We start from the raw sequence: 57671 nt of genomic DNA on the forward strand, positions 1-57671 counted from the left end.
TCGCCGTCATCGAGCACGTTGCAGCCGTTGGTGGGCTGCGCCTCACCACAGAACCCGCGGCAATCACGGGTGCTGAGCTTGCCGTCCTCGCACTTGCGCAGGGTCTCGTCGTCGAGGCACTGGGTCTCCGACGGCTCGCACATCGTGCGAATCTGCTCGTCGTCGCCACCGCTCGCCGTCACTGCGTCACCGCTGCTCGAGCTCTCGTCGGTCGCGTCGCCGGTGCTGCCCTCCTGCGGCGTGATCGCCTGCGGTCCGCCGCAGACGTGTTCGACACACGCCTGCGTGCCGCCGCACTCGAGGTCGGTGTTGCACGGCAGGCCCAGGGTGCCGTCGCCGCTGTAGAGGCAGCCCACCAGCGCCGACGCCAGCCCGAGCCCGATGCCTGCGCCGTGGCGCGAAGGACGGAAGTGATTGCGTTCGACCATGGCTAGAACCTCACCTGCAACGAAACCCCCGCGTGTCGCCGTGAGACGCTCGGCGACACCGCGACACTCGGCACGTCGGCACGACGCCGCTTGGCACCGATGCCGACCATGACCGCGCCCGCGACCACGAACACCGCCCCCGCGACCGCCCCGCTCACTGCCATCGCGTTGCCCGACAACCCCTGCGAGATCTGTTGGCGGCGATCATCGGGTGACTGCGTGGGCGAGAACGACTCGGCGGCGCGCGCCCGCGCCATGCCAGCGCCCATCACCGCCAGCGCCGCGACGCCGACGCCCAGCCCGACGGCACCGCCGGCGATGAGGCCGGTGCCCTTGCGGCGATGGGACTCGTCGGTCTCGACCGGCTGCGGCTGTGGATCGACATCGTCGGCCTGGCGGCTGCGCGCGCGCGGGTCGTCGCGCCGGCGGTACCACGCGAGGTCCTCGACCCGCGGCGCCCAGCTCGACGCACTCACGCCCTCGTAGTCGCCTCGCAGGCTGGCGTCGATCTGCGCGTCGGCGTCGCCGTGCTCGCCCGAGACCCGCTGTCGTTCGGCGTCGATCTCTTTCATGCGGGCATCGACCAGCGCCTGCTTGGCGCTGCGATCCGCGGCATCCGTCGCGATCTCGCCGAGCCGGGCCGTGTAGGCCTCGAGCACCGTGCGCTCGGCTGCGAGCGCCTCGAGATCACCGCGCAGGCCGTAGATCTGCGCGTGGCACTGGGCGATCCACAGCGCGACCGAGCCGCGACTGCGCGCGTAGTGCCGCTCGTCGGGCAACAGACGCAGTGCGTCGCCGAACGCGACCAGGGCAGCATCGAAGTCGGCGCCCTCGTGGGCCCGCTTGCCGCGCATGTACGCCTGGTAGGCCGCCTCCTCGCCCTTCACGAGCCGATCTGGATCGAGCCCCCGCGGCCCCGCGAGCACGTCGTCGTGGGCAGCCGCCGTCGCCGGAACCGGCATCGCGGCCGCGCTCCTCGAGCGTTGCGCGACCGGCAGCGCCACGGCCGCGGCCAAGACCATGGAAAGTGGAACGCGAAGGCGACTCACGGCGGACAAGGTGTGGCCCGTGGGAATTTCGATCCCCGGCACGGATCGAAATCTCCGGGCCCAGCACCTACGGCTTCGTGAAGCGCATCGCGTTCCCCCTGGCCTGCGTGCTCGTCTCGGCCGCCTGCGTCCCCTCGGCGCAGCCGGGCAGCTGCTTCGTCGACGACAACTGCGGGCTCGGGCTGGCGTGCATCGACGGCACCTGCCAGATGCCCGGCGGCAGCTCGACCGGCGACGACGGCATCGACATCCCCGACGGCCTCAAGCTCGACGTCGGCGGTGCGGTGGCCGAGATCCCCGGCACCTGCCAGGACGCGCTGGCGATCCGCACCAACGCCGGCTGCGAGTTCTGGGCGGTCGATCTGCCCAACGGCTGGCTCGCATCGGAGCCGTTCAGCTACGACATCGCGGCCAACCAGCAGTTCGCAGTGGTGGTCGCCAACGTCTCCGACGCACAGGCCGCGACGGTGTCGATCTACAGCAGCAACGGCACGACCGCGCTCGAGACCGCGACCATCGCCCCGCTGCACACGCACACGTTCCGCCCGCCGATGCAGAACGTGGACCCGACGCGCAATGGCGGCGCCGATGCCTATCGCATCTCGAGCGACGTGCCGATCACCGCATACCAGTTCCAGCCACTCGACAACCTCACGCCGGTGTACTCCAACGACGCGTCGTCGCTGCTCCCGGCCCACGTGCTCGAGGCCGACTACCTCGCCGTCACATCGGACGCAGTGCGACTCTCGATGTACCCAGCGGGATCCTTCGAGACGCAGGACTACGACGCCGGCGCGTTCGTGAGCGCGGTCGCAACCGTCGACGGCACCCACGTCTCGTTCTATCCCACCGCCGAGCTGGCCGACGGCGCGTGGGACGGTGCGGTGTTGAACCGCGGGCAGGTCTTCACGATCCTCTCGAAGCCCGGCTCGGCCACCGGCAACCCGTACGGCAACCTCTCGGGCACGCGAGTGATCGCCGATCATCCGATTGCCGTGTTCTCGGGCAACGTCAGCGCGAGCGAACCAGCAACGGCGACGAAGTGCTGCCTCGACCACGTCGAGCACCAGATGTTGCCGCTGGTGGCGTGGGGCGCCAGCTACATCGCCCCGCCGCCGCCGCTGCCGGCCGACCCACGCCAGGATGCCCCCGCGACCTATCGCATCACCGCGGCCTTCGACGGCACGCAGCTGCAGTACGGCGGCAGCAAGCCCGCCGGTGCGCCCGACTCGCTGGATGCCAACGAAACCGCTGCCTTCGCGTCGGCCGCACCGCTGGTCGTGAGCAGCGATCCCGAGCACCCGTTCGCCGTGACGCAGTTCCTCTTCAACGGCCTCGAGAACCCCACGCCGAGCAACGCGGGCGACCCCAGCATGATCGCGCAGCCATCGACCTCGCAGCTGCAGACGCGCTACGTGTTCTTGTCACCCGCCGGGTACGCGCAGAGCACGGTCACGATCTTCGCACCGCAGGGCGCGAACGTGACCCTCGACGGGCAGTCGGTCACGCAGTGGCAGCAGCTGCCGCCGCTGGCGGGCGAGTCGTGGTCGTATGCGCGCGTGCCGATCGACCCCGGCGCCCACATCCTCATCTCCGACAAGAACGCCGGCATCGACGTGTATGGATTCGACGCCAACGTGAGCTACGCCTACGCCGGCGGCAGCGCGGTCGAGCGCATCAGCGAGGCTCCGCCGATCCCGTGATCGCTGCGGGCGCGGACAGAATCGGGACTGCTCCGCAACGGCACCCCCTCGTGCCCCCCGAGGGGGCTACACTGATGGGAGCAGGTGCACGTCAAGGCCACCGCGGTGCGCAGCGCGATCGCAGGCGTCGAGCGACTGTTCGGACCCGAGGCGTGGATGCGCGTGCGCGCGGCATTACCGGCCGGCGTGGCCGCGGAGCTGGATCGGCCGCTCATCCCCACGCGCATGATCCCGATCCACCTCAGCGCGGCCCTGCACGAGACCATCCGCGAGGTGCTCGGCGCGGGTGATCTCGACGTCAACCGCCGCGTCGGCGTGGAGGCGGCGCGCACCGACTTCGGCGGCGTGTACTCGATCTTCCTGCGCGTGGCCGACTACGAGACCACCCTGCGTCGCCTCGAGCGCGCGTGGCGTCAATACAACTCCCAAGGCACCCTGACCTGGGTGACGCTCACCCGTGACTGTGCCCGCGTCGTGACCGAGGGCACCGCGGGCTACACCGAGCCCATGTGGTACGCGACCACCGGTCGCGTCGAGGGGATCCTCAGGCTCGCCGGCGCGACGGCGGTGGACGTGCGCGTGCTCGAGACTTCGCCCGCGCACTGCATCGCCGACTTTCGCTGGCGCTGAGAGCCCCGAGACGGCGCGGACCCGCGCCCCGGTTTTCGGCGCTCGGAGGCTGTCACACGCGGCCCCGCCGTCCTCCATGGGTCATGCGTCGCCGTGGAACCCTTGCCTGGACCCTGATCGCCGGCGGCTGCTTCTCGCCCGACGCGAGCGATCCGAACACCACGGGCACCGCGGCATCGACCGATGGCTCGGGATCGTCGGGCCCGCACGGGACGAGCTCCGACGCCACGTCGGACGGCCCGGGCGGCGACAGCAGCGGCGACGCCGGTTCCAGCGAGGGCACCGGCAGCGGCGACGACGGCACGACCGAGGCCGGCTCGACCGACGGTGGCGGCAGCACCGGCGAGCCCGTCGCGGTCTGCGGCGACGGCGTGGCGGCGGTGGGCGAGCTGTGCTTCGACGACATCACGCTCGTCGACGGCAGCGACGTGATGTTCTCGGGTCGGCTCGCCGACCTCGACGGCGACGGCGATCGCGACGTGGTCTACCTCATCGGCGATGGTGTCGTGGTCCACCTCGGGGTCGGCGACGGCAGCTTCGGACCCGGCCTGGGCGGGATCACGATGGTCTCGATCGCCGCCGAGATCGGCGACGTCGATGGTGACGGCAACACCGACATCGTCGGTGTGAACGAGTACGACTCGACGGTGTCCATCGCTCGCGGCAACGGCGGTGGCGGCTTCGCGATCCAACCCCTGCTGACGGCCAACAATCCGCCGAGCCACCTGCTGATCACGCAGCTCGATGGCGACGACGGCGACGACATCATCGTCGGCACCAGCATGGGCGTCGAGGTGTTGCGCAGCACGGGCGACGGCGCGCCGCTCGACCTCGGCGGGTTCGGACTCGGCGGCCCCGTCCACGCGATGGGGCTCGGCGAGTTCGACGGCGACGGCGACACCGACCTCATCTACGTCTACGAGGCCTACGGTGAGCAGCGCTTGATCGTGCGGCTGGGCAACGGCGACGCCAGCTTCGGCTCGAGCATCACGATCGACGACGGCGGCGATCTCCCGCGCGGTGTCTCGGGCGGCGACCTCGACGGCGATGGCCACGGCGACCTCGTGTACGTCGACGTCACGCTCGCGCAGGTGTTCGTGCAGCTGGGCAACGGCGCCGGTGGCTTCGCCGACCCGGTCGGCTACACCACCGACGACGACCCGCAGCACACGCTGCTGCTCGACGTCACCGGCGACGACGCGCCCGACGTCGTCGTCGGTCACGTCGACGGCCAGTCGTTGTGGGTGTACCCCGGCGACGGCGACGGCGGGCTGCAACCACCGCTGGCGATCCCGCTGGCGGGCCCGGTCTACTCGCTGGCGTCGGGATACGCCAACGCCGACGCGATTCCCGACCTGGTCGCGACCGACGGCGGTGCCCAGCGGATCTCGGTCGTGCTCTCGACCCCTTGATCGCCCGGGCCCGCCCGGGCCACGCGCAGGCTCGCGCCAATGCGGTGGCGGACAGCACCTAGGACCTCGACACAGCGATTGTGACGGGCCATAACACCGCCCTGACCGCGCCTCGCTGCGTTGCCGCACCTTGAAATACGCCCGGTATTCCGGCGGCACGGCGCCTTGCGGAGTCGCGGCCATGACGGCGTTCTGACCCATCACAATCGCTGTGTCGAGGTCCTAGCCGAAGTGATACGCGCTGATGCGCTTGCCGAAGATCTCACCGTGGTAGCCGCTGCGGCCACGGTCGTCCCCCGCGGCACCGGCCACGACCATGAGCGGCAGCAGATGCTCCTCACGCGGGTGCGCCCGCCGGGCCGCGGGTGCGTCGCTCCAGCGCGCGAGCGCTGCATCGCGGTCGGCTGGCGCGTTCGTGCACGTCTCGCGCAACCACCCATCGAAGGTCTCGGCATCGGTCCGCGCGCGCGGATCGTTGAAGCCGCGCATGTTGTGATACGACATCCCGCTGCCGATGATGAACACGCCCTCGTCGCGCAACGGCGCCAGCGCACGCCCGATCGCCAGGTGCTGCTCGGGATCGAGGCCCCGCACCAGCGACAGCTGTAGCGTCGGCACGTCCGCGTCCGGGTAGGTCAGCTTGAGCGGCACGAAGGTGCCATGGTCGAAGCCCCGGACCTCGTCCTGTGCGCTCTCGAAGCCGGCCGCGCTCAACGACGCCCGCACCCGCCCCGCCAGCGCGGGCGCCCCCGGAGCCGGCCACGTGATGGTGTACGACTCGGGTGGAAAGCCGTAATAGTCGTAGAGCATCGGAGGCTGTGCCGCCGTCATCAGCGTGGGCACCGGCGCCTCCCAATGGGCCGACACCACCAGCAGCGCGGTCGGCTTCGTGGGCGGCAGCGACGCGAGACCGCGGAGGTAGCCCGCGAGCGCGTCGAGCTCGCCGCGATCGAGGCCCATCTCGACGAACGGCCACGGACCGCCCCCGTGGGGGACATAGGCGACGGGCATACGCTGGCGGGTGGCGGTCATGGGTGCATCCTCTCGGGCGGACGACGACGGCGCTCGGGCACAACCAGCCGCGACGGTCGCCGCGCCCGCGAGCGAGCCGACGAGCATCTGGCGGCGGTTGGGTCGTTGCTGCGTCACGGCCGTATGGCCGGCAGCGTAGCGCCACCCGGCCCGCGCCACACGGGGCCGCGCGGGTGCCCGGCCGCAACACAATGTTGCGCCAACGGCTCGGCCCCCCGCCCACGAGCGACGTGCGGCGCTCACCGGCCGCTGGCAGAGTGTCCGTGATCGGACCCCCCATTCACGGTGGCACGCGACCAGCGATGGGACTCGCGCTCGCGACGGGGCGACGGCGCTCGATGGCCGCGCGGCCCGACGGACGACGACGACCGCTCGGCCACTTCGAGTCGACCCTGCGGACCATTTTGAAAACCTCGCCAGACGGCGGCCAAACGGGCACTGGCGGCCGAACTCGCGATGGCACGGAATCGACATCGCGCACCGTCAAACGAGCGGTGGAATACATATTTTGCAGCACGTGATACTTGCCGCGCCCGAGCGGTACCGCTATGCTCGACATTGCCGTTCGTCGCCCGCGACACCCGAACATTCGGGTCGTCGCTCGCCGCCCGGGCGGAGCTGAATCATCGTCTGCCACCGCAGCCAATCGCCGCGGCGGGGCAGCTTCGCGCCGACCTGCAAATCGCAGGATTGCACGCGATCGAATGATCGTCCCCGATCGGACGATCGCGAGTTCGTCGTCACTTTCGTCCTTCGGATCGTTCGTCGAGAACCTCCGCGGAGGCCCATCATTCATGCGCACGCGCTCCATTCATCGCATTCCGCCATCGACAGCCACGGATCGTCGGCTGCCATCGCTTGCCGCACTCGCGCTGCTCGCCGCAGTCGCATCGGCGTGCAACGCCGACCCCGAGCCGGGCCCGCCCGCAGCCGACGAGTCGTCGAGCGACGGCGGCGCATCGAGCTCCAGCGACGACGGCGGCCCGACGGCCTTTTTCGACGACGACGAGGTCCGCACGATTCTCGCGTGGCTCGGGCCCCTGCCCGACGCACCGCATCCCGATCCATCGAATGCGTTCGCCGACGACCCCGACGCGGCGCTGCTGGGCCAGCGATTGTTCTTCGACCCCCGCTACAGCGCCAACGGTGAGGTCTCGTGCGTCACCTGCCACGACCCGGCCGCCGGCTTCGGTGACTCGCGAGCAAATCTCTCGAGCGGCATCGCGGTGACCGGCCGCTCCTCGCTCGGGCTGCTCAACGGCGCATTCGGTGCCGCCGCCGAGAACGGACCGATCTGGCAGTTCTGGGACGGCCGCGCCGACAGTCAGTGGGCCCAGGCCCTCGCGGTGCCCGAGAGCGGCGCCGCGATGGCGTCGACCCGCAGCAAGGTCGCGCTACATCTCTACGACGAATACCGCGACGACTACGAGGCGGTGTTCGGGCCCATGCCCGCGCTGCGCGACGACACCGGCACCCCGTTGGTCGACCCGACCTACAAGCCCGGCATGCCCGAATGGGACGCGCTCCCGGCCGAGTCGCGCGACGCCATCGAGGGCGTGTATGCCAACTTCGGCAAGGCCGTCGCCGCCTACGAGCGATTGCTCGTGAGCCGCAACTCGCGCTTCGATCGCCTGTGGCACGACCTCGCCGCCGGCGCGCCCGACAGCCCCTCGCTGACCGACGAAGAGAAGGCGGGCCTGCGCGTGTTCATCGGCGCGGGGCGCTGCCTGGGTTGCCACAACGGCCCGAACTTCACCGACGGCGAGTTCCACAACATCGCGATCCCGCAGAGCGGCGAGAACGTCCCCGAGATGGACGAGGGGCGTGCCGGTGGTGTCGCGAAGCTCATCGCCGACAAGTTCAATTGCGCGGGGACGTACAGCGACCACCCCGACAAGACCGCCTGTCCCGTCAACTTCGTCGTGCCCGAGGGCGCCGAGGTCGGCGCCTTCAAGACGCCGTCGCTGCGGAGCATCGGATTGACACCACCCTATATGCACACCGGGAACTTCGCGACGCTCGAGGACGTCATTCGTCACTACGATCTCGGCGGCGCCGCGTATGGCACGTTCGAGGGCAGCAAGGACGAGCTCCTGCGTCCGCTGGCGCTCGACGCCACCCAGCTGCGCGCGCTCGCAGCGTTCTTGCGGGCCCTCGACGGCGAGCCGCTGCCGGCCGCGCTCACGGAGGCGCCGTGAAGACCGCACGCCCACGCGTCCGCATCATCGCCGCGCTGGCCCTGGGTCCGTGGACGATCGCGCCGCTCGCCGTCGCAGCCCCGGCCGAGGAGCCGCCGGCCACGTCGGCGAGCGCCGACAGCGACGAAGACGAGGCCGCGCGCCTGCGCAAACAGGCCGAGCAGCGCTACTTCGAAGACGACTTCCAGGGCGCGATCGACGATTTCGGCCGCGCCCACGCGCTCGCCCCCCACGCCACCGACCTGTTCAACATGGGCCGCATCTACGAGGAGAAGGGCGAGCTCGCAGAGGCCGTGCGCTACTACGAACAGTTCGTCGCGCAGCCCAAGATCCCGCTCGAGGAGCGAGCGCTGGTGGCCCAGCGACTCGAGGTCCTGCGCCCGCTGGTCGCCCCGCGGGATGCCGAGCCCTCGCCGCCCGCGCCGCGGGCCGAACGCGATGCGCCGCACCGGAGCACACCGGCGGTCGACGACCCGCGGGCGAAGAGCATTCGTCCGCTCCTCATCAGCAGCAGCACGCTGCTGGGGCTCGGCTCGGCGATCGCACTCGCCGGCGGTCTGGGCTTCGGGCTGGCGGCGCGCCGCGCCAGCGACCGCGTCGAGCGACTCGGCGACGGCAGCAATCCCGAACGACTCGGCCTCGCCGCGGCCGAAGACCTGAACGCGCGCGGCCGCGATCTCGAGACCCTGCAGATCGCGTCGATCGCCGCCGGTGCGACCCTCGGCGTGGTCGGAGCCGCGCTGCTGGTCACCGCGCTGGTGCGCCGTCGCGCGCAGCACCGGCGCGCCGAGCACATCGCGACTCGCATGGCGCCCACACCGAATGGATGGAGGTTCTGATCATGCTTCGTTTCGAATCCACGTTGGCGACGCTTCCGTTGCTGCTGCTGGCCGGCTGCTACACCGCCGAGCTCGACGCCGAGGCCTCGGCGGTCTATGTCTGCTCGCAGGACGAAGAGTGTCCGCTCGGGCAGGCCTGCGCCGAGGGTCTGTGCCGCGCCGAGGCCGAGCTACGCGGCCCGTCGCTGGAGATCGCCTCGCCCGCGCCGCTGCAGGTCTTCTCGCCGGCCGACGCCACGATCCCGCTGAGCTTCGAGGGGCGCGATCTGGTGCTCTCGGACGACGCATCCGACGACGCGCGCGCCGGCTACGTCGAGATCTACCTCGACGGTGCACTGGTCGACGCGGTCACCGGCGGCGACCTCGAGGCCGGCCTCGACATCGCATCGCTGGACATGCCGACCACCGGCGGCCTGCATCACATCGTGCTCAGCCCACGCCACATCGACGGCGCTCGGTTCGAGAGCGTCGAATCCGATGCCCACGTCGCGTTCTGGGTCGACGACGGCCTCGAGCACGTCGCGATCGTCGAGCCCCCGCCGGGCGCTCGATTCGCGGCCGATGGCGCCCGGGTGCAGCTCGAGGTCGCCTCGCTGAACTTCACGCTGGTGAACCCGGGCTTCATCGCCCCCGGCGAGGTCGCAGGTGGACCCGAGGGCTATGTGCACATCTACGTCGATGCGGACGTGCCGAACTGCCTACCGGCCTGCAATTTCGACTACCAGAGCTCGGTGATCCCGCCGGGGCTCGCGCGGGTGAACCAGCTGCGGGCCGATCAATACCTCGTGCTGCCCGAGGGCGTCGGCACCGTGCGCCTGCAGATCGTGGCGCAGGCGATCGACAACGTGCCGTACTACCGCGGCGAAGATGCGGCCGCGTTGGTGTACGACGAGGTCCCGGTGCAGTCGGTCGTCGGGGAGGCGCAGCCATGATTCGATTGCAGCTACTCACGATTGCATCGCTGGTGCTGGGCTGTTCGGATCCCGAGCGACTGCCCCGCGCGACGGGGGACGACGACGACGAGACCCTCGGCTCCAGCGACACCGGGGCCCCAGTCGAGGTGGACGTCGAGCTCGTGCGCGCCGCCGCGGTTGCCTACGCCGACCTCGCGCCACTCACCGAGGTCCACGAGCTCGCCGAGACCCACGCCGACGCGGCCGCCGTGCGGGTGTGGGGCACGCCCGACGCGATGGCACCATTCGCGGCGATCGACCCCGACGATCCGACCGTGACCGCGGCGTTCCCGGTCGAGACGATCCTCGTCAAGGAGCACTTCGACGCCGACGGCGGGATGTTCGGGCTGAACGTCATGTACAAGGCCCCGGCCGGCTACAACCCCGCCGCCAACGACTGGTACTGGCTCGAGCTGCGCGACGACACCGTCACGCACGCCGGTCGGGTCAGCTTCTGCATGGACTGCCACGAGGCCGCCATCAACAGCGACTTCGTGGTCGGTTTCGGGAAGAGCCAATGATCGCCGAACGCTTCCCCAGTGGCATGCCGAGGCCTCGGCGCAGCGGACCGCTGCCCGACGAACCCGCCAGCGGGCGCGTCGTCGCCGGGGTCTACACCCTCGTGCGATTGATCGGTCGCGGCGGCGTGGGCGACGTGTACCTCGCCAAGGAGGCCGCGCGCGGCGACCTGCCCGAGCGCGACGTGGTGGTGAAGCTGCTCGCCGGGCGCTGGATGGACGATGCCGACGCGATCGCGCGGTTCGAGCGCGAGGCCCGACGATTGCGCGCGCTCGAGCACCCCAACATCGTCACGATGTTCGACGCCGGCGTCGATTGTGGCCGCCCGTTCCTCGTCACCGAGTGGGTCGACGGCGAATCGCTCGGCGACTTCACAGCCCGCTCCGGCCGCGTCGGCATGCGAGAGTTCGTGCCGATCGCCGCGCAGATCCTGAAGGGCGTGGGCCACGCCCACTCGCGCGAGATGATGATTCGCGACATCAAGCCCTCCAACATCATGCTGTGCGAACGCAAGGGTCGCGCGAACTTCGTGAAGCTGCTCGACTTCGGGCTCGCGAAGTTCCTGCGCAACGAGGTGCCCCTGACCGAAGGCTACGTGCTCGGCACCGCGGGCTACCTCGCACCCGAGGCGATCCTCGGCGGCGCGTTGGATCTCCGCGTCGACGTCTACGCGCTCGGCGTGTTGTTCTACCGCATGCTGGCCGGGGTCTCACCGTTCGAGGGCTGCGAGGACGCGACGATCTTCTACAAGACGCTCAACGAGCATCCCCGTGACCTGCGCGAGCTGCTGCCGGTCGATCACGAGGTCCCCGAGGGCCTGGTCACGCTGGTCCACGATTGCCTCGCAAAGGAGGTCACGCGACGTCCGGCCGACGCGAACATCGTCGTCGAGCGGTTGATCGACGTGGTGCCCGCGACCTTCTTCCGCCTGCCGTCGGTGCCTCCGACCGGCCAGACGCCACAGGCCGGCGGGTCGCGATCGCCGACGGTCGGCAACACCGGGCTCATCCAGCTGCTCGACCGCGCCGCGCCGCGACCGGCCGCCAACTCGGTGCCGCAGGCGGTCGCGGTGCCGCCGCCCGCACCGCCGCGATCGCGCTCGCGCGTGGCCGGCTGGGCCGCGATCGCAGCGGTGGCCGGCGTGGTCTCGGCGGTCACGGCGTGGAGCCTCGGTGCGACACGCGACCGCGTCGACGAGACGGCCGCGGTCGAGCTGCGCAACGCCGGCGTCGTCGCAGCGCCTGCGGTCTCGACCCCGCCGGCGACCGCGACCCCGCCGGCGCCTGCGGTGGCCGTGGTCACGACCACGGCGACCCCGATCGTCGCGCCGTCCTCCGCCCCCGCGGCCGTCGATCGCGAGCCCGCGCCGCCGAGCGGTGCACCCGCGAGCTCGGACGTCGTGCTCGACGCCGCACCGACGACCGAGGTCGGTGCGCGTGGCCCCCTGCGCAAGCGACCGCGCAACGCCGCGGCGAAACCGACGGCCGGCACCACCGCGATCCCCGAGCTGCCACCGCCACCTGCGCCCGCGGCGACGACGGCCGACGCCGCGGCGCCATCCAGCGTGCCCGCGCCGCGCAACTCGGTGTTCCTCTCGGCGGAGCGCCGCGATGCCGAGGATCGCCCGCTGCTGCCAGCGGTGCGCTAGAGCAGGATCAGCCGCACGCGGCGAGCACGTCGACGTCCACGTGGTGTGGCGGTGCCCAGGCGTGCGGGCGTCGATCCGGCTCCTCGAAGCAGAAGCGCTTGGGCTGCAGATCGATCGACCAGTGTCCCTGCGCACCGATGAACGGGATCACGACCTCGTAGCCGCTGCCGTCGTTGGCGGCGACGTCACGCAGCACGATCGCGTCGCGGCCCACGTCGATCATCTCCACACCCTCGATCTCGGCGGCCCGCGAGATGCCGCGGTCGTCGGGGCCGTTGGCGGCCTGCGCAACGGCGACGTCGAAGCGCACGTCGTCGCGACCTGCGACGTCGCCGAAGTCGTTCACGTATGTCCACCGCACCGTGACCGAGCCACCGTCGCCACCGTCGCAGGCGATCTCCACCTCGGGCTCACCGTCGAGTTGCTTGGGGATCGGGCACTCGGTGATCGCCGGGATGCTCGGGCCCTGCGCAGCCTCGAAGCGCTGACGCCAGGGCTCGACCGGGCCGAACACCGGCGGCATCCAGTTGAAGCCGGGCACCGCGTCGGCGCCCATGAGAGCGCTGAGGTACGGCGCGGCGTACTTGCTGCCGAGGCTGTCGTGGGCCATGCGCGTGAAGTTCTCGTTGGCCATCGCGTGACAGCCGACCGAGCAGCTCGACTCCTGCGGCTCGAGCAGCAGGCGCTCGCGGAAGTTCACGCTCCAGCTGTCGGGCTTGGTGCCGGTGCGGGGCTCCACGGTGCCGGCGGCCTCGTTGGCGACGTAGCTCGAGCCCACCGCACGGTACTGCCGGATCGCGAGCGCACCGGTGTCGTCGAAGATTTCCTCTTCGGTCCACGCGGTGCGACCGGCGGGCAGCGGGGTCGGCAGCATGGTGCTGTTGGCCGGCGGGGTCTGCCGGATGTAACGGGCCGACAGCAGGTCGTCGATCTCCACACCAGCGGGGAGCTGCAGCGGATACGCAGGGTTCGACAGCAGCTGCCGCATGTAGTTCGGCTGCAACCATGGGGTCAGCACCCACGGGTCGTTGTTGGGATGGCACGACAGGCACGAGCCCGGCATCTCCCGCGGCGGCAGCCACGGTTCCAGGTCGGCGCCGCTCGACACCTCGCTCGAGAGCCGCGGGAGCTCGTAGGGGGCGTCGGGGTCGGGGTTGCGGCCGAAGAAGAAGCACATCTCGCCGGTCTGCTGATTGGCGCCGATCAGACCATTGCCGATGAATCGATCGTAGCCGACATTGTCGTGATCGACGCCGCGGCACAGGCCGACCCACTGCACATTGGGATTGGCGGGATCCTCGTACTGCACCAGCGTCGAGCCCACCGTGCAGGGAAAGTCGCCACCGATGCTGGGGAAGTCGCACGACTGGTCGCCGTCCTCGCGCCGACGTGCGAGGACTTCGTCACTCTCGTGGCCATCGCCGAACCCGAGCGGCAGCCCGCCGACCAGCACCGGAATCCGCGTGACGTGGGTGCCGGGCGCCGGGCTCGCGGGGTCGCACGAGATCTCGGGGATCGGGCCCAGCACCGCCTCGCACTGCGCGACGTAGGCCGCGAGGTCGTTGCCATCGTCGATCGGCGCCGGTTGATCGCGCAGGTAGACCGGCGCCCCCATGGGACCCGGCACCAGCTCGGCATCGCAGCCGAGCGCGAGGGCCAGCGGCGCGTAGTAGACGGATACGCGGCGAAGGCCACGCGAGGAAGGGGTGCGACGGGTGCACCCATGGTCGATTCGACCGGTCATCTTGGAAGGAACTCCTACGACCACCGCGGATGTGCAGTGGGAATGGTCCCTCTGTGGAGTCGCGCCTCGATCACGGCTCTGCCGTTGTCGGACGCCCACGGCACTGGTGCGGCCCCGAGCGGGGCACGTCGGCCGAGCGGCCGACGCAACGTCAGCCCCGCTCACACGCCGTGGCCCATCGTTCCAAGCCCGGCTACGGCCATCGCGGCCCGAAGCGTGGGCCCAGGGCCCGCGCGAAGCAGCGTCCTCATTTCGCACGCCCACGCCGACGAATGCTCGATCGGCCACCGACGATCGGTGCGCCGCCGGCCCCCGCAGGAGCCGGCCTCGACGCACGCGCCGCCGCGACTACGGCCACACGAAGGTGACGTTGCGCTCCTTGGCGCGGTCGGCCTCGCTGGTGCCCTGGGCCTCGAGGTCGCCCTTGGCCACCACCTGCAGCAGGTTCTCCGGCGCGCCGTTGTTGATGAGCATGTCCTTCACCGACTTGCCGCGACGCTCGGTCAGCAGGATGTTGTACTCCTCGGTGCCGACGTTGTCGGCGTGCGCCTCGAGGATGACGTTGCGCCCCTGCTCCGCGATGCAGGTCGCGAGCGCCTTGAGGTCGGCGCCCTGCTTGTCGCCGACGGTGTCGGAGTCGAAGCCGAAGTAGACGGCATCGAGGCCACAGGGCCCACCGACGTCACCGCCGCTGCCACCGGGGCCCGAGAACACGCAGGTGCCACCGTCGCAGATCTCGTCCATCTTGCACTGGTCGTCGGTCTGGCACTGGCCGGTGTTCGAGCAGCGACCCGTGTCGAGGTTGCAGGTCGACGGCGAGCACTGGATGTCGTCGGTGCACTGGGCGCACTTGCCCTCGGTGCAGGCCCAGCCACCCGTGCAGTCGGGCTGCGAGGTGCACGGATCGCCGATTTCACCGCCGCCGGCGCCACCCTCGGTGATGAGCGCGGGATCCTGACAGCGGAACTCGTGACACACGAAGCCGTTGCCCTTGCCGACGCAGTCGGCATCGGTCGCGCAGTTCTGGCACGAGCCATCGACGCACTTCTCGCCGAGGTCGACCTTGCAGTGCTTGTCCTTCTTGCACTTCGGGTACTCGGGCTTCTTGCACGCACCCACGGCGGTCGTGAGGAGCAGGGCACCAAACATGGGGATCAGGGAGCGGAGCGCGGTCGACATGCTGGATCGTTCCTCGCCGAGCCGCATCGAGCGCGGCTTGGGTCGGGGGGAGTGTCGCGGGGGACCGTGCAAGGCGCAAGGCCCAAACGCCTGCCAGCCCGCGCGCTGCCGCACGGTTGTCGCGAAATCCCGGTGCGCTGGCTTGCGCCCCGACGGGCGTCGGCGCAGGCTAGCTCGCCATCGATGAACGATCGCCCCGTCACCAAGGGTCGCCGACTGCTGCGACTCGCGAGCATGACGGCACAGGTCGCGGGTGGCTACGCGAAGTCCCGCATCAAGGCGGTGTTCCAGTCCGACGCCGACGCCGAACGCGACCGGGCGCAGACCCACGCGCGCTCGGGCGAACTCATCGCCAAGACCCTCGGTGAGCTCAAGGGTGCCGTGATGAAGGTGGGGCAGATGGCCTCGATCGCGAAGGACATCCTGCCCCGCGAGCTCGCCGAGGCGCTCGCGACCCTGCAGCGCGAGGCGCCGCCGATGCCCTTCGACGTCATCGAGGAGCAGATCGAGCGCGAGCTGGGTCAGTCACCCCACGCGCTGTTCCAGCGCTTCGATCGCACGCCGTTCGCGGCCGCATCGATCGGCCAGGTGCATCGCGCGACCACCGACGACGGCCGTGAGGTGGTCGTGAAGGTGCAGTACCCCGGCGTCGACGAGGCGGTCGACTCCGACCTCGCGCACCTGCGGCTCGCGCTGCGTGCCAGCGGCCTGCTGAAGATCGAGCGCAAGGCCCTCGACGCGCTGTTCGACGAGATTCGCCGCGGCCTGCACGAAGAGCTCGACTACTGCAACGAGGCCGACAACGTCCGCTTCTTCCGCGAGCACTACCGCGACAACCCCGATGTCGTGGTGCCGGAGGTCATCGGCGAGCGCAGCTCGCAGCGCGTGCTCACACTCGGCTTCGAGCCCGGCGATCACGTCGATCAGACCGACGAGTACCCGCAGGAGCTCCGCGATCGCCTGGGCGCGCTGCTGTTCCGCACCGTCTGCGAGCAGATCTTCTCGCTGCAGACGATCCACGCCGATCCAAACCCGGCCAACTTCGCCTTCCGCAGCGATGGTCGACTGGTGTTCTACGACTTCGGCTGTGTGAAGCGGCTGCAGCCCGAGATCGTCGCGGCCTACAAGGCGACCGTGCTCGCGGGGCTGGGCGAGGACTACGACGGCGTCGAGGCCGGCCTGCTGCGGCTGGGCGCGCGCAACCCCGCGATGCCGGCGGTGCCGGCCAGCTACTACAAGATGTGGCGCGACATCTTCGCGCGACCGTTCGTCGGCGACGACCCCTTCGACTACGCCGCCGCGAACATGCACCGCGACGCGCTCGAGCACGTGCCCGGCTTCCTCGCGAAGTGGGTGTCGTCGTTCCAGCCGCCTGCGGAGCTGGTGTTCCTGGATCGCGTGGTGGTCGGCCACTACGGGACCATGCGCAGGCTCGGCGCCCGCGGGGCCTTCGGACCGCTGCTGCGCCCGTTCCTGGGGCCGTGAGCGCGGACACCCGTGGCATCGCGCGCCCGCGCGGGCGATCAACCGTGCTCGAACGGGTCGCAGCCGGTGATCACGAGATCGACATCGAGGGCCGCGAGGCGCTCGGTCGCCGCCAACAGCACCCGGCGCGCGCCCTCGGTCATCACGCGTAGACCCGAACCGTCGAGCTCGATGCGCTGCGGCTGCGACGGCAGGATTTCGCGGATCGCGTCGAGCACCCGGGGCACCGCGTGCAAGCGCAGCTCGGAACCGAGCGCCACGCGCGGCGCGGCATGGGTGACGGCGGCGTGGCGAATGACACGCGCGAGCTGGGTATGGGCCATTGCGAGCGGGACATCGGCCTAAAGCGGAATGTCTTGAACGCCGAGCGGCCCGCTGCATCGACGGCGTCGCGGCCCGTCGGCACGGGCACGAGGACGCGACCATCGTCACGATCGTCCGAGAAAACGTCCGTGGGCACTGGTGGAACCCACGGGAATCGGGGTCCAATGATGCTGTCGTGACGCCTCCCACCAGTCGGCCCCTCGCACGTGCATCGGAACACCTCGCCGGCGGACGCTTCGCAGAGGCGGCGGGTGCCTTCAAGGCGGTGCTGCAGATCGACCCCGACGAGCCCCAGGCCCACGTCGGGCTCGGCCACTGTGCGCGCGCGCGCGGGCGCGGTGCCGAGGCGTTCGCCCACTTCGTGCGCGCGGCCGAGATCCATCGCGAGCGCGAGGAGAACGACGACGCGCTCGGCTGCTATGCGCAGGCGGTCGCTGCCGATCCTTCGCAGCTCGACGTGCACGTCGACATCGCAGCGATCGAGGCCGAGGTCGGCCAGCTCGACGCCGCGCGACAGCGCCTCGAAGGCCTCGCCGAGAACTACCTCGCGCGCGGCCGCTCCGACGACGCGGTCGCGATCCTCGAGTTCGTGAACCAGTGGGACGACGACGCCGGTGACGAGGTCGAGGTCGAGATCGACGCGGTACCCGAGCCGGTGGCAGCGTCGCACTCCGGCATCATCGCGCCGCCGATCGGCGTGCAGGTGCTGCCCGAGATGGCCGCCGTCGAGCTGCCGGTGCGCGACACCGAGGGCACGATGGTCATCCAGACCTTCCTGCTCACGCCGGAGGGGCGACCGTTCATCCCGGGCATGTTCGAGCCCGAGCCGGCACCACGCCGCGACACCGCCGTGCCCACGGCTGCACCACGTCGCGACACCGCCGTGCCCACGGCTGCACCACGTCGCGACACCGCCGTGCCCACGGCTGCACCACGTCGCGACACCGCCGTGCCCACGGCTGCACCACGTCGCGACACCGCCGTGCCCACGGCTGCACCACGCAGCGGCACCGCGGCCCTGACGCTGGCCCCCCGCGAGACCGCCGACGACGCGTCGGAGGCCGCCGCGTTCGAGACCGAGATCGACATCGATGCCACCGGCTCGCGTCGCGCACCGCGACGCGCGGCGCCGCAACTGGCATCGCTGGACGAGCTCGACGATGTCGTGCTGCCGCCGGGATTCGAAGACAACGAGCCCGCCGACGAGCGCGAGGCCACGACCATGCGCCCGATCCCCACCGCCGCGATGCCGCAACCGGTCGCCGCGGCCGCACGATCCGCGGCGCCCCCATCGGTCGACGCCGCCGGGCGCACGCTCGCGGAGCGACTCCGCAGCACGCGAGCCCGCACGGCCGCCACACCCGCGAAGCCCGCCGCAGCAGCGAGACCCACGGCTGCGACTTCGAAGCCCACCGCGGCAACCTCGAAGCCCGCCGCAGCGACCAAGCCCGCCGCCGCAGCGACCAAGCCCGCCGCAGCCGCAACCAAGCCCGCCGTCGCAAGCTCGAAGCCCGCCGCAGCGAAGCCCGCCGCCGCAGCGAAGCCCGCCGCCGCAACCTCGAAGCCCGCCGCAGCGAAGCCCGCCGCAGCAGCGAGCAGGCCCGTCACCACCGGTCGGTCGAACGCCGCGGGCAAGCCCGCGTCGGCGACGTCGGCTCCGCGCCACGCGACGACGGCGGCGAGCCGACCGACGACGCGCACCCCCGCGGGTCCCACGGCGGCGCATTCGACCACCGCGGCGATCCCCGCTGCGCGCGGCGGTGCGATCGCCCGCCCTTCGACCTCCGCGCCCGCGCGTCCGACCGGCGGCACGCGTCCGGCCACGCCGTCGCCGGGGGCTCCGCGAGCGAGCGCCAGCGCCAATGCACCGGCGCGCCCATCGGCGAGCACGCGCCCGACCCCGACCACCCCGACCACGACGGCAAGCCCGAAGGCCGCGCCTGCACGACCCGCCGGCAAGCCCGCGGCGTCGCCACGGGCGACCACACCGACGGCGCGCGCTGGCACCGGCGCGGGTGCACCCACGCGTGGCAAGCCGCAGCCGACCGAAGGCGACACCATCCGCTCGGCGCCGCCGATTCCTCCGCCGGGCTATCGTGCGGATCAGGTCGTCGTCATGCGTCCTCGCGGCACCGCGCCCGGCGTCCCCGCTGCGGTCACGCCCAGCGCGACCCTACCCATGGTGATCCCGGCACCAGGCCGCGACGACATCGACGATCAGCACACGGTGCTCTACCGCGGCGACGGCTGACGGGCAGAAGGCGCTCGCCACGGCCCCTGCGCCCCCGCGGCGTCGCGACTTGCCCCGGCCCAGCCACGAATCTGCGGGGGTCTGGCAGACTGTCGCAATGATGGGCACCAGAGTGCATCGAAGAGTCGTCGAGTTCGCAGCGGTATGCCTCACACTGGGCGGCTGCGTCGTGGAAGAGCGCGACGATCTCCGCGAGATCGATGCGTCGGAGCCCCAGCTTCGTTCGCAGGGCGCGGGCGAGCAGGATGATGACGACGGTGGAATCGAGTGCGGGTGTTGGCCCGGTGCGGCCAACCCTCAGCAGGGCGACGAGTGCAACTACTTCGCTCCCGCCGCCGCGCCGGTGCCATCGCAGCAGCTCGTTCGGGAGAACTGCCATGAGGTCGATCCGCCGTGGTGCGGTGCGCAATTCGGCTGCGAGTTTCAGGCGTCGGTCTGTACATGCACGATCGATCCCCGCGTCGGCCGGCCCCCAAGCGTTCTCGACGGAGATCCCCCCGCGACGGACTACTACCCGGCCGGCTTCTGGCCGGGTATGTGGACGTGCCGGATCGCGCCGGGCACACCGCTGTCGATGAAAAAATGCTCGACCGTCCCGTCGTAGCGACAACCGGCCGGCGTGCTCGAGCAGCGGCGCCCCGACCTCCCGACGCCGTCATTGTCCTTGGCAGCAGAACGTGAACGGTCCCACGGGTTCGATAGCTCCCGTGGGCTCGGCCGCGTGCGAGACCGGGCAAGTCGTCGACGTCGGTGAGGCGACCGATACCGAGGCGCCCTGGGCAGCCGTGCACGTCTGGTCGCCGAGTATCGCCGCGGGTGCGCCGCTGCATTCTGACTCCGCGTAGACCTGCAACGCCGCCTGACTACAGTCCTCGGCCTCGAGGCCGCACACGCAGCTCGTGCAGGCGCGCGTATCCATCACATCGGCCCAGTAGGACCGCCTCTGCGTGTATGCCCCGTCTGGGCACGGGACATCATCGTCGCGATAGATGCACCACTCGGGTCCAAACCCCGACGGAATCGGCGGCAAACATGACCCGCCGTCGCAGTCGGCGGGCGGCGCTTCGAGCTTGCAGCTGACAATCGTCGCCTCCCATGCAAAGGCCGGGATGTCGTCGGATTCAGTCCTCTCGCAGCTCCCTACGCCGCCGGCATATTCGATGGCGATCTGAACCATCCCATCGATGGGCAACTCGACACAAGGCTCGCCCACCGCAATGGGCGCGAACTTTGGCTCCTCCCCGCAATCAGGTGCCGAGCCCAACTCGACCAGGGCGAAGCACCCATCGCTCGGCGCTCCGAGCTCGCAGCTGCACGTGCACGACGCCGGCCCGGGGTCGACGAACCCGTCGACCAACGTTGGCCCGGCGACGAGCCCATCGCCCGAGCACTGCGGTGGGGTTTCGCCCGCCAGAACCCGCGCATGCACGATCGGGCCGAGCCACCCGGGAGGGGGCGGAGCCCCGCACGACCCGCCGTTGCACGGTCCGCTGGCGGTTTCGGAGCTCGAGGTCGCGGGACTCGATCCGCCGTCACCCGCTCCATCCGCGCTCGACTCGTCGGTGGCGCCGATGGACTCCGAGGATCCCGCCGATGCCGCGGACGTCGGCCCGACGGACACGTCGGGGCCTCCGCCGCCGCAGGCTGCCATCCAGGGGAGCGCGCAGCACCGAACGGTGAGCCGCAGCGTGCCCCCGCGCATGAGTCCGATCGTCACGGGGCCACTTCCTTCGTCGCCCACCGATCCGTCACCGCCCGAGCATTCACCGACGGCCGCTACGATCCGCGGCACTTCGGCGAGCGTCGCCGCCGCCCCGCTGGGCAAGGGGCGGACGATCGCGTGGCGTCACGCGCACTCGCACAAGAGGCTGCCGTCGACCGCGAGCGTGCCCTGGCAACCCGGTGCGGAGCAGAAGCTCCCATCGCACGCGACCTCGGAGTTCGCCAGGCAGTGCGGTGGATCGGGCACGCACGGAATCGGCAGGCAGCACATCTCGGTGTCGCAGCCGCCCGGGCACTGATCCGCGGGTACTGGCTGCGCGTCGCCGGCACAGGTGGCGCCCGGTCCGAGCGGCTCGCATGCGGGCGCAGGACCGCCGCAGCACGGCTGCACGCAGATCTGGCTCGCGTCGCAGGTGAGCTCCCCGCAGCTCTGCGAGCCGCCGCTGTCGGCGGCCGAGGTCTGCGTGCCCGCCTCCGAGCTGCTGCCGCCATCCGCACCCGAGCCCGTCGTGCCGCCGCCGGTCGCCGTGGCCGACGTCTCGTCGCCCGTGCTCGACGCCGTGCTGCCATGGCCGGCACTCGAGCTGCCACCCGCTTCGCTTCCACCGGCAGAGTCGCCCGCGTCGTCGCCAGCACACGCCACCACCACCAACGAAATCCACCCGATCCACACACGATCCAACTTCATGCCGGCGACGGTAGCATCGCCGCGACGCATCCACATCATCGACAGCTCGACGTGCACACGTCGCGTGCCGACTCACCGTTTCCGCAAGAGTTGGTCGCTCGAGGCGGGCGATGGACGGCCGGTGGATCGATCACCGCCGTGGCGTCGCGCGGGGCCGTCGCGCGCGGGGCCGCGGCACCGCGCACAGCTCGTCGGCGACATCGTCGATGAGTGCCGCGATCTCGTCGTCGCTGCGCGCCGGAGGAAACTCGCCGAGCTCGGCGTCGGGCTTGCCGAGCAGCGCGCCGTCGGTGGCGGCGGGCTCGTCGGTGAAGTCCCACTGGGCATCGATCGCCGCGCGGGTCCACGAGCCCTCGGACGAGGGCTCGAGCTGCACGATCGGAGGCGCGATCTTGATGGCGGTGTCCACGTTCCCCCCTGTCTCGGCGTCGCAAAGAGCAATCGACGTGCCACCACGGAACGCCCGAGTCGGCGCGTTCGACCGTAGGTGCCGGGCCCCGACTGCGCAGCTTGGTTGTGCAATCTGCCCAGCCGAAGGTTCCCTCCAGCGGCCCCTCCCGCGGGCCGGGCCGTCACGGCAGCAAGAGCAGCAGGATCTGCGCCACGCAGCACGGCTTCGCCGAGCCCGAGGCGCGGAACTCGACCGCGAAGGTCGCGAGCTCGCCAGGCGGTCGCGGGGTCAACGACTCGAGCGTCGCCGACATCGTCAGCTCGCAGCCGACCTTCGCGACGTCGGGGAAGCGCAGCTTGTCGGCGCCGTAGTTGAGCATCGCGCTCACGCCCCGTACGTCGAGCAGGCGCTCGAACATCAGCTGCGGCAGCAGACTCAGCACGAAGTAGCCGTGGGCGATCGTACCGCCGAACGCGGTCTTGCGCGCACGCTCGACGTCGAGGTGAATCCACTGGTGATCGTGGGTCGCGTCCGCGAAGGCCTGCACCGCCGCCTGATCCAACACCACCGGTGCGGTCGGTCCCAGGGTCTTGCCGACCAACGCACGCATGCCCTCGATGCCCTCGACCGTCAGTGCGCCCATGACTTCGCTCCTCGCGGCGCATGCATGCCACGAAATCCCTCGCGTGGGATCCGCGACGCGACGGTACGCGAGCCGGCCACGCGGCGACGCGCGCAGGGCTGCTATCGCAGGGCTGCGAGTGCGGTCTCGAGGCCGACGTGGTCGGCAGCGGCCAGCCCCAGCGCCCGCGCGGTCTGGGCCATCGCGTGACCGTGCCCGACGAGCGCGCCGAGGGCCGCCGCCGTCGCAGCCACCGGCGGGGGCGGCATCACCAACAGCTCGCCGGCCAGCCGCCCGGTCTGCACGCCATCTTGCACCTCGCCGAGGCGATCCTGCAGCTCGGTCACCGCCCGCAACGGCTCCTCGACGTGGGGCCCCAACACCGGCGCGAAGAACTCGACGGTGTAGCGCAGGTTCTTGATCTCGATGCGCAGCGCGTGGGCATCCTCGGCGTCGCCGTCGTCACGCAGGCGTGCGAACGCGCGAGCGCAACGTTCGACCCGAGCCGCGACCAGGCCCGGCGCGGCTGCACCGACGGTGTGGCGCAGCCCCGGCACTGCGCTGGCGATGCAGCGCTCGGCTGCGACCACGAGCTCGCGCCACGCCTCGGAGCGCATCGCCTGCAGCACCTGCAACCTCGCGCGATGGCGGCGACGCACCAGTCGATCGTCGACGTCGGCCCACGCCTCGGCCGCAATGCCGACGAACGCGGCACGCCACGCGGGGATCGCCTCGCGTTGCACGTCGTAGTCGCGCACCTGGCCCAGCAAGCGGCCGAACGACCGCAGCCGCCGGCGGAAGTCGTCACCGGCCTCGGGATCGAACGCGGCCTCGTAGACCCGCAGCGCGGTACGAAGGCGCCGCATCGCGACCCGCATCTTGTGCACGTGCTCGGGGTCGAGGCCCACGCGCACGCCGGGTACGTGGGCCAGCACGGTCTGCCACCACGCGTGGATGACCGCGCGCGCGGCGTCGACCAGCAGCGCGTCTGCGTCGGGGCTGGGCGCCTTGGCGCCGTAGCGGAACTCTCCGAGGCCCAGGCTCGCGCGCGCCCGCTCGAACTTGGTGCGGTGTGACGCCGAGAGACCCGCGCGCTTCGAGAGCTGGACCGCGAGCTCGCGCAGCACCGCCGCGTCCCCCGAGCGCAGCTCGAGCTCGAGCTCGTGGAAGCTCGCGCGGCGGGCGTGGGGCTCGGCGGCACGGACGTGGTCGACGCACAGCTCCATCGCCGTGCCGTCGATCGAGACCGCGAAGCGACGCCGCGTGGTCGTCAGGGTCAGCACCTCGCGGGGGGTCTCGCCGAGCTCGAGCCCGAACAACTCGGCGACCCAGGTCCGCACCCGCTCACCGGCGTCCTCACCGGGTCGCAGCGCACAGGTGAACTCCGAGCGCGCCAACACCAGCGAGCGCTCGATCGGCACCGGCTTGAGCTCGACCGTCCGCAGGCCCGCACTGTCGCGCACGCGCACCGCGAGCCCGGCCGCGACCAGCTCGTCGGTGCGAGTGTCGAGATAGGTGTCTTGCTGCTGCAGCTCCACCGGGCCGCTGACGTCGCCGCGTCGGGCGAGCCACCCCAACAGCTCGCGCTCCACGAAGTCGGGACCGCACACGAGCTTGGCTTCGGTCTCGACGGCGACCATGCGAGGTCACGCTAGCGGTGCCCCTGGGCCGCCGTCCAGTCACAACACCGTGACGGGCTTGCACTTCATTACACTAGTGATATGGTGTAACTGTGCCGTTCGAGGTCGAGCTCGACTACGACCGCGGTCTGCCGGTGTATCGGCAGATCTACGAGGCCGTGACGCGCGCGCTGGCCAGCGGCCGCCTCGGCAGCGACGAACAGCTGCCGACCATCGTCGAGCTCGCCGCCCAGCTGGGGATCAACCCCAACACCGTGGCCCGCGCCTATCGCGACCTCGAGCACGACGGTCACATCGTCGGCAAGCGCGGCCGCGGGACCTTCCCTGCGCCCGATCGCAAGCCCGCCGAGGGCTCGCGCGACGACGTCCTGCGCGACATCTACGAGCGGGCGATCCGTGACGGTGCGCGTCACGGCCTCTCGCCCCGCGACATCCTGCGCTACTTCCGAAAGGCAACCACCGATGGCTAACTCGAGTCGCCGACGCACCCGCGCGATCCTCCGCGCCGCCTGGTCGACCCTGCGCCGTGACCCCGCGCTGCTGTGGTTCTCGGCGTTCATCGCGGTCGCGACCTCGGCGGTCGTGGCCACCTCGGCGGTGCTGGGCTGGCTGGGCGTGCGCGCGGCCGTGCTCGCGCTCGGCGTCGAGGCCAGCGGCGCGCTGGAGACCAGCATCGACACCCGCGCGACGCTCGGCATGGGCCTGTTCGCGTGGTTCGGGCTGCACCTGGTGGCGCCGTTCTTCGGGGTCGCGGCCGCCAGCGCGACGCTCGAGGCGCTGGCCGGTCGCCGCTGGACCGTCGCCGGCGCACTCGGCTGCGCGCTGCAGCGCAGCGGTGCGATCGCGACGTTCGCCGTGCTCGATGCCTCGGTCGGTGCCCTGCTCGCACGCATGCGTGGCGGGCGACGCGAGCGCGGCGGCAAGCGTCCGCGTCGCGAAGGTCATCCGCTCGCCGCGAAGCTGCTCGGCGCCGCGTGGTGGGCTGCGACCTACCTCGCGGTGCCGGTGATGGCCCGCGAGCAACGTGGCGGCGTGGCGGCGGTGCAGCGCTCGGGCACGATCATGCGCGAGACCTGGAAAGAGGCCTTCCTCGGGCGCTTGGTGCTCGGCTGGGTGCTGTGGCCAGTGGCGATCGTCGCGGTGCTCGGCACCGTCGGCGTGTGCCTGCTGCTGGGCCTGACGCCCGACACCCACGTCGCCAGCTTCGCGATTGCGGCGGCGGTGGCGGTGGTCGCGATCGCAGTGGTCGCCGCGGTGCTGCAGACGCTCGACACCATCTACCGCTGCGCGCTCTACGTGTTCGCGACCGAGGGCGTGGTGCCCGAGCCCTTCGACGACGCCGAGCTGCAGGAGATCTGGCACAGCGCGTGACCGCGAGTCGACTCATGGTGGCCCGCCGCCGGGCACCGGACGCGCGTCACCGGGGCCCCACAGCGCAGAGAAGCCGCTGCCATCGGCCCACGCGGTGACGGCTCCGCCCTCGGCCGGGCACACGCGCGCCACCTCGAAGCGCAGATCGACGCAGCGCCCCGACGGTGCGCACGCGTTGGACACGGCGAGCGCGACCGGCAGCTCACCCTTCGCGGTGCCCACGAGATCGGCGCGGCAGTAGACCTTGCCGCCGGTGAGCGCCATGCACGACGCACCGCTCGCGGTCACGGCACGCGCCGACGCGGCTCGCGGAAGCGCGGTCGTTGCGACCGCGGCGAATTGTGCGGCGGCCCATGCGAGCTCCGCCGCGCTCAGCACGTCGGTGCGCGACACCAACACGGCCAGATCGGCGCAGCCACACGGCGGCTCGAGCCCCATCGAGCAGTACGGGGAAGGCGGGCGTGTGCCTGCGGCGGGCGCGGCTGCCGGCGTTGCGGAGATTGGCGACGCTGGCGGCGTCGACGGTGAGGCCGCGGTGGACGGCAGCTCCGGGAGCGGCGTCGCGGCGCGCGGCGCCTCGGAGCGCGGCGCCTCGGAGCGCGGCGGCGTGGGCGAGTCCGGACGGCAGGCGGCGAGCGCAGCCACCGCGAGCGCGAAGGAACTCGAGCGCGAGCGTGCCATCGGTGTGAGCTTGTGCCGGGCTCGGTGACCATGTCGACCCCCTGCGTGCGTCGGGCGGCGAACCATCCGCGGCGCGAATGCGGAGGTGACCACCGCTCGCGTCGCTGCCCCGCCTGCGGCGTACCGAAGGCGGGCGCAGTTGTGATGTGCCCGTCGCCCGATCTACGGTGCCGCCGACGATGGACCTGCCCCACGAACACGTCGACGCCGCCGCGTTCGACCTGACGTGCGACGGCACGAACCTGCGCGACCGCCTCGGTCGCCTGCGATTGCTGCGCGGCGCCAATGTCTCGGGTCGCTGCAAGGCGCCGCCGTTCCTGCCCTTCGACGATCCGACGTGGTTCGACGTGCTCGCCGACTGGGGCATGAACGTCGTGCGCCTGCTGGTGATGTGGGAGGCCATCGAGCCCGAGCGCGGCCACTACGATCACGGCTACCTCGCGCGCGTGGCCCAGCTCGTGCGCGCCGCCGGGCAGCGCGGCCTCGCCGTCATCGTCGACTTCCACCAGGACCTGTTCTCGCGCAGCTTCGGCGGCGACGGGGCGCCGGCATGGGCGACACGGCCGGGGCGACGCCGCGCGAACGGCCGCAGCTGGTTCTGGCACTACGGCATCTCGTCGGGGGTACGCGCCAGCTTCGACGCGTTCTGGCGCGACCAGGGCGGCGTGCGCAGCTCGTTCGTCGCGGCGGTCGCGGTCACCATGCGTGCGCTCGCGGACGAGCCGGCGGTCATCGGCTACGACCTCTTCAACGAGCCCATGGGCCGCCTGCGCGACCTCGTGCGCGGCCGCTTCGAGCGCGACGCGCTGTCGGCGTTCCACCGCGACTGCATCGCGCTGCGCGACCGCGAGGCGCCGGGTCGTCTGCTGCTGGTCGAACCCACGCCGCTGGCCGCGTTCGGGGCCCCGACCGCGCTCGCCGAGCTCACCGGTGACGCGCTGGTGTACGCGCCGCACCTGTACGACGCGACCGCGATCCTGGCGTCGCGCTTCGTGCCGCGGCTGTCGACCTTCCCACCCTCGCTCGCGCGGGTGAAGGCGACCGCGAGCGCGTGGCGACGGCCGCTGTTCGTGGGGGAGTTCGGCGTGCTCGGTGGCATCGTCGGCGCCGCGGCGATGATCGAAGACCAGTGCGCGCGGCTCGATCGCGCGTGGGCGAGCTGGGCGGTGTGGCACTTCAATCCCACCGCGCAGGACTGGAACGACGAGGACGCCTCGATCGTGCTGCCGGGCGGCGACGAGCGGCCGTGGACCGCCGCGTTGGTGCGCCCGTGGCCGCGCGCGCTGGCGGGCACGCCGATCGAGCTCGAGACCGCCAGCGCGCGGCCGTGGACGCTGCGCTACCGCGCCGAGGGTGATGCCGCAACCGAGGTGGTGGTACCGCCGCGGTGGCTCGCGGGCCGGCCGCTGGCGCTCACGGTCGAGGGCGCCGACGCCGATCACGACGAATCCACCGGCCTGCTGCGCCTGCGTGCCGAACCCGGCGGCACGGTGCGCGTGGTGCTGCGTCGCTGATACGCTCTAGGTTGCTCGTGCCCAAGGTCAGTGCAGGACTGCTCATGGTCCGTCGCGACTTCGATGGCCTGCAGTTCCTGCTCGCCCACCCGGGCGGTCCATTCTTCACGCGGCGCGACGACGGCGTGTGGAGCATCCCCAAGGGCGCGGTCGAGCCCGGCGAGGACAACCTCACCGCCGCGCTGCGCGAGTTCCACGAGGAGACCGGTCTGGCCCGCCCGAGCGGGCCGTTCGAGTCGCTCGGCGAGGTCCGGCAGGCCGGCGGCAAGATCGTCCACGCGTGGGCCTTCTTCGGCGACTGCAATCCTTCGCGACTGAGCAGCAACACCTTCGAGGTCGAGTGGCCGCGCGGCTCCGGTCGCGCGCAGAAATTCCCCGAGGTCGATCGCTTCGCGTTCTTCGACGCCACCGATGCGATCCGCAAGTTGGTCGCCGCCCAGGGCGCGTTCATCGAGCGCGCCGCGGCGCGTCTGCGCTGACCTGGTGCGTGTGGTGCTTGCAGGGGCCGCGTCGGCGACGCCTTGCCCGCCCGCGGCTCCCTGCCCGCGTTCGCCCCGCGATCTCGCCCGCGATCACCCCTACGATCGCGGCTGTGCGCGCAGCCCACCCGAGGCCCGTGGCGGGCACTTGCGGGCGGCAACCCCCGCGCTCGCACGGGCCTTGGGGCCCCGAAAAGCTCGCGCACCGCGACCAGAGGTCGCCCCGCACGGCGCTTGTTGCTATCGTGGGGCGGTGTTCGGCATCGGACCGACAGAGTTCATCATCATCGCCGTCCTCGCGCTGATGCTGTTCTCACCGCGCGAGCTGCCGAAGATCCTGCGCAGCGCCGCGAAGTTCTGGGGCTCGTTGCGCAACACCGCCGACGAGTTCCGCGACGCGATCATGAACGAGGAGGAGATGCACGACCTCCGCGGCATGCTCAAGGGCGGCGCCAACGAGTTCAAGCGCGCCGAGGCGGCCGCCCGTCGCGAGCTGATGAAAGCCCGCATGGAGATGCAGAAGGCGCAGAACAAGCTGCTCAAGACGGTGAAGGCCGCCGAGGAGAGCAAGCGCGCCGAGCTGGCCCCCGCCGAGGGCGCCCCCGCGACCGACGGCGCGGGCACCCGAGAGGGCGCACCGACCCCGGGCGCCAACGACGACGGCGCCCCGCGGACCTCGGGCGAGCCCGCCGCCAGCGACCCGCCGACACCCGCCGGCGCGATCGCCAGCGCGCGTCCCGGCGCGCCGGAGCCCGCGAGCCCACCGTCGCCACCCGCAGTGGTGGCCGCCGAGAAGGTCGATCAGGGCGCCGCCTGACGCGATCGCAGCGTTCGAGGCACGCCGAGAAGATTGTCGAGGACCCGTGGCCGAACCCACCCAGACCAACAACGGTGCCGACGGGCTCGCCGAGGGACCCGAGGGCGACACCCCGATGTCGTTCTTCGATCACCTCGGGGAGCTGCGTCGCCGCATCACGCGTGCGTTCATCGCCCTCGTGCTGGGCGCGGTGATCGCCTACGCCTTCATCGATCACATCACCGCGTTCATGTGGATCCCATTCGGTGAAGCGTGGGACTCCGCCGGCATGGAGGGCCAGCCGACGCTGCTCAACCTCGCTGCGCTCGACGTCATCCTCACCGACATCTGGGTCGCACTGTTCGCCGGCCTCTTCATGGCCGCGCCGGTGGTGTTCTACCAGCTGTGGATGTTCATCGCGCCGGGGCTCTACAACCAAGAGAAGCGCCTGGTCGTGCCGTTCGTGGCCACCAGCGCGGTGATGTTCGTGGCCGGCGCCGCGTTCTGCTACTACGTCGTGCTGCCCATCGCGACCGAGTTCTTCCTGACCTACGGGCAGCAGAAGAACGTCGGTCTCGGCGACGTGGTGGTGAAGACCGCGTACACCTACGCGGACTACGCCAGCTACGTCATGAAGATGCTGTTCGGCTTCGGCATCATGTTCGAGATGCCGCTGGCCGTCTTCTTCCTGTCGAAGGCCGGCATCATCACCTACGTGACGCTGCTGCGGCACTGGAAGATCGCGATCCTGTTGATCACGATCGCGTCCGCGGTGCTGACGCCGCCGGACCCCGTGACGATCTGGCTCATGGGTATCCCCATGACGGCGCTGTACTTCGTCAGCGTGGTGGTCGCGTACGTCGTGAGCAAGCCGCAGGTCGAGGCGATGCGGCGCCTCGAGGCCGAGCTCGCGGCGGCGCCCCCCGACGCGGGTGACGACGACGAGTAGCCCGTAAACTCTGCGCAGTGGTCCGTGCTCGCGGAGCCGCGTCGTCGATCCGGCCGTCGATCCGGCCGTCGATCCGGGCCGCTCGGGCCGCATTGCGCCCGCGAATGCGCGTGGCCCCTTTCGCTCGGCCGCGGGCTTGCCTATTCTCCGCCCCATGTTTGGGTTCCATCGGCGCTCGCTCGCCTGCATGTTCTCGCTGGTCTCGTCGCTGACGTTCGCTGGTTGCACCTGCGGATCGGGTCCCTACGAGGGCGACTACTTCGATGGTGATCGTCCCGGCCCGGCCGACTACAAGTACGCCGAGGGCAGCAAGGGCGATCCCAAGGTCGTCGGCTGCGCCGACGGCCAGCGCGAGGGCTTCGCCGACGTGACCAAGAACCCCCGCGTGGCGGGCTGCGTGGGCACCTGGCCCGCGACCAAGAGCCTGCGGGACAAGCCCACCGGCAAGCCCTGTGGTGACGACGGCGAGAAGTGTGCCGTGCCGGCGGATCTGTGTGCGACCGGCTGGCACGTCTGCGGCGCCGATGGCAAGGGCAGCGACCTCGTCGATCACACCACGCCCAAGGAGTGCGACAACGCCGGGCCCGGCCGCTTCAACGCCGCGATGAGCCACTCGCCGACCGACGAGATCAACCCCTGTCCCGTCATCAAGAAGGACGCGCTGCTGCCGTGCGTGCAGTCCGGCCTCGGCTCCGAGCCGGTGTGCTGCGGCAACGATTGCAAGTCGGGCAAGTGCAAGGACGCGGTCTGGAAGGGCAAGACCAAGATCTCGATCGGCACCAGCGAGGGCTGCGGTGCGGTCGCCAGCGATCGCAACCCCGGCGTGATGTGCTGCTACGACGGCCCGGGGAATCCCGGGGCCGCCGACGCCAAGGTCGACGAGAAGCCAGACGAGAAGGCAGACGCCAAGGTCGACGAGAAGGCCGACGCCAAGGTCGACGCCAAGGTCGACGAGAAGCCAGACGCGAAGGCAGACGCCAAGGTCGACGAGAAGGCCGACGCCACCAAGAAGGACGACGCCAAGGCCGACGCCACCAAGAAGGACGACGCCAAGAAGGACGACGCCAAGGCCGACGCCAAGGCCGACGCGCCCAAGTGACCCCGCGCGCCGCCCCCCGGGCCACCAACTAGCGGAGCCACCAACGCCCTGGTAGCGTTGGCTCGCGATGGAGCCGCTCGCATCGCCGCATGCCGAGCCCTCCGCGTCGCTGCGCACCATCGACGGCCGCTATCGCATCGAGTCGGAGATCGGCCACGGTGCGATGGGCACCGTCTGCCGCGCGTGGGACACCACCGCGCGGCGGCCGGTGGCGCTCAAGATGCTGGCGCTGGCCAAGGTCGACGGCGCACGGCTGCAGCGCGCACAGCGGTGGTTCCGTCGTGAGTTCCACGTCGTCGCCGGGCTGCAGCACCCGCGGATCGTGCAGGTCTACGACTTCGGACTCGACGCCGGATCGCCGTACTACACGATGGAGCTGCTCGACGGTCGCGACCTGCGCGACGTCGCCGACATCGATCTCGACACCGGCGTTCGCATCCTGCGGGATCTGGCGTCGGCGCTGGCATACCTCCACGCACGGCGGCTGGTGCACCGCGATCTCAAGCCCCGCAACGTCCGCTGCACGAGCGACGGCCGCGCCAAGCTGATCGACTTCGGCATCCTCGCGGCGGTCGGCACCGTCGGCGAGATCGCTGGCACGCCCACCTCGATGGCGCCCGAGGGGGTCCGAGGCGCACCGCTCGACGGCCGCGCCGATCTCTTCGGGCTCGGCACGCTGGCGTATTGGATGTTCACCGGGCGCCATCCCTACGAGGCCAGCACGGTCGACGAGCTCGAGTGCGCGTGGCGGGTGGCGCCGCCGCGACCGCGGGCGCTGCGACCCGCCGATGCATTCGAGCTCCCGCCGGCGCTCGAGGAGCTCATCACCGGCCTCATCGCGCTCGACCCCAGCCAGCGTCCGCGCAGCGCCGCCGAGGTCATCGATCGGCTCGATGCGATCGGTAGCCTCGCGCCCGAGCCGGAGCTCGAGGTGGCCCGCGGCTGGCTCAACAGCGCGGCGCTCGTGGGGCGCGACGACGAGCTCGCGCAGCTGCGCGCCGAGGTCGACGCGCTCGAGCACGCCGAGGGCGGCGCGGTGCTGATCGAGGGCGCCGCCGGCCTCGGTCGCTCGCGCCTGCTGCAGGAGGTCGCGTGGCTCGGGCAGCTCGGCGGCGCACTGGTGCTGCGCACCCAGGTCGACGCCGGCAGCTCGGAGCCCTACGCGCTCGTGCGCCGACTCGTGCGCCGCTTCGTCACCGTCGCGCCGCTGGCGGCCGAGCGCGCTGCGGCCGAGCACGCCGCGCTGGTCGGTCGCATCCTCCCGCGAGCACCCGGCTCTTCGGACGCGTGGCCTTGGACCACCACCAGCGGCGAGTTCGACGCCGCCGAGGAGCGCCTGCGGACCCAGCGGGCGCTGCTGGCCTACTTCATGGACATCGCACGGGCGCGCCCGCTGCTGTTGCTCGTCGACGATCTGCACGCGTGCGACGAGGCCTCGGCAGCGACCCTCGCCGCACTCGCCCACGCCTGCGACGCGGTGCCGATCGCCGTGGTCGCGACCTGCCGCAGCGACACCGCCGCCGCGGCGGGCGATGCCATCGCGTCGTTCCGCGAGGCAGCGCTGGTGCTGCAGCTGCGGGAGCTCGCGCCCGACGGCGTGCGCGCCCTGGTCGACGCGGTGTTCGGCGAGATCCACGACGCCGATCGCATCGCCGCGTGGCTGCACCAGCGCGCCGGCGGTCATCCCACGCACACGATGGAGCTGGTGCGCCAGCTGGTCGATCACGGCGTCATCCGCTACGCCGAGGGTCTGTGGGTGACCGGCGAGCTGGTCGACCTCGCGCCGCCCCAGGGCATGGCCGCCGCGATGGAGGAACGCATCGAGGCGCTGCCGGAGCTCGCGCGGCGCATCGCCGAGTTCGTGGCGGTGCTGGGCATGCGAGCCTCGATCGACGCGTGGATGGCTGCCGCGGCCGACGACGACGACACCGTCGACGAGGCCGCCGTGTTCGCGGCCGTCGACGCGCTGGTCTACCGCCAGATCCTCGTCGGCGACGACGCCGGGCTCGAGCCCTGCCACGAAGAAATGCGACTGGCGTTGTTGCGGCGGCTCGCGCCCGCACGCCGCCGCGAGCTGCATGCCCGCGCCGCACGGCTGCTCGACGCCGAGCGCCCGCAGCGTCCCGAGCTCGAGCTGCGCATCGGGCAGCACTGGCTCGCGGCCGGCGAGCGCGCCCGTGCGGCGGCGCTGCTCGAGCGCGCGGGACGACGGCTCTACGAATCGCAGTCGTTCCACGACGCGATCGCACCGCTCGAGGCCGCCCTCGAGGTGTGGCGCGAGCAACCCGACGCGCGCCTGCGCTGTGTCGATCTGCAGCACATGTTGATGCGCGCCGGCGTGCTCGGCGATCGCGACGTACTGCTGCGCCACGCCGACGACGCGCTCGCCGAGATGGACCGCGACAGCGGCCTCGCGCTCGCCCGGCGCCTGATGGGCCTCTTCGGGGCCAAGCTCGCGCTGGTGCTGGCGCTGGCCTGGGCGTGGCTGCGCTGGGCGTTCGCTCGACGCGCGCGCGAGCATCCCCGCGTGGCGATGGCGCGCATGGTCGCGATGACCAACTACACCGCGAGCGTGCATTCGCTGTCGTTCGCCAAGCCGCAGCTGCGCCGCGTGGCGGCCCTGCTCGCGCCGCTGCGCGGGCTGCACGGCCGCGTACCGCGGGCCGCGTACCTCATGGTCGAGAACTTCGTGCTGATCGCCGATGGTCGCTGGCGCTCGCTCGACGCCAACGTCGACGAGATCATCGCGCTCGCGCGGGACGACCGTCGCACGCCGCTGCCGGAGATCGACCGCCGCATGGCCACCGGCACCGCGCTGTACATGCGCTGCTCGGTGCAGGCCGGCAACCAAGACCCCGGCTTCCGCAACAGCCTGGCCGCGCTCGCGGAGCTCGGCCTGCAGTTCTTCACGGTGGGGTCGCAGCTCGCACCAGTGCTGTTCCATCGCTTGCGCGGCGAGGACGAGCTCGCGCGCGAACACTCCGCGCGCGCCGAGGTCGGCTTGGTGCAGCTCGGCAACGCCTGGGTGTTCACCTCGCAGCTACTGTGGCTCACGCCCATCGCCTACGGCTGGGTCGGCGACGTGCTCGGGCTCAAGCGGACCATCGACGAGCTCGAGCGGCGCGTCGTCCACGAGCCCCACTTCGAGCCGTTCCTGGTGATCGCGCGGGCCGAGTACGCCCGCGCCCGCCGCGATCCGTCGGCGGCGATCGAGCTGCTGCGTCCGCTGCTGGCCCGCCTGGGACCCGATGACCTGTTGTTCGCCGCCGTCGCCGAGGGCGCGTTGGTCGACGCGCTGCTCGACGCCGCGCGCCCGCACGAGGCCATCACCGCCGCGCAGAGCTGCCGCACGCGGCTCGACGTCGAGGGCAAGCGCTCGTACCTCGTGCGCATCGACACCGCCCACGCGCGCGCGCTGGTGCAGTGCGATCGCCACGACGAGGCCGCGGCGCTGCTCGAGCGGCTGCTGGGTCAGGCCGAGGGCACCGGCAGTCCCGCGCTGTGCGGCGCGGTCCACGAGGCGCTCGCGGTTCTGGCGGCGGCGCGCGGTGACGCCGAACGCGAGCGACGACACACCGATCAGGCCGCGCTGCTGTACGCGACCACGCGCAATCCCATCCTCATGGCGCGCGGCCGCATGCGCGGCGCCGATGTGGCGCCGTCGGCCAGCCGCAGCCTCGACGACGCGACGCTGCAGCTGGGCGACGGTGAGCGCAGCACGCAGTGATGATCACTCGCGCAGACGCGCGCGCCAGAGATCGTACTGCCCGGCCGCGTTCGAGCTGAAGTACAGCGTGCCGTCGGGCGCCGGCATGGGCCGTCCGGTGTCGGCGGTGCCGACCGTAATCGCCTGCACGCGGTGATCATCATCGACGCGCACGAGGTCGGCGGTGCCGGGGCCGGTGACGTGCTCGAAGATCCAGCGGCCCTGCCCGTCGCGCGCGTGGCCCAGCACGTCGAGGGTCGGCGGCGAGACCACCTTCGTGGGTCCGTCCAGGTGCGTACTCATGGCGACGTGGACCACGCCGCGATCGTGCTCGCGACGGATGAACGCCAGCTCGCGACCGTCGGCGCTCCACACCGGCCGCGCGCCGACACCGAGTGACGTCAGCTGGGCATCGGGCCCGACCACGACGAGCTCCCACGGCGCATCGGCGCCGGCACGACGCTGCACGGCGATGTTGCGACCATCGGGGGACACCCGCGGGTTGGTGAGGTTGAAGCCGACGCCCTGCTCGGGTGCGCGCACGGCCGCGATGGTCTCGGCCTCGCTCGCGCCCGCGGCGAGCGCGACGCGCTGCAACAACGCGATCTCGTCGGCCTGCACGTACACCAGTGCATCACCGCCCGGCATCCACGCGGGCGTGCGCGCCCAGTCCTGCGGCGTCGGTTGGGTCGCGTAGCGTCGCAGCCACATCGGCGCGCCGTCGGGCAGGCTCCGCCACCGCACGTGCATGCCCACGTGTTCGTCGTCGGCGCCGCGCGACCACGACTCGAACCACGCCAGCGCGCGTGCATCGGCCGAGAGCACCGGATCGTGCTCGTGCCACTGCGACGAGGTTTCGCGCATCAGTGCGTGGGCCGCCTCGCCGGCGGCGAGCAACGGCTGCAGCGCGGGTGCCTTCACCACGCCGGCGACCGCCGGCGCGGCCGGTTGCACCCGGAAGATGTCGTAGCGCTGATAGGCGTGGGCCGCGAAGTAGACCCAGCCATCGTGGCCCCACGACGGCTCGCACGCGTCCGCGTCGCCCGAGGTCAGCGCTGCCGCGGCGCCATCGCGCAGGTCGACCAACCACAGGTTTCGGCGCGGCGCATCGGCGCTCCCCTCGTCGATCGCCAGCACCACCCGCGCACCGTCGGGTGAAAACCGCGGGCTCGACTTCGGTCGCGGATCGTCGAGCCACACCGTGACCTCGGCGCTGCCGATCACCGTCGTCACGAGCGCGTCGCCCTCGACACCGCTGCGCAGCCATGCGAGCTGGGTGCCGTCGGGTGAGAGGCTGGCGTCGCGACCGGGAACCACACCGTCGAAGCGCGGCGGCACCTCGCGGGTGCCGAGCGCGGCCCAGTCGGCGCGACCGACCAGGCTCGGCGTGCCCACCAGCGTGACCGCGTATGGGTCCGCACCCGCGATCTGTTGCAGCGGGCGACCGACCCGCGTCGCGAAGTCGCTGCCCGATGCCTCACCCTCGGCGTGGCCCTGCTCGCGTCGCGACAGCCCCTCGTCGTGCAGCACGATCAACGCGCCGTCGGCCGCCCACACCACCGCATCGCCGCCGCCGCTGCGACGCCGCGCGCCACCTCCGTCGCGATCGACGGTCGCGACCACCACCGGATCGTGCCCCTCGAGCAACGCCACCCGCATGCCGTCGGGGGACAGCTCGGGCTCGTGCTCGTCGATCGCCGAGGTCGTCACGCGCACCGGCTCACCCTCGGCGCCCACCGCCGTGAGGGTGTGGCTGCGCGGCAGCGGCCGCACCGCCATCCACGACAACCACGCGCCAGCGGCGGTCAGCACCACCGCGGGCAGCAGGCGCCAGCGCCAGCGCCGACGCTCGCGCGCCCGCGCCGCGATCGCGTCGTCGAGCGAGGACGCGGTCGCGTCGCTGCGACCGGCCCGGGCCCGCAGGTCGAGCCCGAGCACGTTGTCGGCATCGCAGTAGACGCAGCGCACCAGCACCGCCTGCTCGACCGGCGGGAGCGGCCCGCCGCACGCACGGCAGCCAAAGGGATCACCGGGCCGCCGCGGGTCGCGGGCCCCGAAGTCGAGCGTCAGCAGGCGCAGCGCCACGCGGTCGACCAGCGTCGCCCGCAGCAGCACGAACAGACCGGCGATGAGCGCCAGCGGAAACACCAGCAGCGCGAGAACCCGCAGCGCCGCGAGATTGTCCTGCCGGTATAGCCACACCGCTGCTGCGATCGCGCCGGGCCACGCCAGCACCATCGCGGTGCCACCGACCACGAAGCCGAGATTGGTCCGCAGCGCGCCCGGTTGCTCGAGCAGCGACGCCACCGTGCGATCGATGCGGCTGCGCGCCTTCACCAGCGCATCACCGGCGCGCACGCGCACGCGCAGGCGCTCGGGCACCTCGACCTCGGTGCGGCAGCGATGACAGGCGATGCGCTCGGCAGTGGTCGGCATCACCGCCGCACCACAGCCGGCGCAACGCACCAACTCGACGTCGCTCGCCTCGCCCGCATCGTCATCGGCGAGCTCGCCTCGCCCGGCGCGGATCGACTCGAACAACGTCGCCAACGAAGCCCGCTCGTCTGCGGTCGTGGCCTCGGCGAGCACGAGCCGCTCATCGCCCCGCAACACCACCAGGTGCACGATCGCCGCGCCGCTGCGCTCGTGCTCCGACCAGTTGGCAGCGAGGATGTCGCCCGCCGTCAGCGCGTGATCGGTGCTGCTCTCGAGCCGACACGCGTCACCCTGCAGCTGCGACCACGGCACCGCGACGCCGCCGTGCACCCCGCCCTCGACACGCACGCCCTCGGCATCGAGCACGATGTCGCTCGGTCGCGCGCGCAGCACCGTCAGCAGCTGTCCGATCGCGAACACCACGAACAGCAGCGGCACGCCCATGACGAACAGGCCGATGCCGATCGAGGTCTCGTCGCCGCCGTACCACGCGATCGCGCCGCCGAGCACCAACCCGACGGGCACGAACAACACGCCCGGCACCAGCAGCGAGGCTCCCCGGGCCATGCTGACGAGGCTCGTGGTGCCGATCTGCAGTGGAAGGCGGACGCGCGCGTTCAACGAAGGCGGGCCATGTTAGCACCGGCGCGCGGCCGGACGCGCGGCTTCAGCAGGCGATGTCGCCGGCCCGCGAGAGGCTGACGTAGTGATCGATGCACTCGCGCTGCGGTCTACCCACGGCGACCACAGGTGAGGTGACCACGTCGGTATTGCTGCCCCAGAACTGGATCCGCTGCCCCAGCCACACGTGATCGTGCCCCTGTGCCGGCAGCTTGATCGCGCGCAGGCGCAGCGCTGCGTGATCGCGCATCCATGCCCCGCTCTCGCGATCACGAACGCCGACGCACTCGTCGGCGCGGAGGTGATACTCGGTGTTGCGCGTCACGAAGAGGCGATGACGACGGCGATTGAGCGACATGCGACCAGCTTTGGATCATCGCCGCCCGGCCCCGCAAGAAAGCCGCATATCGCCCCGGGCGCGTCCGGTCACCGCCATGCCGGGGGGCTGTGCGGGCGTTCACGGCCGCGGGCTGCTACCATCGCAGGGCCGTGGCCCGCACCGCATCGCCGAGCTGGCGTGATTTCCTGCCGCGATTCGAACGCGGCGCGATGGCGTTGTTCGCCCTCACGCTCGCGCTCTCGGCGCTCGTGGGTGACCGGCCACTGGGCGCGATGCTGCGGGTGCAGCCGGGCGCGCTGCTGAGCGGCGCCGGCCTGTGGCAGCCCTTCACCGCCAACTTCGTGTTCCCCGGCGACGGCGTCGGTCTGGTGATCGGTACGTTGTTCAGCCAGTGGCTGTTCGGCTCCGACCTCGAGCGATTCTGGGGCACGCGTCGCTACGTGACGCTGGTGCTCTCGGCCGGCACCGCCGGCTACCTGGCCTACGCCTTGGTGTCGCCGTGGCTGCCGGAGCTCGAGCACGGCGGCAGCAGCGGCTTCGATCTCGCTGCGATCGCCGCGTATGGCGTCGTGTTCGCGAAGCGCGAGCTATCGCTGTTCGGCGCCGCCACCTTCCGTGGCCGCACGCTCGCCATCATCCTCGTGCTGCTGGGGCTCATCGGTCCGGTGATGCGGGGCGCGTCGTGGACGACCCCGATCCCGTGGTTGATCTCGGTCGGGATCGCGTTGCTCGTGACCACGCAGCCGTGGCGACGCCGCGGCGACCGCGACGGCACCACGCGCAAGCCGAGGGGCAAGGCCAAGCCGTCCCACCTCAAGGTCGTGCCGAAGGAACTGCTCAACTAGCCGCCCGCGCTGGTCAAGGGGGCGCTTTTGGGGCAATCTCGGCCCCAAGGCTGCAAGTTGACCACGCAACGCCGAGAGCCGTCCGAAACCGGCATGACGACCACGTTCTTCGCGGCCCAGCACACGCACAAGCAGCTGCGCCGCGTGATGCTCCGCGTGAAGGACGGCCCCGATCGCGGGGCCCAGATCACGGTCGCGCGCTCGCGCGTCACCATCGGTCGCAGCGCCGTCAACGACCTCGTCCTCACCGACACCTCGGTCAGCGGCACCCATGCCGAGCTCGTCATCGGCGAGTCGGGCGTGCAGATCCACGACCTCGAGAGCACCAACGGCACCTTCGTCAACGGCATCCGTGTGCGCAGCGCGTGGATCGAGCCCAGCAACGCGGTCAAGGTCGGCAAGACCGAGTTCGAGCTGCTGTCGGCCGACGAGGTGCAGGTCCCGATCTCGGGCGAGGATCACTTCGGCGCGCTCTACGGCAAGAGCGCCGCGATGCGCGAGGTGTTCGCGGTGCTCGAGCGCGTGGCCCCGACCGAGATGAGCGTGCTCATCGGCGGTGAGACCGGCACCGGCAAGGAGCTGGTCGCCCGCGCGCTGCACGACGAGTCGAACCGCGCGCAGGGCCCGTTCGTGGTGCTCGACTGCGGCTCGATGCCCCGCGAGCTCGCCGAGGCCTCGATCCTCGGCCACAAGAAGGGCTCGTTCACCGGTGCCGTGACCGATCGCGCCGGCTGCTTCGAAGAGGCCAACGGCGGCACGCTGTTCCTCGACGAGATCGGCGAGCTGCCGATCGACCTCCAGCCCAAGCTGCTGCGTGTGCTCGACCGCCGCGAGGTGCAACGCATCGGCGAGAGCCAGGTCCGCACCGTCGACGTACGCGTGGTCGCGGCGACCCACCGAGACCTGCGCATGATGGTCGGCCAGGGCCTGTTCCGCGAGGACCTCTACTTCCGTCTCTCGGTGATGGCCGTCGATCTGCCGCCGCTTCGCGAGCGCGGCGAGGACGTGCTCATGCTGGCCGAGCGCTTCCTCGCGGACTTCGTGCGCGTGCACGCCAACGCCGGGCCCAAGCCCACGCTGGGCAACCAGGCGCGCGACGCACTGCTGGCCGAGAGCTTCCCCGGCAACGTGCGCCAGCTGAAGAACGTCATCCAGCGCGCGGCCCACCTCTGCCGCGGCGGCGTCATCGAGCCCAGCGACCTGCATCTCGGCCGCCGCGAAGACCCGCGGGCGGTCGCCGCGCAGGCGGCCGCGACCGAACAACAGCGGCCGGTCAGCGCCGGTGGCTTCGACGAAGCGATCATGGCCGCGCCCTTCAAGGACGCGAAGCAGCAGATGGTCGACGGCTTCGAGCGCGAGTACTTCGGCCGCCTGCTCGAGCGCACCGACGGCAACCTCAGCCGCGCCGCGGCCGAGGCAGGGATCACGCGCTACTATCTGCGCGAGCTGCTGAAGCGGCTCGGCATGCACAAGGTCCGCGACGACGGAGACTGAGGAAGAGGCTTGTCGATGTCCGCTCCGAGAACACCCGTTCGCCGCACACGCGCGCCTCTCGTGCTCGCGGCGCTGCTGGTGCTGACGAGCTGCGGTCGCGAACGCGAGGCCGCGCCGGTGACCGCTGCGCGGAGCTTCGCCACCGTGATGCAGGCGGGCGACAGCAAGGGCTTGCTGCCGCTGCTGAGCAGCGAAGCGGCCGCGCGGCTCGAGCAGGCCTCGACCCGCGCGAGCAATCAGGTCGGCGGCCGCCGCAACATCGAGCTCTACGAGATGCTGCAGATCGTCGACGTTCCCGACAGCTTCCAGGTGGCGAAGGCCGAGCTCGTCAGCTCGACCGACACCACCGCCCAAGTGGCGCTCGTCGCCGCCGACGGCGAGCGGCACCTGCTCGACATGGTGCTGGAGGACGGCAGCTGGCGCGTGCGGCTGCCGCTGCCGCCCATGGTCGACGAAGAGGCCACGTGAGCGTCGAAATCACCGATCCCGCGATGATGGAGGGCGCGCCCCCACCGGCGGCCCCGCGCGACGAGCCCGCAGCGAGCAGCGGCGCGCGACCACTCGATGCCGCGGGCGTCGTCCCCGGTGCCGGCGGCCCGCCGTCGGCGGGGAGCGGCCGATCGCTGCGGCTGGTGCTACCCGTGCTGTTGGCGTCGAGCGCGATGGCACTGCACTGGATCGTCAACGTGCCGCACGGCGACGTGCAGGTGAACGCGAAGGACCAAGGGGCCAAGGGCGACGCCAAGTCCAAGCCCAAGCCCAAGCGTCCACCGAAGAAGGGCTTCGAGCCGCGCCCCGCCGGCGAGCTCGATGCCTCGTGGGCACGCTTCGAGACCGTCGCATTCGACGCCGAGCCCATGAAGAGCGCGTGGGCGCGTCCGCACCAGTCGCTGCTCAACAAGGCCATCACCTACGCGCGCGCGCAGGCCTTCGAGGGTGCACCCGAGGAGCCGCGCATCACCGTCGACGCGGTCGAGTGCCGCACGATCCGCTGCCGCTTCGTCCTGCGGGGGCCATTCGCCCACGAGGTCGAGCTGCTCAGCGACACGCTGTCGAAGCTCGAGGTCGATGGCAGCAGCGCGTGGCGCAGCTACAAGACCGCCAAGGTCCAGCCGCCCAAGCCCGATCAGCCCGCCAGCGACACCTACCTCGAGGTGATGGTCGCGTTCCGCGAGGACAATCTCGAGGCCGAGGACTTCCGCGTGCCCGATGACGACGCCGACGCACCCCGCGACGGCGAAGCACCGCCGGCCGACGACACGCCGGACGACGGCTAGCCCGCCGCCCCGCGCGTGGCGCTGATCCAGCGCTCAGAACCGGAACGACGCACCCACCGACGCGCCGCCGCGTGTCGGCATCGCCCCGAAGGTCGCATCGTGTCGCCGCAGCACTGCAGCAGCGGCGTTGCTCGGACGCTTGCGCACGAACAGCAGCACCGTGAACACGATTGCTGCGGCACCGAACACGCCCGCGCCGACGTAGGCCGCGATCTGGCCCTTCTCGACGCCGTTGGCGACGTTGCAGATGCCGTCGACCTTGGCGTTCTTGACGGTCTTGCCGCCGTCCTTGCTTTCGTGCGCGAGCACGCAGTAGTCGGGCGCGCTCTCGGGGATGTCGTTGGACGGCTTGGCGTCCTTGACGCTGTCGGCCACCGCCCGCTTGAGCTTCTTGGGCAGCGAGGTGTTGAGCGCGACCGACAACCCCACGCCCACCGCGACGCCGGCGATCGCGAGGCTCCACGACACGCCAGTGCCGATCTTCTTCCACTTCGGGATCGGCTTGTGCAGCCCCCACTCGAGCTGCTTCTCGCGCTTGGGTGTGGGGCCCTTGTCGACCTCGGGCGTGCTCGGCGGGCCCGATGGCTCGAGGCCGGCGCTCGGCACCGGCTCGGCGTCGCTCTCGTCGCCGAGCATGCTCGCGACGATGGTGCGCGCAGTGTCGTCGATCGAGTCGCTCGACAGCTCGGCCGACGACAGCTTGCGCGAGTCGGTCTGCTCGAGCGCGGTCGCGACGTCGAGCATGGTGAGCTGCAGCTGGTACGAGCCGCCGCTCTTCGACAGCTTGCCGTAGACCAGCTTGCGCACCTCGATGGCCTTGCCGCCCTCGGCGAAGCACTTGTAGGCGTCGTTGCGCTCGCAGCCCATCGTCAGGCGCATCTCGGCCAGGCTCATCTCGGGGCCGCCGCCGACGCCCCGGGTCGCGAAGGCCTTGCGCAGGGCCTTGGTCAACGCGGTGCCGGCGGCCGCGTCGTCGCTCTCGAGGCCGAGCACCGCGCCGCCCTCCTCCACCGCTGCGTAGGCGAGCGCCGTCGGCGAGAATGGCGACGCCGCAGCGGACTGCGGCAACACCAGCGCGGCGGCGACAAGAAGACTCGTGCAGAACCTGGTCGGACGCATCGGGGGCTTGGCACGTCCACGATTGCACGGGGGAGCGGTCCGTGAAAAGGCCGAAGGCGGTCGATCGCGCCGATGCTGCGGTGGCAGCCTGCGGCTCGCGACTACGTTAGGGTTGGTGGTCTCCCCGAGCGGGGCGCTCCAGCTCCGTGCGCGTGTCAGAGCGCCTTTCGCCCGCCAAGTCTCCCCCCGCGTGTCTCCCAATGGTCGAACCCGATCCGAGCCCGCGACCCGCGTCCCCCCACGGGCACGCGCGCGACGCCCGAGGCGAGCACGCCCCGCGCGGTGGCTCCGATGTTGCGCCCGACGTGCTCGACGCCGCAGCACGTGCCCACGAGCTCGATGGCCGCGCGGCCACCGGCCTGCGCGCACGCGACAGCCTGGGCGTGCGCATCTCGGCGCTGGTCGCCGTGGTGCTGGTGGCGACCATGGGCTGGGGCATCGTCACGCTGCAACAGCTGCGCGACATCCAGGCCGGCTTCGATCGTCTGGTCGAGGTCTACGCAGTGTTCGACAAGCGTCTCGCCCAGGCCCACGTGCAGGCGGTGCGCATCGGCGAGCAGGTGCGCACGCACCAGAAGCGCGCGCCGACACAGCCCGAGGATCCGAGCGTGCGCAAGACCATCGTCGCCGCACTCCAGGCCCGCGCAACCATGGTCGAGGCGGCGCGCGAGCCCATCGACTCGGCGCTGCGCGAGCCGGAGCGGTTCGGCGGCCCTGACGAGCTCGCCGAGCTGCAGGGCATCCAGCAGTCGCTCGACCAGCTGCAGGGCCTGGTCGCGAGTCGCCCGGTCGAAGAGGTGCTGGCCGACGTGCGGTCGCAGGGGCAGATCGAGCAGCTCTTCGAGTCGCTGCGGGCGCAGAGCGGCAACGCCATCGAGGAGCTGCGCGACGAGGTCCAGCTCGCGCGTACGCGCGCGGAGCGATGGACGCTGGGGCTCGCGACGCTCACGCTCGTGATCGGCGTGCTCGCGAGCGTCGGTGTGTTCCTCACGCTGCGCCCGCTGCGGCGGCTCGCGATCGGCGTGCGACGGCTGGGCGGCGGCGACTGGTCGCAGCGCGTGTTGCCCGAGCACGCCGGACGCGGCGACGAAGTCGGTCAGCTGGCCGCGGAGTTCAACCACATGGCCGACGCGCTGCAGGAGCGCGAGCGACTGCTGCTGCGGGGCGAGCGACTGGCCGCGGCGGGTCAGCTCGCGGCGCAGATCACCCACGAGATCCGCAACCCGCTGTCGTCGGTCGCGCTCAACGTCGAGCTGCTCGAGGACGAGCTGCCCGCGGCCAGCGAGGGTCGTCGCCTGCTCGGCAAGATCACCGCCGAAGTCGATCGCCTCACCAACATCACCGAGAGCTACCTCCGCTTCGCCAGGCGCCCGAAGCCCGAGCTCGTGACCATCGATCTCGCCGCCGAGCTGCGGGGTTGGCTCGAGTTCACCGCCCCCGAGCTCGAGCAGGCCGGCGTCGCGCTCCAGCAGGACATCCCGCCCGCGCCGGTCTACGTGCAGGGCGACGCCAACCAGCTGCGGCAGGCGCTGCTGAACCTGTTGCGCAACGCCAAGGAGGCCGCGCTCGAACGCGAGCCCGGGGCCGCTGCGCGCGCCCCCGCGGTCGCCGTCGCGCTGCAGTGTAAGCGCGACACGGTGGTGCTGGTTGTGCAGGACAACGGCGGCGGGATCCCACTCGCGCCCGACAAGCTCGACCGCATCTTCGAGGCCTTCTACACCCGCAAGGCGCAGGGCACCGGCCTCGGCCTGCCGATGGTCCAGCAGATCCTCGCCGATCACGCCGGAGGCGTCCGCGTCGCGCAGACCGGCCCCACGGGCACGCGTTTCGAGCTATCGCTGCCAGCTTGCGCGCCAACGGACGCCGCCCTAAGCTCGCAGCCCCACGCCCGTCCGCGTTCGCCGGCCGAACCAGACGCCGCCTTCGACGAGCTCACATGACCGCCTCCGCCCCTCGTTCCGCCGCATCCTCCTCGCTCGTGCGATTCACCGTGCTGACGCTGGCCTTCGGCTCGGCCGTGGCCTGCACGGCGATCCTCAAGCCCCGCGACGACGTGCAGCGCTGCGGCAACGCAACCGAGTGCGATGCCACCGGCGACAACCGCTACGTGCCGGCGTGCCGCTACGACGACGCCCACCAGGACCTCGACAGCACCAAGGTCTCGAAGATCTGCGTCGCCGACTTCAAGCCCGACATCGGCTGCAACCCGATGAACTACGCCTCGGGCGAGGGGCTGAAGAACGGCTACTACGACCTCACCGAGAAGGACAGCTGCGCCGTGCTGTCGTGCACCGACGAGAACCGCGGCAAGGTCGGCTGTCCGCCGCCGTCGGGCGGCAGCTGCGACGACGGCCTGGAGCTGGTGTCGTTCGGCTCGAGCAGCTACTGCATCGACCCCGACGCCGACCAGCCAGTCATCCCGGGTGCGTCGCTCGCAGCCGCCGAGCTCGACGGGCAGCACATCAAGGATCAGTTCTGCAAGTCGTACTTCTGCGACGACACCTTCGTGTGCAACAACAACACCAACAAGTGCACGCCCTGCGACCCCGACCGCGACTACGGCGACGGCGGCTGCGGCATCGTGTTCAACGACGGCGCGCCCGCGCCGGTGTACGTGCTCGGTGACGACCTCGAAGGCATGTGCGCGGGCCCCGATGCCTCGACCGGCGACGTCGTCTTCGGCGCGTGCTGAGGCCCTGATGCCGATGCCGATGCCGATGCCGTCGACCCGCCGCGGCCCCGCCGTCGGCCTCGCCGCAGGAATGCTCGCGCTCGGCTGCGGCACGCCGGCCAGCAGCAGCGACGACGGCAGCAGCACCACGATGGCGGACACCTCGGGCGCGAGCGCCAGCACGACGGCGGGCACGACCACCGCGAGCGGCACCACGACCGCCGGCACCAGCGCGACCAGCTCGACCACGACCGCGAACCCCACGACCGCGGACACCACCGACGCGACGACCGCGACTGGCGACACCTCCACCAGCGATTCCGACCCGACCGGCGGTGGTTTCGACGCCAACGGCTGCCCCGCCGACGCGCCGGACTCGTGGATCAGCTGCGAGGACTTCGATGCGATCGACGACGCGCCGAGCCAGATCGCCGAGTGGGACGCGATGGGCGACGGCTTCGGCGTCGAGGCCGACGCCGCCGGCGGTGCGGGCGATCAGGCGCTGCGCATCACGTTGCAGCCGGGCGTGATGTTCGGCGGCTGGGTCTCGTTGCGCTGGGGCACCGGCCCCGATGCTCCCGGCGTGGACTCGCCGGGCGAGAGCTTCGACGAGGTCTGGGTGCGCTACACGCTGCGCCTCGACGACGCCTGGCCGGGCTGGCCCATCGGCGATCTCGGCGAGGTCATCGCGATGAACGGCTCGAACTGGGCCATCGCCGCCGAGACGGCGATCCGCGGCGACGGCAACGGCCGCCTGCATCCGCTGGGCTGGACCTGCATCTTCGGCGGCGCGCTCGCGTGCGACGGCAACAACGACTGGACCGGCGGCCTGCAGCTCATCTGGCAGGCCTCGGGGGCCTCGACGATCTTCGACGCCGCTGGTGCCGGCAACACGCTCTGCGTCGAGGCGCACATGCGCCTCAACACGCCGGGCGCCGCCGATGGCGAGGCGCAGATCTGGATCGACGGCACCATGGAGACCTCGACGACCAACGTCGACTTCCGCGGTACGTGGGACGACTTCGGCATCAACGCACTGCGCTTCACGAACTACACCAGCCCGCCGGTGAGCGCGCTGGACGTGTGGGTCGACGACGTCGTGGTCGCGACCGAGCGCGTCGGCTGCGAGTGAGTCCGACCGCGCGTCAGAGCGCGGCGAGTCGCTTGCGTGCGGGCTCGGGTAGCTTGCCCGCCAGCGCCTGCGCGGCGGTCTGCTTGGCGCCGTCGCGATCGCCGACGGCGGCTTGGGCGAGCGCGACCACGACCAGGGTGTCGACCGGGCCCTTGCCCTGCGCGTCGCCGAGGGCCTTGCTCGCGCGTTGCACCGCCGCCTTCGCGTCGGCCGCCTTGCCGGCCGCCTGCAGCTGCAGGGCGCGCGCTGCCAGCACGATGGGATGCAGCGGTGCCAGGCCTGCGGCCCGCGTGCGCGCGTAGGCGACGGCGTCCTTGTCGTCGGTGACGAGTGCGAGCATCAGCAGGCGCGCGGCGGGATCGAGGGAGTCGGCGTCGATCGCCAACGCACCGCGCAGCACCGCCTTCTCCTTCGCGACGTCGTTCTCGGTGCGTGCGAGCTCCGCCAGCTTCACGTAGGGCTCGATCGACTCGGTGTGGAACGCCTGCGCAGCCTCGAGGTGGCGGCGCGCCGCGCCGGGCGTCTTGCCCTGCTGCAGCAGCTGCGCGATCGCCATGCGGGTCGCAAAGCCGTCGCCCCCGCGGCTGACGAGGGTCTCGAGCGTGCGCACCGCCTCCGCATGATTGTTGGCCTCGACCTGTTGCTGCGCCTTCTGCCACAGCCCCAGCCGCGGATCGCTGCGCTCGGCCTTGTTCGCTGGCGACCACCCGCTCAGCTTGCTGCGCAGCTGCCCCGTGAACCACGTCTCGAACTCACCCTCGACCGTCGACAACGGCTTGCCGAGGTGCTGCTCGAACAGCTCCGGGGTCTGCTTGCCGCTGGCGTAGCCGTCGAGGATCGCGATGAGCTTGTCGCGGCCGTAGGTCGCCGCGAGGTAGCGGATGGCATAGGCCGCGGTGGCGTAGGCGGCCTCCATCATGATCGGGCTCTCGGCGCGGATGAAGGCCAGCTCCAGCTCGGACAACTTGCGCAGCTTGCCGAGCCTGCGCGCCTCGGTGAGCAATGCGGCGCTCTCACGCGCCCACGCGGGATCGGCCTGCTCGGACTCCCACTCCGAGAGGCCCTCGGTGAACCACCGCGGCACGCGGCCCTTGCTGCGACGGATCGCGTAGACGTGGGCGAGCTCGTGGCGCATCACGAGGTCGAGGTTCACGCGACCGCTGTAGGGCCCGATGAAGGTGATGAGCGGGCCGAAGCAGACCGCAACCGCACCGAGGCTCGGCACTCCGACGGTCCGCACCGAGAACTCGTCGGGCGAGGCGAAGAACTCCAGCCGAAGCTTGCCGGCATCGACGTGGTAGAAGCCGTCGAGCGCCTTGCGCGAGCGCGTGGCGAACTCGAGCAGCACCGGCTGCACGAACTCGCGGTCTTGCTTGGGCAGTCGCACGGTGAAGCCACCGGCGGACTCGACGTCGTAGTGCTTGTCGAGCTGGTTCTCGTAGAGATCGAGCACGTTGCGGGTGCGCGCGTTGAACGGATCACCCTTCCACGAGCGCTCGAGCGCCGCGCGTCCGTCGGTCTCGTTGCCGAGCCGCAGCAAGTTGAGGCCCAGCGCGCTCTGGACGTAAGGATCGTTCGGCGCCAGCGCTGCGCCCTCGCGCAGCACCTCATCGGCCTCGGGGTAGAGATGCAGGAAGCCGAGGATGTCGGACAGATCCTTGAAGAAGAAGCCGTCGACCGGGTTGCGTGCGAGCACGCGATCGCGGGTCGCCGCGTAGCCCTTGTCGTCGGCACGGGCGATCGCCAGCGCCGCGAGCACGGCCAGCGATCGTTCATGCGTGGGATCGATGGTCAGCGCGGCGCCGGAGGTGTGGCTCGCGACCTCGTCCGCGCGGCCCTCGATCAGCGCGATGCGGGCCAGCGCCGCGTGGGCCTCGGGGTGCTTCGGGTCGACCATCAACGCCTCGGCGGCGGCGCGCGAGGCGGGCGCGAAGCGGAGGTTCTCGATGTGCACCATCGCCATGCCGGCGAGCGCGTCGGGGTGCCACGGATCGCGCGCGAGCAGCAGCTCGAACGTGGTCGCGGCCTCGTCGGCGGCGTACTTCTCGAGGAACACTGCCGCTCGCAGCAGGCGCACACGATCGCCGACCCAGCTGCCGGCCTCGACCGGCGTCTTGGCCTCGGCCTCCTCGAGCACCATGTTGGCGTCGTGGTAGCCACCCTTGCCGCCGCGGGCGAGCGCCGCGATGGCGACCGCGAGCAGCGATGCGGCGTCGTCGACCTTGCCGGCGTCATAGGCGTCGTAGAGGCGATCGATGAGCTTCTTGGTGGTCGCGTCGGCACGCCGGCCGGTGTCGACCCGAACCGCGACGAGATCGCCGAGCAACGCCGGCGCGTCGGCGTGCTTGCGCAGCGCCTCCTCGAGCAGGGCCTCGGCCTCGCGCAGCTGACCGCGCTGCCGGTGCACGTGCACGCGCAGCTGCACCACCGCGACGTCGAGCGGCGCGCCACGCTTGTCCTCGAGCACGGCCTGCGCCTGCTCGAGCGCGCCGACGGTGATCTGCGCGCGCGCCAGCGCGAGGCGCAGCTCGATATCCTTCGGCTTGGCGGCGAGCATGGGCGTCAACGCAGCGATCGCGCCGTCGGGGTTGCCGTGCAGCACCGCCGACAACGCGTCGTCGCGACCTTCGACCGGCTCGGCCTTCGGCCGCTCGCGGGGCTTTGGCGCGGCGTCTTCCTCGACCGCGGCGACCTCGGCTGCGTCCGCTTCGCCGCTGCCGACCCGCGGATCCGCGGCCGCCGGATCGGCATGATCCGCGGGCGCGGCCGCGACCACCGGCGGGGTCGAGCTTCCACGGGGCTGGCACGCCAGCGTCGCCAGCAAGGCCATCGCGACCCCGCGGCCGCGGGCCACACCCGCCGCTGCGCGTCGTTGCTCGGGACCGCGTCGCGTCGTCGTCATCGTCACTCCACGCCGGCCACGTGGGGCCTCGGCAGCTCGAGCATCGATTGTGGGAGCTGGCACGGCGGGAGTCAAACCGTGCTCGCCCATTCGCGGCCGCAGCAAAGGCGGACTCGAGGGAGCAGTTCGTCGCAGCTCGGCGGCTCCCAGGTACACGCCGCGAGCGAGTTCGCCTCGCGTGAAATCATGCTACCACCGAGCGATGGTGTCGCCGCACGTGAGAGCGCTGGTGTGCTGGGTGGGGCTCGGCGCCGGCGTGGCGGGGTGCAAATCGGCGAGCGAGCGGCTCGAAGGTCTCGTTCCCGACGGCGCGACCGGCATTGCGAGCGCCGACGTGGCCGCCATTCGCAGCGGTGAGCTCTACGCGAAGCTCCGTGGCATCGCCGACGCGCAACCCGACGTCGCCGGCAAGCTCGACGCGCTGCGTGACACCTGCAAGCTCGACCTCGACACGCTCGATCGCTACGTCGTCGGCTTCGATGCGTTGGGCGCCAACCTCTTCATCGCGATGCACATGCCACGCATCGGGACCACCGACGCGCTGACGTGCGCGCTCGGGCAACTCGGCGGCGACGAGCTCGCCACGCTTCGCGAGGAGGACGGCCGTGCCGTGCTCGAGCCCAAGGGCGGCGAAGGCAGGGCATGGGCGCTCGACGACGACACGCTGGTGCTGGTGACCAAGGGCTGGGTCGACGCGGTGCAGGGTCGCGTCGCCGGCAAGGGCAAGGGCGCGATCGAGGGCAACCTCGCGGCCGCGGTCGCGCTGGCCGATCGCAAGCGGCAGGTGTGGTTCGCCGGCGAGTGGCCGGCGCTGGCCGCCAAGGTGCTCGAGCGCGGCCCCGTCGTCGGCCTCGAGCGCGTCGGTGGCGGCTTCGACCTCGGCAGCCAGATGCAGCTGGTCGCGACCCTCGAGTTCCGCGACGATGCATCCGCGAGCGCGGCGAAGACCGCACTCGACGCGCAGAAGACGGAGTTCGTCGCGCGGATGAAGTCCGAGCAGATCCCCAGCGAGATGCTCGAATCGGTCGCACTCGAGCTCGATGGTCGGCACGTCGTCGTGCGATCCGACGTCCCCATCGTGCAGCTGGTCGAGCAGTCGCTCGCATCGTTCCGCGGCTACATGGTCCGCTCGAAGACGGTCGAGGCACGGCTCAACCTCGGCTCGATGTGGCGATCCCTGCAGTACGCCGCGACCGAGGAGCGCGTCGGAGCGGACGGAGCGTTGGCGCCGGCGGGTTGCCCGACCGGCGGCCGCGCCGAGGGCTCGGCGGGCATCACCCCACCGCTCGAGATCGACTGCAGCAAGGGCTGCGTGGCGGGCCGCGACTACGACGCCGCGCTGTGGCGCGAGAACCCGGTCTGGTCGGCGCTGTCGTTCGAGCCCTTCGAGACCCACCGCTACCACTACGACCTCGAGTGGAAGAACGCGAGCCCCGGCCGCTGCGAGTTCACGCTGAAGGCGTTCGGCGACCTCGATGGTGATCGCGTGTACTCGACCTTCGCGCGCAGCGGCACGGTGGCGGCCGGGCTGGTCGAGGGCGCGCAGGAACCTACGGCGACCGACGAAGCCGAGTGACCCCGCCGGTGGCCCCGCCCCGACGCGGGCCGGCGGACAGCGCCCGGCGCCCCGACACCGGGGCCGGAAACACGCCGTCAGCCCGGCCGGTAGGGGGTGCTATCGTCAATGCAGATGGCCGAGCAGAAAGCCCACACCGCCTACCCTGCCGACGTCTACGAGACGTTCGACGCGTTCATGCAGCAGGTCATCAAGGAGACCTACGAGCACGGGGCCAAGCGCGCCGAGTTCGTCGCCTTGGTGATCGCCTCGGGTGAGCTGCTGCCGATGGCCTGGGGCCGCATGAAGAAGAGCGGCGTGAAGGAGCTGGCGCTCGGCGCCGCCGGCGTGGTCGCGCTGCGGGTCGGCCTCAAGTACCTCATCGGTGGTCCGCTCGGCATGATCCTCACCGGCTTCACCGCCGCCACGCTGATCTCGTTCTTCTGGTCCAACCAGAAGGAGGTCATGCGCCGCGTGAAGCCCTACAAGAAGGTCATTCGCGACGCCCACGAGAAGTTCGACGACGTGCAGGCGCGCTACCAGGACGGCCGCTACGACGCCGGCGAGCGGGCGCTGTTGATCGAGGGCCTGCTGCGCCGCGTGCTCGGCGAGATCGAGGCCCCGCTGGTCGCCGAGGACGAGCCCAAGACCGGCGCGTGAGCGCAACCCGTCAGCGCCGACGCGACGGGATCCACACCACCACGTCGAGGCCGAGCGAGAGCTCGATCCCGCCGATGCGACCGATCGGGCGCAACGACTGATCGAGCAGCTCGACCACGCGACCGCCGTCTCCGGGCGCCGATGATGCGCCGAGCTCGAGCCGCGGCCCCAGGCGCACCTCCACGCCGCGCGTGGTCTCGAACAGGTGCCCCGCCGACAGGCGCAGTGCACCACCCAGCAGCGGTCGCTGCACGCGGCGACTGCCGCTGGGATCGGCGAAGCCGGCGCGATCGCCCGACGCCCGCACGCTCCACGGCTCGACCGTGAACGCGCCGGCGGCTGCGAGTTCGAAGCTGTCGTGCCACCGCCACGCGTACCCCGCTGCAAGCGCGAAGCGTCCCCGCAGCAGGCGTGCGACGTCGGCCAGCGGTCGCCCCACGAAGCGCGCGTCGAGCTCCACCAACGCACCGCTGCGGTGACGCAGTGCGAGCCCGACCTCGCCGCCGATGCCCGCGAAGCGATCGGTGCGGATCGGCTGCCCCAGCCCCAGCACGACCCCGGGCGCCATCACCACTCCGAGCTCGAGCAGCGGCACCGGTCGCGGCGGTGCCGGCGACTCGGCCTCGCACACCGGCGGCGGTGTCACGACCGGCACGGGGCACTCGGGACACGCAGGCGGTGGCGTTTCGCCGGGCGGCACCTCGACGTCCTCGCGATCGGCTCGCACGGTGCCGGCCTCGATCGCCGACACGAGGTTGGCGATGTTGCCGGCCAGCAGGCGCGTGACGTCATCGCGCGACGAGTCGGGATCGGCGGCGATGGTGCGGTCGTACGCTCGACCATCGCTGGCCACGATCGTCAGCGTGTAGGCCGAGGCCACGTCGCCGTGGCGACGCAGGTCGACGAACACGAAGAAGGTCTCGGCCGCGGTCTGCGGCTCGCTGGCGTGGTCCACGATGCGCGCTCGTTGGAGGCGCAGCGCCAGCTCGCCGCGCAGCCCCTCGAGGTCGACATCGGCGGCGCGCAGCCGCAGCACCTCGACCGCGGGGCTCGACGGCTTCGACGGCTGGCTCGACGCAGGCTGCGACGCCGCACGTCGCACGGCAGCCGGCGGCGACGCCAGCATCGAACACAGCGAGAACAACGCGAGCGACAGGTTCATCCGCGGGCCGAAACGACGAAGGGATCCGGGGCAAACCTGCCCGGGATCCCTCTACGGATCAAGCGCGACGCGAGCCGCATGCAGGTCAGCTCGTGGTCGAGCTGCCGTTGCTGTCGCTGTCGCTATCGCTGTCGCCGCCGCCGTGGTCTTCGCTGCTCGACGAGCTGCTATCGCACTCGGTCCCGCAGCCGCTGCTGCTACCGCCGCCGTCGCTGTCGCTGTCGCTGCCGTCGTCGTCGTCGTCACCGCTACTGCTCGCGCCGTCGGTCGCCGTGTCCGCAGTGTCGGTGCCACCCATGCCCGTGGTCATGCCGTCGGTTGCATCGGTCGACGAGCTGCCCGCGGTTCCACCGCTGACGCCCATCACGACGTAGGGCTCGACGCCACAACCCGCCGTCGACATCGCGACCAGCAGGGCGAGCGTCGCCCAACGCCCCACGGGCCGCAGGCTCGACCCACGCCTCATGGCCCGGTGCCACCCTGCGAGCCGCTCGCCTTGGCGGCCTCGGCCCGATAGCTGCCGCGCGGGAAGTCGCGCAGGTACGCCGACCAACAGGCGGCGGGATCCTTCGCGATGCGGCACAGCCCCCCACGCGCGTCGTCGGCATAGCGACCATGCGGGAAGCGCTGCAGGTACGCGCGCCAACGCTTGGCCTCGCGGGCCGCGTCGCCGCGCTGCCGTGCGAGCGCGAACAGGTCGCCCCACGCCAGCTCCGCCAGCGCGTTGCGTCCACCCAGTGCGGTGACCTGCAGGTACTTGGTCTCGGCGAGGTCACGATCGCCGTCCGCCCAGGCGCGCCGGGCCTGCGCCGAGAGCTCGCGCAGCGCGTCGAGGTCGACACCCACGCGGGGCCGACGCGAAGGTTCGACGGCGCTCGACTCGATCGGCGCGACCACGTCTTCGATCGGAGCGACCGGCGTCTCGAGCTCCGGCGCGGGCGCGGGCGCGGGTCGCTGCGGCGGCGCCGGCGTGCGTTCGACCAGGGGCTCGTCGGCGCTACGGTCGAGGCGATCGCTCTGCGCCGCCTGGTTGCGTGCATCGTCGGCCGCGTGCTCCTGCGCCGGCGTCATCCAGCGCACGCCGGCCACCGTGGCGACCACGGCCGCGGCGAGCAACGCCCCCGCGGCGAGCACGACACCGAGCCGCGAGCGCTGCGGTCGCGGGCGCGGCAGCGGCGGAATCGGCCGCATGCGTCGCTCGGTGACCATGCGCTCCACGGCCCCGCGGGCGTCGTCCGTCAGCTGCGTGAGCATGTCGTCGGCCTGCCCCGCGCGTGGCCGCGGGCTCAGCTCGAGCACCGGTGCCAACCCGTCGGTCGGCGCGGTGGATGCGTCGTCGTCGTCTTCGTCGTCGCCGTGGTCGGCCTGCGCGCGCGCGAGCACGGCCGCGAAGTCGGGCCGCACGCCCGCACGGGCCCGCGCGATCGAGGCCTGCGCGTCGGCGACGAGCGCGTCGACCGGGTCGCTCGAGGTGTCGGATCGCTCGCTCACGACGCACCCCCCGACCAACCAAAGCGCTCGAGTTCCTCGCGCAGGCGTGCGCGCGCACGGCTGGCCCGCACCGCGAGGTTGCCCTCGGTGATGCCGAGCAGAGTCGCGGCCTCGGCGGGCGGCATGCCCTCGAGCTCGCGCAACACGAAGGCCTCGCGAAGGTTCTCCGGCAGCGTCGCCAGCAGCTCGTAGAGCAGCTTCATCCGCTGGTCCTGCATGTGCACGACATCGACGCCGGCCGTGACACCGTCCTCGCAGACCTCGGCCAGCACGCGAAGCCGATCGTTGGCGCGATCGCCCGACCGCGAGCGACGCCAGTGCATGCGCACGACGTTGAGCGCGATGCCCCGCAGCCAGCCCATGAAGCTGGAGCGCCCGTCGTACTGGCGCACGTTGGTCATCGCGCGAGCGTAGGCGTCCTGCACGAGGTCCTCCGCCAGCGCACTGTCGCCCGTCAGGTAGCAGACGTGCTTGAGCAGGGCATCGAAGGTGTCCTGGTACAGCCGCGACCAGGCGTCGAGGTCGCCCCGACGCGCGCGCGCGACCAGCTGCTCGGTGCGGGCCTGCGCGTCATCGCCCCCGTCCTCGGACGCGGGCTGCACGTCCTGCGGCTGCGCGATGCGGGGCATCGGACGCAGCTGGACGACCAGCGCGGGGTCGGTGGGCGAGCGCGGCATGGCAAACGTGGCGGACTGCCGAAGCACCCCGCGATCCCATGATGCGCGAGCGCGCCAGCCATTACGAGAAAATCCGCGGGCGTGCCGACCCGGCGGATCCCGCGGCGAAGCGGCGGCGGGTCAGCCCGCCGGGTGCTTGGCGTGCCAGGCCCGGGTGAAGTCGGTGGCCTTGCGGTAGCTCTCGCGGACCTCGTCCACCAGGAGCTTCTCGATCTTGCCCCCGATGAGGGCGATGGAGCACTCGAGCGTACCCTCCCACACGCGCTTCACGCGGCTCTCGCCCAGCGGCTCGAGCCGGTAGGTGCCGTGGGTCTGGATCTTCTCGGCCATGAAGCTCGGGACCGTCACGGTGCGCATGAGGTTCTCGCGCGCCTTGAAGTGGTTCTTCTCGACGTAGCTGAAGCCACCCTTCACGAACTTCTGGATGATCGCCGGCACCTCGCGTCGCGGCGTGAGCCGTTGCTCGCGGCGGATCTCGAGTGCGTCGCCCTCACCTGTGCGCTCGAGCGAGAGCGGCTCGCAGGTGATGTCGAGCGCCGGCCACAGCTCGCGGTTGAACTCGTCGCTGAAGAAGACCGACCAATAGTGCGCGGCCGAGACGTCGAAGGTGTCTTCGATGGTGTACTTCATCGCCGACGGCAGCCTGCCTCACGGGCGCGGCCGCTGTCCACCGGCGTCGTGCACTGGCGGCTCGTCCGCCGCGGGCGCGTCGGCGAACGCACGGGCCCGAACCTCGCGGTTGCGCAGGAACACCGCCAACGCGACACCACCGACGAGCTCGCCATACCACAGCGTCGCCACGCGCCCGAGGATCGTCGCGGCGAGGGCCATCGGCGCGGTCGCACCGGCGACCAGCTTCGCGGTCGCCACCGCCAGGCTGCCCTCGGCGGCGACGAGACCGCCCGGGAGGAAGCTCAGCGCACCGACCAGCGTGCCGATCGACCACAGGAACGCGCACAGCGTCAACGAGGCCTCGGTGCCCGCGAAGCCACCGACGATCAGCCAGAAGCCCACGCACTCGAGACCCCAGCCAACCACGGAGAGCGCACCGAGCACGACGATCGGGCGCAGCCGCAGCACCACCGCGGCGGCCTCGACCAGCAGCTCCGCCCGCGCCGCGATGCGGCCGATCCCGGGGAGGCCCCCGAGCCGCCGCAGGAGCGGATGAAGGATCGGTGGCGTGCCGAGCACCACGACCCCACCGACGACCAGCACCGCGGTGGCGATCACCACCGGCAGGTACTCGCGGAAGCGCGAGACCCCGACCAGGCTCAGCACCACCAGCGCGAGCAGATCGGTGATGCGGTCTGCGACCACGATCGGCGCGGTGCGGCTGAACGCGACCCCGTCGCTGGCCTTGAGCAACGCACTGCGCACGACCTCACCGAGCTTGCCCGGCGAGATCGACATGCTGAGCCCCGCGAGATAGATGGTCAGCGAGCGGGTCCGGGTGAGCCCGGGCGCCTCGTCGCGCACGCCGAGCCAGCCCAGCGAGAGTTCCCACTTGGCGAAGCGCAGCAGATAGTTCACCGACGACAGCGCCAACGCGGCGCCGAACCGCCACCACGGGTAGTCCACCAGCTCGGCGGCGATGGTGCGGGTGTCGAACCAGATCATCGCGACCGCGTAGAGCAGCGCGCCCGCGACGATGGCGTAGAGCGTGCGCCGCAGCAGTCGGCTCACGGCCGTCGCACCTCGCGGGTGCGCGGGCGGGGCGACCACAACGGGCCCGCCGCGCTGACCGGCTCCACGCGTACGCGCGGCCACGGCTCGGCCGCAGCGCGGCCGATGAAGCTCGCCGCCAGCGGGGCGTCGTCGCGACCATGCGCCCGCGCGAGCAACCACGCATCGAACGCCTCGGCGCGGCTGCGCACCAGCTCGCCGCTGTGGCCGAGCCCGCCCAGCGCGTACACCCGCGCCAGCGGTCGCGCGCGCGCGCGCGCCGTGGCCCGACGCGCGCGCAGCAGCAGCTGCTCGGCGTCGACCAACCACGTGTAGCCTGCGAACACCTCGGCGACCACGCGCGAGGCCAGCTCGGGATCGTCATGCCCGGTGACCCGTGCCAGCGCGCGCAGCCCGTGGGCGAGCGGACCCGCGGCCTCGGTCGCGGGCGCTTCGTCGACGATCATCGGCGTGACCAGCACGAGGTGTCGACCCACCCAGCCGCGCGGCAGGCAGCAGCGATGCTCGCCGAAGGCCAGCTCGAGCGTGCGTCGATCGCCGTCGGCGTGGGACAG

Annotated in this window: 50 protein-coding genes (2 of these 50 only partly in view); 28 read left to right on the plus strand and 22 right to left on the minus strand. The window is 71.6% G+C overall.

Features of this window, described 5'->3' with window-relative positions; genetic code table 11:
- Positions 1 to 428: the 5' portion of a hypothetical protein gene (locus tag IPH07_31350; protein MBK6921935.1), read on the minus strand. The gene continues 379 nt to the left of window position 1, outside the view; 428 of the gene's 807 nt are visible here — the first part of the coding sequence; the start codon lies at positions 426 to 428; its stop codon lies off the left edge, out of view.
- A gap of 2 nt (positions 429 to 430) precedes the next feature.
- Positions 431 to 1390 carry a hypothetical protein gene (locus IPH07_31355; protein ID MBK6921936.1) on the minus strand — a complete coding sequence of 320 codons (960 nt, stop codon included), beginning with the start codon at positions 1388 to 1390 and terminating at the stop codon, positions 431 to 433.
- Between the two features lie 164 nt (positions 1391 to 1554).
- On the opposite strand from IPH07_31355, the gene IPH07_31360 reads away from it, so the two are divergent.
- From IPH07_31360 to IPH07_31370, 3 genes are all read left to right on the plus strand, one after another.
- Entirely contained in the window at positions 1555 to 3180 is a 1626-nt protein-coding gene (locus tag IPH07_31360; GenBank protein ID MBK6921937.1) for a hypothetical protein, read from the plus strand.
- A gap of 84 nt (positions 3181 to 3264) precedes the next feature.
- Complete coding sequence (locus tag IPH07_31365; GenBank protein ID MBK6921938.1) at positions 3265 to 3810, plus strand: hypothetical protein; 546 nt, start codon at positions 3265 to 3267, stop codon at positions 3808 to 3810.
- Between the two features lie 83 nt (positions 3811 to 3893).
- The gene (locus tag IPH07_31370; GenBank protein MBK6921939.1) at positions 3894 to 5222 is read left to right on the plus strand and encodes a VCBS repeat-containing protein; all 1329 of its coding nucleotides are present in this window, start codon (positions 3894 to 3896) and stop codon (positions 5220 to 5222) included.
- Positions 5223 to 5444: 222 nt separating this feature from the next.
- Here the strand turns inward: IPH07_31370 and IPH07_31375 are convergent, their stop codons facing one another.
- Entirely contained in the window at positions 5445 to 6341 is an 897-nt protein-coding gene (locus tag IPH07_31375) for a dioxygenase (protein ID MBK6921940.1), read from the minus strand.
- A 707-nt stretch (positions 6342 to 7048) separates the two neighbouring features.
- Here IPH07_31375 and IPH07_31380 point away from each other — a divergent pair.
- From IPH07_31380 to IPH07_31400, 5 genes are read left to right on the plus strand one after another with little or no spacing between them, the layout of a single operon-like run.
- On the plus strand, positions 7049 to 8452 hold the full coding sequence (locus IPH07_31380; protein MBK6921941.1) for a cytochrome-c peroxidase: 1404 nt from the start codon (positions 7049 to 7051) through the stop codon (positions 8450 to 8452).
- Positions 8449 to 9291 (plus strand): tetratricopeptide repeat-containing protein, encoded by an 843-nt coding sequence (locus tag IPH07_31385; protein MBK6921942.1) that lies wholly within the window; start codon positions 8449 to 8451, stop codon positions 9289 to 9291. Before IPH07_31380 ends, IPH07_31385 begins: the two co-directional genes overlap by 4 nt.
- 2 nt (positions 9292 to 9293) lie before the next feature.
- On the plus strand, positions 9294 to 10223 hold the full coding sequence (locus tag IPH07_31390) for a hypothetical protein (protein MBK6921943.1): 930 nt from the start codon (positions 9294 to 9296) through the stop codon (positions 10221 to 10223).
- A complete protein-coding gene (locus tag IPH07_31395; protein ID MBK6921944.1) occupies positions 10220 to 10765 on the plus strand; it encodes a hypothetical protein in 546 nt (181 codons plus the stop codon). Before IPH07_31390 ends, IPH07_31395 begins: the two co-directional genes overlap by 4 nt.
- A 23-nt stretch (positions 10766 to 10788) precedes the next feature.
- Complete coding sequence (locus tag IPH07_31400) at positions 10789 to 12411, plus strand: serine/threonine protein kinase (GenBank protein ID MBK6921945.1); 1623 nt, start codon at positions 10789 to 10791, stop codon at positions 12409 to 12411.
- Positions 12412 to 12418: 7 nt separating this feature from the next.
- Here the strand turns inward: IPH07_31400 and IPH07_31405 are convergent, their stop codons facing one another.
- On the minus strand, positions 12419 to 14155 hold the full coding sequence (locus IPH07_31405; protein ID MBK6921946.1) for a hypothetical protein: 1737 nt from the start codon (positions 14153 to 14155) through the stop codon (positions 12419 to 12421).
- Between the two features lie 348 nt (positions 14156 to 14503).
- Positions 14504 to 15304, minus strand: a complete 801-nt coding sequence (locus IPH07_31410) for an OmpA family protein (GenBank protein MBK6921947.1) — start codon at positions 15302 to 15304, stop codon at positions 14504 to 14506.
- A gap of 213 nt (positions 15305 to 15517) precedes the next feature.
- Between IPH07_31410 and IPH07_31415 the strand changes: the two genes are divergently transcribed.
- Positions 15518 to 16819: an AarF/ABC1/UbiB kinase family protein gene (locus tag IPH07_31415; protein ID MBK6921948.1), complete on the plus strand. Its 1302-nt coding sequence runs from the start codon at positions 15518 to 15520 to the stop codon at positions 16817 to 16819.
- A gap of 38 nt (positions 16820 to 16857) precedes the next feature.
- Here the strand turns inward: IPH07_31415 and IPH07_31420 are convergent, their stop codons facing one another.
- Positions 16858 to 17142 carry a hypothetical protein gene (locus IPH07_31420; GenBank protein ID MBK6921949.1) on the minus strand — a complete coding sequence of 95 codons (285 nt, stop codon included), beginning with the start codon at positions 17140 to 17142 and terminating at the stop codon, positions 16858 to 16860.
- Here IPH07_31420 and IPH07_31425 point away from each other — a divergent pair.
- Both IPH07_31425 and IPH07_31430 read left to right on the plus strand, forming a co-directional pair.
- Positions 17142 to 19394 carry a tetratricopeptide repeat protein gene (locus IPH07_31425; GenBank protein MBK6921950.1) on the plus strand — a complete coding sequence of 751 codons (2253 nt, stop codon included), beginning with the start codon at positions 17142 to 17144 and terminating at the stop codon, positions 19392 to 19394. The two genes, IPH07_31420 and IPH07_31425, sit on opposite strands and share 1 nt — an antisense overlap.
- 112 nt (positions 19395 to 19506) lie before the next feature.
- On the plus strand, positions 19507 to 19998 hold the full coding sequence (locus IPH07_31430) for a hypothetical protein (GenBank protein ID MBK6921951.1): 492 nt from the start codon (positions 19507 to 19509) through the stop codon (positions 19996 to 19998).
- A 1242-nt stretch (positions 19999 to 21240) separates the two neighbouring features.
- On the opposite strand, the gene IPH07_31435 is transcribed toward IPH07_31430, so the two are convergent.
- The 4 genes from IPH07_31435 to IPH07_31450 form a co-directional block, all read right to left on the minus strand.
- The gene (locus IPH07_31435) at positions 21241 to 21804 is read right to left on the minus strand and encodes a hypothetical protein (protein ID MBK6921952.1); all 564 of its coding nucleotides are present in this window, start codon (positions 21802 to 21804) and stop codon (positions 21241 to 21243) included.
- Positions 21805 to 21934: 130 nt separating this feature from the next.
- A complete protein-coding gene (locus IPH07_31440; protein ID MBK6921953.1) occupies positions 21935 to 22213 on the minus strand; it encodes a hypothetical protein in 279 nt (92 codons plus the stop codon).
- 163 nt (positions 22214 to 22376) lie between these two features.
- Positions 22377 to 22838 (minus strand): MaoC family dehydratase, encoded by a 462-nt coding sequence (locus tag IPH07_31445; protein ID MBK6921954.1) that lies wholly within the window; start codon positions 22836 to 22838, stop codon positions 22377 to 22379.
- A gap of 101 nt (positions 22839 to 22939) precedes the next feature.
- Complete coding sequence (locus tag IPH07_31450) at positions 22940 to 24457, minus strand: CHAD domain-containing protein (GenBank protein ID MBK6921955.1); 1518 nt, start codon at positions 24455 to 24457, stop codon at positions 22940 to 22942.
- A gap of 92 nt (positions 24458 to 24549) precedes the next feature.
- Between IPH07_31450 and IPH07_31455 the strand changes: the two genes are divergently transcribed.
- Positions 24550 to 24927 carry a GntR family transcriptional regulator gene (locus tag IPH07_31455; GenBank protein MBK6921956.1) on the plus strand — a complete coding sequence of 126 codons (378 nt, stop codon included), beginning with the start codon at positions 24550 to 24552 and terminating at the stop codon, positions 24925 to 24927.
- Positions 24920 to 25828: a hypothetical protein gene (locus IPH07_31460; protein ID MBK6921957.1), complete on the plus strand. Its 909-nt coding sequence runs from the start codon at positions 24920 to 24922 to the stop codon at positions 25826 to 25828. Before IPH07_31455 ends, IPH07_31460 begins: the two co-directional genes overlap by 8 nt.
- A 12-nt stretch (positions 25829 to 25840) precedes the next feature.
- Here IPH07_31460 and IPH07_31465 read toward each other — a convergent pair whose 3' ends face one another.
- Positions 25841 to 26509: a hypothetical protein gene (locus IPH07_31465; GenBank protein MBK6921958.1), complete on the minus strand. Its 669-nt coding sequence runs from the start codon at positions 26507 to 26509 to the stop codon at positions 25841 to 25843.
- Between the two features lie 179 nt (positions 26510 to 26688).
- On the opposite strand from IPH07_31465, the gene IPH07_31470 reads away from it, so the two are divergent.
- The 6 genes from IPH07_31470 (at position 26689) to IPH07_31495 (ending at position 35073) form a co-directional block, all read left to right on the plus strand.
- Entirely contained in the window at positions 26689 to 28023 is a 1335-nt protein-coding gene (locus IPH07_31470; GenBank protein MBK6921959.1) for a cellulase family glycosylhydrolase, read from the plus strand.
- A gap of 17 nt (positions 28024 to 28040) precedes the next feature.
- Entirely contained in the window at positions 28041 to 28502 is a 462-nt protein-coding gene (locus tag IPH07_31475) for an NUDIX domain-containing protein (GenBank protein ID MBK6921960.1), read from the plus strand.
- A gap of 253 nt (positions 28503 to 28755) precedes the next feature.
- Positions 28756 to 29319 carry a hypothetical protein gene (locus IPH07_31480; protein ID MBK6921961.1) on the plus strand — a complete coding sequence of 188 codons (564 nt, stop codon included), beginning with the start codon at positions 28756 to 28758 and terminating at the stop codon, positions 29317 to 29319.
- Between the two features lie 46 nt (positions 29320 to 29365).
- The gene (gene tatC, locus IPH07_31485) at positions 29366 to 30247 is read left to right on the plus strand and encodes a twin-arginine translocase subunit TatC (protein MBK6921962.1); all 882 of its coding nucleotides are present in this window, start codon (positions 29366 to 29368) and stop codon (positions 30245 to 30247) included.
- Between the two features lie 154 nt (positions 30248 to 30401).
- Positions 30402 to 31346 carry a hypothetical protein gene (locus tag IPH07_31490; GenBank protein MBK6921963.1) on the plus strand — a complete coding sequence of 315 codons (945 nt, stop codon included), beginning with the start codon at positions 30402 to 30404 and terminating at the stop codon, positions 31344 to 31346.
- Positions 31347 to 31413: 67 nt separating this feature from the next.
- A complete protein-coding gene (locus IPH07_31495) occupies positions 31414 to 35073 on the plus strand; it encodes a protein kinase (protein MBK6921964.1) in 3660 nt (1219 codons plus the stop codon).
- 3 nt (positions 35074 to 35076) lie between these two features.
- Here the strand turns inward: IPH07_31495 and IPH07_31500 are convergent, their stop codons facing one another.
- Positions 35077 to 38109, minus strand: a complete 3033-nt coding sequence (locus IPH07_31500) for a PD40 domain-containing protein (protein ID MBK6921965.1) — start codon at positions 38107 to 38109, stop codon at positions 35077 to 35079.
- 46 nt (positions 38110 to 38155) lie between these two features.
- Complete coding sequence (locus IPH07_31505) at positions 38156 to 38467, minus strand: hypothetical protein (GenBank protein MBK6921966.1); 312 nt, start codon at positions 38465 to 38467, stop codon at positions 38156 to 38158.
- 131 nt (positions 38468 to 38598) lie between these two features.
- On the opposite strand from IPH07_31505, the gene IPH07_31510 reads away from it, so the two are divergent.
- The 4 genes from IPH07_31510 (at position 38599) to IPH07_31525 (ending at position 42065) form a co-directional block, all read left to right on the plus strand.
- Complete coding sequence (locus IPH07_31510; protein ID MBK6921967.1) at positions 38599 to 39294, plus strand: rhomboid family intramembrane serine protease; 696 nt, start codon at positions 38599 to 38601, stop codon at positions 39292 to 39294.
- Between the two features lie 93 nt (positions 39295 to 39387).
- Positions 39388 to 40788, plus strand: coding sequence for a sigma 54-dependent Fis family transcriptional regulator (locus IPH07_31515; protein ID MBK6921968.1), 1401 nt, complete (start codon positions 39388 to 39390; stop codon positions 40786 to 40788).
- Between the two features lie 15 nt (positions 40789 to 40803).
- Positions 40804 to 41256: a hypothetical protein gene (locus IPH07_31520; protein ID MBK6921969.1), complete on the plus strand. Its 453-nt coding sequence runs from the start codon at positions 40804 to 40806 to the stop codon at positions 41254 to 41256.
- Entirely contained in the window at positions 41253 to 42065 is an 813-nt protein-coding gene (locus tag IPH07_31525; protein MBK6921970.1) for a hypothetical protein, read from the plus strand. The genes IPH07_31520 and IPH07_31525 overlap by 4 nt, the downstream gene beginning before the upstream one ends.
- A gap of 33 nt (positions 42066 to 42098) precedes the next feature.
- Here IPH07_31525 and IPH07_31530 read toward each other — a convergent pair whose 3' ends face one another.
- Positions 42099 to 43184, minus strand: a complete 1086-nt coding sequence (locus IPH07_31530; protein MBK6921971.1) for a hypothetical protein — start codon at positions 43182 to 43184, stop codon at positions 42099 to 42101.
- 305 nt (positions 43185 to 43489) lie between these two features.
- Between IPH07_31530 and IPH07_31535 the strand changes: the two genes are divergently transcribed.
- From IPH07_31535 to IPH07_31545, 3 genes are read left to right on the plus strand one after another with little or no spacing between them, the layout of a single operon-like run.
- Positions 43490 to 45124, plus strand: coding sequence for a HAMP domain-containing histidine kinase (locus IPH07_31535; protein MBK6921972.1), 1635 nt, complete (start codon positions 43490 to 43492; stop codon positions 45122 to 45124).
- Between the two features lie 38 nt (positions 45125 to 45162).
- Positions 45163 to 45876, plus strand: coding sequence for a hypothetical protein (locus IPH07_31540; GenBank protein MBK6921973.1), 714 nt, complete (start codon positions 45163 to 45165; stop codon positions 45874 to 45876).
- A gap of 7 nt (positions 45877 to 45883) precedes the next feature.
- A complete protein-coding gene (locus IPH07_31545) occupies positions 45884 to 46987 on the plus strand; it encodes a hypothetical protein (GenBank protein MBK6921974.1) in 1104 nt (367 codons plus the stop codon).
- A gap of 13 nt (positions 46988 to 47000) precedes the next feature.
- Here IPH07_31545 and IPH07_31550 read toward each other — a convergent pair whose 3' ends face one another.
- A complete protein-coding gene (locus IPH07_31550) occupies positions 47001 to 49889 on the minus strand; it encodes a tetratricopeptide repeat protein (protein MBK6921975.1) in 2889 nt (962 codons plus the stop codon).
- Positions 49890 to 50091: 202 nt separating this feature from the next.
- On the opposite strand from IPH07_31550, the gene IPH07_31555 reads away from it, so the two are divergent.
- Both IPH07_31555 and IPH07_31560 read left to right on the plus strand, forming a co-directional pair.
- Positions 50092 to 51465, plus strand: a complete 1374-nt coding sequence (locus IPH07_31555; GenBank protein MBK6921976.1) for a hypothetical protein — start codon at positions 50092 to 50094, stop codon at positions 51463 to 51465.
- 114 nt (positions 51466 to 51579) lie between these two features.
- Complete coding sequence (locus IPH07_31560; GenBank protein MBK6921977.1) at positions 51580 to 52104, plus strand: hypothetical protein; 525 nt, start codon at positions 51580 to 51582, stop codon at positions 52102 to 52104.
- A 10-nt stretch (positions 52105 to 52114) separates the two neighbouring features.
- On the opposite strand, the gene IPH07_31565 is transcribed toward IPH07_31560, so the two are convergent.
- From IPH07_31565 to IPH07_31595, 7 genes are all read right to left on the minus strand, one after another.
- The gene (locus IPH07_31565; protein ID MBK6921978.1) at positions 52115 to 53266 is read right to left on the minus strand and encodes a hypothetical protein; all 1152 of its coding nucleotides are present in this window, start codon (positions 53264 to 53266) and stop codon (positions 52115 to 52117) included.
- A gap of 85 nt (positions 53267 to 53351) precedes the next feature.
- Positions 53352 to 53705: a hypothetical protein gene (locus tag IPH07_31570; protein MBK6921979.1), complete on the minus strand. Its 354-nt coding sequence runs from the start codon at positions 53703 to 53705 to the stop codon at positions 53352 to 53354.
- A 23-nt stretch (positions 53706 to 53728) separates the two neighbouring features.
- Complete coding sequence (locus IPH07_31575; protein ID MBK6921980.1) at positions 53729 to 54757, minus strand: hypothetical protein; 1029 nt, start codon at positions 54755 to 54757, stop codon at positions 53729 to 53731.
- Positions 54754 to 55434, minus strand: a complete 681-nt coding sequence (locus tag IPH07_31580) for an RNA polymerase sigma factor (GenBank protein MBK6921981.1) — start codon at positions 55432 to 55434, stop codon at positions 54754 to 54756. The genes IPH07_31575 and IPH07_31580 overlap by 4 nt, the downstream gene beginning before the upstream one ends.
- A 120-nt stretch (positions 55435 to 55554) precedes the next feature.
- Complete coding sequence (locus IPH07_31585; GenBank protein MBK6921982.1) at positions 55555 to 56064, minus strand: DUF2505 domain-containing protein; 510 nt, start codon at positions 56062 to 56064, stop codon at positions 55555 to 55557.
- 18 nt (positions 56065 to 56082) lie between these two features.
- The gene (locus IPH07_31590; protein ID MBK6921983.1) at positions 56083 to 57117 is read right to left on the minus strand and encodes a flippase-like domain-containing protein; all 1035 of its coding nucleotides are present in this window, start codon (positions 57115 to 57117) and stop codon (positions 56083 to 56085) included.
- A protein-coding gene (locus tag IPH07_31595; protein ID MBK6921984.1) for a hypothetical protein crosses the window boundary here: on the minus strand, positions 57114 to 57671 show its 3' portion. Its footprint extends 255 nt past the window's final position; the window shows 558 of its 813 coding nt (coding positions 256-813); the start codon falls outside the window, past its right edge; it ends in the stop codon at positions 57114 to 57116. The genes IPH07_31590 and IPH07_31595 overlap by 4 nt, the downstream gene beginning before the upstream one ends.

It is taken from the genome of Deltaproteobacteria bacterium (assembly GCA_016709225.1).
GTDB lineage: Bacteria > Myxococcota_A > Polyangia > Nannocystales > Nannocystaceae > Xiheibacterium > Xiheibacterium phototrophicum.

Bases quoted from the DNA above. Each gene is read 5' to 3' on its own strand.
- IPH07_31355 (MBK6921936.1), bottom strand. From the start codon at position 1,390: ATGCCGGTTCCGGCGACGGCGGCTGCCCACGACGACGTGCTCGCGGGG.
- IPH07_31370 (MBK6921939.1), top strand. From the start codon at position 3,894: ATGCGTCGCCGTGGAACCCTTGCCTGGACCCTGATCGCCGGCGGCTGC.
- IPH07_31375 (MBK6921940.1), bottom strand. From the start codon at position 6,341: ATGCTCGTCGGCTCGCTCGCGGGCGCGGCGACCGTCGCGGCTGGTTGT.
- IPH07_31380 (MBK6921941.1), top strand. From the start codon at position 7,049: ATGCGCACGCGCTCCATTCATCGCATTCCGCCATCGACAGCCACGGAT.
- IPH07_31390 (MBK6921943.1), top strand. From the start codon at position 9,294: ATGCTTCGTTTCGAATCCACGTTGGCGACGCTTCCGTTGCTGCTGCTG.
- IPH07_31395 (MBK6921944.1), top strand. From the start codon at position 10,220: ATGATTCGATTGCAGCTACTCACGATTGCATCGCTGGTGCTGGGCTGT.
- IPH07_31400 (MBK6921945.1), top strand. From the start codon at position 10,789: ATGCCGAGGCCTCGGCGCAGCGGACCGCTGCCCGACGAACCCGCCAGC.
- IPH07_31405 (MBK6921946.1), bottom strand. From the start codon at position 14,155: ATGACCGGTCGAATCGACCATGGGTGCACCCGTCGCACCCCTTCCTCG.
- IPH07_31410 (MBK6921947.1), bottom strand. From the start codon at position 15,304: ATGTTTGGTGCCCTGCTCCTCACGACCGCCGTGGGTGCGTGCAAGAAG.
- IPH07_31415 (MBK6921948.1), top strand. From the start codon at position 15,518: ATGAACGATCGCCCCGTCACCAAGGGTCGCCGACTGCTGCGACTCGCG.
- IPH07_31420 (MBK6921949.1), bottom strand. From the start codon at position 17,142: ATGGCCCATACCCAGCTCGCGCGTGTCATTCGCCACGCCGCCGTCACC.
- IPH07_31435 (MBK6921952.1), bottom strand. From the start codon at position 21,804: ATGAAGTTGGATCGTGTGTGGATCGGGTGGATTTCGTTGGTGGTGGTG.
- IPH07_31445 (MBK6921954.1), bottom strand. From the start codon at position 22,838: ATGGGCGCACTGACGGTCGAGGGCATCGAGGGCATGCGTGCGTTGGTC.
- IPH07_31450 (MBK6921955.1), bottom strand. From the start codon at position 24,457: ATGGTCGCCGTCGAGACCGAAGCCAAGCTCGTGTGCGGTCCCGACTTC.
- IPH07_31460 (MBK6921957.1), top strand. From the start codon at position 24,920: ATGGCTAACTCGAGTCGCCGACGCACCCGCGCGATCCTCCGCGCCGCC.
- IPH07_31465 (MBK6921958.1), bottom strand. From the start codon at position 26,509: ATGGCACGCTCGCGCTCGAGTTCCTTCGCGCTCGCGGTGGCTGCGCTC.
- IPH07_31470 (MBK6921959.1), top strand. From the start codon at position 26,689: ATGGACCTGCCCCACGAACACGTCGACGCCGCCGCGTTCGACCTGACG.
- IPH07_31490 (MBK6921963.1), top strand. From the start codon at position 30,402: ATGTTTGGGTTCCATCGGCGCTCGCTCGCCTGCATGTTCTCGCTGGTC.
- IPH07_31495 (MBK6921964.1), top strand. From the start codon at position 31,414: ATGGAGCCGCTCGCATCGCCGCATGCCGAGCCCTCCGCGTCGCTGCGC.
- IPH07_31505 (MBK6921966.1), bottom strand. From the start codon at position 38,467: ATGTCGCTCAATCGCCGTCGTCATCGCCTCTTCGTGACGCGCAACACC.
- IPH07_31515 (MBK6921968.1), top strand. From the start codon at position 39,388: ATGACGACCACGTTCTTCGCGGCCCAGCACACGCACAAGCAGCTGCGC.
- IPH07_31520 (MBK6921969.1), top strand. From the start codon at position 40,804: ATGTCCGCTCCGAGAACACCCGTTCGCCGCACACGCGCGCCTCTCGTG.
- IPH07_31530 (MBK6921971.1), bottom strand. From the start codon at position 43,184: ATGCGTCCGACCAGGTTCTGCACGAGTCTTCTTGTCGCCGCCGCGCTG.
- IPH07_31545 (MBK6921974.1), top strand. From the start codon at position 45,884: ATGCCGATGCCGATGCCGATGCCGTCGACCCGCCGCGGCCCCGCCGTC.
- IPH07_31550 (MBK6921975.1), bottom strand. From the start codon at position 49,889: ATGACGACGACGCGACGCGGTCCCGAGCAACGACGCGCAGCGGCGGGT.
- IPH07_31555 (MBK6921976.1), top strand. From the start codon at position 50,092: ATGGTGTCGCCGCACGTGAGAGCGCTGGTGTGCTGGGTGGGGCTCGGC.
- IPH07_31560 (MBK6921977.1), top strand. From the start codon at position 51,580: ATGGCCGAGCAGAAAGCCCACACCGCCTACCCTGCCGACGTCTACGAG.
- IPH07_31565 (MBK6921978.1), bottom strand. From the start codon at position 53,266: ATGAACCTGTCGCTCGCGTTGTTCTCGCTGTGTTCGATGCTGGCGTCG.
- IPH07_31580 (MBK6921981.1), bottom strand. From the start codon at position 55,434: ATGCCGCGCTCGCCCACCGACCCCGCGCTGGTCGTCCAGCTGCGTCCG.
- IPH07_31585 (MBK6921982.1), bottom strand. From the start codon at position 56,064: ATGAAGTACACCATCGAAGACACCTTCGACGTCTCGGCCGCGCACTAT.